The organism is Pedobacter sp. CFBP9032 (assembly GCF_034045265.1).
Taxonomy (GTDB): Bacteria; Bacteroidota; Bacteroidia; order Sphingobacteriales; family Sphingobacteriaceae; genus Pedobacter.
Genome location: NZ_JAXCWE010000017.1, coordinates 1 through 57,671 on the forward strand (window position 1 = coordinate 1; position 57,671 = coordinate 57,671).

Consider the following 57,671-nt stretch of genomic DNA (forward strand, 5'->3'; position numbering starts at 1 on the left):
CGGTGAGCACAAACACAACAGTCGCCTATTGTTGTTTGCTCTTCTTTTTTAACTTCTTCCAATATGTCAAAGAACTTTACTGAGGCTGAAGGTCGAAGGTATAAAGGTCTAGGGTTTCATGTGCCCCAACCTAAGCTCCGTTTCAGCTTCGTTAGTCAAAAACTCCGGTCTCGAACCGTTTAATACTTTTTATCGTATCTGCCCCATGGCGTTTCTTCTTATCTTAATCTTTATGTCAATGTAGATCATCGATCCCGATGATATCTTTTCTTTTTATTTTCTGTTGTCGTTTAGTTTCAGCTACAGGCGTTAACCTTATACCCTATACCTTTCAACCCTCAACCTTTAATGGTGGAGAATAACGGAGTCGAACCGTTGACCTCCTGCGTGCAAGGCAGGCGCTCTAGCCAGCTGAGCTAATCCCCCAGAGTGTAGTTATCAGTTTTCAGTTATTAGTTTCCAGTTATATCAACTGTTAACTGCTAACCGCAAATTGTAAACTTTAATGGTAGTCCCGTCCAGATTTGAACTGGAGACCCCTACATTATCAGTGTAGTGCTCTAACCAGGCTGAGCTACGGGACTGTTTGAGTTAAGGTGAGCTTGTTAAGTAGTCAGTATATAGTATCTTACCGCTACTGCTTTCCCTTGGGCTTACCCTTATCTAATGCCGTTATGCTTGCCTTATTAGCAGGCCCACCGTTTATTCTGGGTGTTTCTCTTTTAATTTTTTGGTTTGTTAGTTGTTGGTTTGTTAGGCAATTAGTCTTTCAACCTTAAGCCTTTTACCTTTAACCTTCTACCTTATTCGAAATATCATGTTGCGAAAGCTGAGTAGGTGATGCTACTCCAGAAAGGAGGTATTCCAGCCGCACCTTCCGGTACGGCTACCTTGTTACGACTTAGCCCCAGTTATCGGTTTTACCCTAGGACGCTCCTTGCGGTTACATACTTTAGGTACCCCCAACTTCCATGGCTTGACGGGCGGTGTGTACAAGGCCCGGGAACGTATTCACCGCGTCATTGCTGATACGCGATTACTAGCGAATCCAACTTCATGGGGTCGAGTTGCAGACCCCAATCCGAACTGTGAATGGCTTTGTGAGATTCGCATCATATTGCTATGTAGCTGCCCGCTGTACCATCCATTGTAGCACGTGTGTAGCCCCGGACGTAAGGGCCATGATGACTTGACGTCGTCCCCTCCTTCCTCTCTGTTTGCACAGGCAGTCTGTTTAGAGTCCCCACCTTAACGTGCTGGCAACTAAACATAGGGGTTGCGCTCGTTGCGGGACTTAACCCAACACCTCACGGCACGAGCTGACGACAGCCATGCAGCACCTAGTTTCGTGTGATTGCTCACTCATTTATCTCTAAATGATTCACTAACTTTCAAGCCCGGGTAAGGTTCCTCGCGTATCATCGAATTAAACCACATGCTCCTCCGCTTGTGCGGGCCCCCGTCAATTCCTTTGAGTTTCAATCTTGCGACCGTACTCCCCAGGTGGAACACTTAACGCTTTCGCTTAGCCGCTGACTGTGTATCGCCAACAGCGAGTGTTCATCGTTTAGGGCGTGGACTACCAGGGTATCTAATCCTGTTTGATCCCCACGCTTTCGTGCCTCAGCGTCAATTAAACCATAGTAAGCTGCCTTCGCAATCGGTGTTCTGAGACATATCTATGCATTTCACCGCTACTTGTCTCATTCCGCCTACCTCTAGTTCATTCAAGCCCGTCAGTATCAAAGGCACTGCGATAGTTGAGCTACCGTCTTTCACCCCTGACTTAACGGGCCGCCTACGCACCCTTTAAACCCAATAAATCCGGATAACGCTTGGATCCTCCGTATTACCGCGGCTGCTGGCACGGAGTTAGCCGATCCTTATTCTTCCGGTACATTCAGCACAATACACGTATCGTGGTTTATTCCCGGATAAAAGCAGTTTACAACCCATAGGGCAGTCTTCCTGCACGCGGCATGGCTGGTTCAGAGTTGCCTCCATTGACCAATATTCCTTACTGCTGCCTCCCGTAGGAGTCTGGTCCGTGTCTCAGTACCAGTGTGGGGGGTCATCCTCTCAGATCCCCTAGTCATCGTCGCCTTGGTGGGCCGTTACCCCGCCAACTAGCTAATGACACGCATGCCCATCTCTATCCCATTAATGTTTGATCATTGAATAATGCCATTCTGTGATTTTATGCGGTATTAATCCGGATTTCTCCGGGCTATCCCCCAGATAAAGGTAGGTTGCATACGCGTTACGCACCCGTGCGCCGGTCTCAATCTAGCAAGCTAAATCTACCCCTCGACTTGCATGTATTAGGCCTGCCGCTAGCGTTCATCCTGAGCCAGGATCAAACTCTCCATTGTAAAATGTTGTTGATTCTGACCAGTTTTAACTATTGTTAAAAATAGTCTTCTTTTGTTTTGTCTGTTAGACATCACCTTTAAAATAAAGCTACTTAATCATGTACTTCAATCAGTACTTCATTAAACCCGCTTTCGCTACATTGACATCTCTTTTAAGAACTTATCAGGCAAGACCTCACGGCCGCCTTTTCTATATATATCTTCAAACTTCAGTTCGCTTAAGTCGTATTCGTCTTAGCTTGTTTTTCGTCTGTTTCAATCTTGTTTTTATAATCGTAATGACATCCGCCACCTGATCTTTTTTCCCTTCCCTTTCGGTTGGGAGTGCAAAGGTAGAAATCTTTTCCCAACTTCCAAATAAAATAAATTTTATTTTTTTATTGTTCTTTTCTCTCTTTTGCTTTTCAATTTGCTGGTCTCTCAACCAGCGCCCCATTCCTTCCGAAGCGGGATGCAAAGGTAACAAAACAATAGCAATCTGCAAATCGCTTTGAAGAAAAAGTGAGGCGTTAGTTGTAAAAGACTGTAAATCATCACCAAAAAAAACAGCCCGCTTAAAACTTTTTCAAAAGATGCGTGTTTAATTAGGTTATTTTGATTAGAAAGTTAGTGGGTTAGTAGTTTAGCAGAGGGGTTAGTAGCGAACTAGACAAAGAAAAAAATAACTAAAATTAACTTAATAAGCAATGTGTAAATATGTACGATAACTGCCTACAAGACTTTTCCGGCAGATTAAAAAAGATTTACTTAATGAAGTTCAATTTGCAACCTGCCATTTGTTCTTAGTACCGTCTATTCCACCTAAACCCGACCGCAGTGGAAAACCCGCAGCGAGGCACGAGGGAGGATTTGGAACAAAGGGCGGGGCTGAACCTTAGATATGCAGCAATGGCATTGCTTTCCAAATCATTTAATACTGACCTGTACTTAACAGTACTAAAGTACAAGCTTCCATTGGTTCGATACCATGTTGATCAAGCAGCTTCTCTAACTCGTAATTCTCTGTACCCGGATTAAAAATAACTCTCTTGGGTTTTGTCTCTAATATATAATCATGATACTGGGGTTGCAACGCCGGACCTATATATAATGTTATGGTATCTATATCCTGATGAATTTCAACGGGTTTCTCAATTTCTACCCCTGCCACTTCTCCTTTTTTAATTCCGACGTTAACGATGTCATGATTAAAACGCGTTAACATGTGGGCCGCTTTATAAGAATATCTGGATGGATCTGGAGATGCACCAATTATTAATGTTTTTTTCATGTTCTTAATTTTATTTAAAACTTAGCTAATAATGCAATCTGACCTGCATGGTAGGCGTGATGTTGCGTCAATCCACTTACTAATTCTCTTTTAGTGATCAGCTTTCCTGAAATTACATTCGATGCTTCATTAATTTCATCATCCCATTGGTTAGCACTGATAGATTCACAATATCTGATTAACTCTTCATTGGCTACTTTAAAATTGAAAATTATCTTCTCCCAATATTGAGGTGTCTGTTTATCGGGAACTGGCCAATCGCCCATTATGGGTTCATCTGCTAAATTACCCATTAAACGAGAGGTTACTTCTTCTGTCCAGGCGGTTAAATGAAGCGCAATTTCTGCTATGGAATGAGAATTGGGTATAAAAAAATTAAATGCGTTTTCTGGCTTAACATTATTTAATATCTGCATAACATGATTGCCATGCCAGGCATCTCCATTAAAGGCTTTCTTAATTTCATTAGTCATATCAAACATAACAAAATAACAATGCGGATAGTAGAAAGTTTTAAGCTGTGGTTCGGATAGCATTTACACAGTTGATACCATCTATGGCTGCTGAAATGATTCCGCCAGCATAACCAGCACCTTCAGCACAAGGATATAATCCTTTTATTTGAGGATGCTGATAGCTTTCTTTATCTCTTGGAATGCGAACTGGTGATGATGTTCTGCTCTCCACTCCTACCAAAATGGCTTCATTTGTATAATAGCCTTTTATCTTTTTTCCGAATACGGGTAACGCTGCCCTCAAACTTTCGGAAACAAAACCCGGAAGAATGTTATCCAGCATTACACTTTTTGTACCTGGCAAATAAGAGTTTTTTGGAAGATCTATCGACAGTTTGTTATGCACGAAATCCATCATCCGCTGTGCGGGAGCAACTAAATTGCCTCCTCCAGCTTCAAAAGCAAGCTTTTCTATTTGAGACTGAAAATTCAACATCCTTAGTGGATCGTAACCCTGAACATCATTTAAAGTAACTTGTACAACTGTGCCTGAATTGGCAAATGGATTATTCCGTTTTGACGGAGACCAGCCGTTCACCACAATTTCATTATCGCCTGTGGCACAAGGTGCGATAATTCCACCCGGACACATGCAAAATGAGAACACACCACGTGACCCAACCTGCTCTACCAAACTATAATAGGCTGGCGGGAGAAACTCAGATCGTGTATCGCAATGGTATTGAGCGGAATCGATAATCTCTTGCGGATGCTCGATTCTGACGCCTAAAGCAAATGGCTTTGCTTCGATTAATATATTCTTGCTATTCAACAACTCGTATACATCTCTGGCAGAATGACCTGTGGCCAGGATAATATGATCTGCAAATAATTTATCTTCGAAATTAATTTCAATACCTTTTACTTTTCCGAATTCGATCAGAATATCTGTCATCTGGCTATCGAACATTACCTCCCCGCCTGCATTCAGAATTGTTTCTTTAATGGCAGTAATAATGTGAGGTAACTTATTAGTCCCAATATGTGGACGGGCATCAATCAAAATATCTTTATCAGCTCCATGATCTACAAATGCCTGAAGCACTTTATTAATATCGCCTCTTTTATTAGATCGTGTATATAATTTACCATCAGAATAGGTTCCTGCCCCCCCCTCTCCATAGCAGTAATTAGATTCTGTATTGACAATTCCCTGCTTATTAATGGCAGCTAAATCTCTCCGGCGCTGCTTCACATCTTTTCCTCGTTCGATAATAATTGGCTTTAAACCATTTTCAATGCATTGTAGTGCTGCAAATAATCCTGCCGGACCAGCACCAACAATAATTACATGCCTGGCATCACTCACGTTTGGATAATTGATGGTATTGATTTCCAGAACCGGAACTTCATCTACAAATACGCTGACCTGCAAACGAAAAATGACCGTGCGGGATCTTGCATCGATAGAGCGTTTCAAAATATCGAAAGCTTTTATACGGCTTTCATCTAATTTTAAAGCTTGAGCTAGTTTGGTTTTAATTACATCAAACTGCTCTACCTGATGTGGGAGCAACGTAATTTCGATATCTTTTTGCATAAAATAAGTCAGGTTTTTATCCTGAATGGATACAAAGATAATCAGAAAATCCAGTATCCGAATAACCGGTTTTGTTTGGTATTGATAGTTTCGTTAACAGGAATGGCTCGAGACCTATTTTGATTAAGAAAGTGATAGCAGGATTACTGAAGAAAAATGCACTCAATTTTAATTACATTTATAATAATTAGGCCACTCTAACCCTGATCTGAATTTTATTTTAGCATTATGAACACCTTCTTAAACTGCCGAAACATAACAAAGCATAGCGAAACAAGTCAAATGCGACATAATTAGCATGCAAGTTGTCAGTTTTTAGCCTAAATTGTAACAAAGGAACAGATTTTGTGATCTGATTATAAATTGAAAATTATCAGTTTGACAACATAAGACAAAAACCATAAAAATGAAAAGATTAGTAATCGGAATTTTAGCTGCTGTTATTGCAGTTACCTCTCTAAGCTCATGCGGATATAATAGCATGGTTAAACTTGATGAGAACGTAAAATCAAAATGGGGAACAGTACAAACCCAATATCAAAGAAGGGCAGATTTGATTCCAAACCTGGTAAGCACCGTTAAAGGTGCTGCTAAATTTGAGCAGGGAACTTTAACCGCTGTAGTTGAAGCTCGTGCAAAAGCTACTCAAATGACGGTTAATGCGGATGATTTAACACCAGAGAATATCCAGAAATATCAGGCCGCACAAGGGCAGTTAAGCCAGGCATTAGGTAAATTATTATCGATTACCGAAGCTTACCCTGAGTTAAGAGCCACGCAGCAGTTTAGTGATCTATCTGCTCAATTGGAAAGCACTGAAAATAGAATTACCGTTGCCCGTAAAGATTTTAATGATGCTGTTCAGGCTTATAACGGAAAAATCAGATCGTTTCCTACAAATTTAACCTCTGGCATGTTTGGTTTTAAACCAAAAGGATACTTTGAGGCTGATGCCACTGCGAAAGATGCTCCAAAAGTAGAATTCTAATTCTTCAACGATAACATTTAAGGGTAGTGAGTGTTTAATCTAATGATAAACACTCACTACCCTTTTTACTTCAATTAAAACAAAATCATGTCGTTATTTTCAGATATTGAACAAGATAAAATCGCTCAGGCAATTTCGGATGCAGAAAAAGCAACCTCTGGAGAAATCAGAATTGCCATTGATAAGCATTGTGAAGGCGATCCTTACGAAAAGGCAACGGGATATTTTTCCAAACTAAACATGGATAAAACATCCTTAAGAAATGGTGTATTAATTTATCTTGCTCATGCAGATCATAAATTTGCCATCATTGGGGATTCGGGAATAAACAAAGTTGTACCAGCTGATTTTTGGGAAACAACCAAAATTGCCATGACGGCCCATTTTGCTAAAGGTAATTTAGCCGCAGGAATTATTGCAGGTGTTGCCCTGGCTGGCGAAAAGTTAGCCTTATTCTTTCCTCCACAAAAAGGCGATATTAATGAATTGCCGAATGATATCGTTTTTATGGATAAACCCGAAAATAAATAAACAATGAAAAAATTATTCCTTTTTTCGCTTCTCAGTTGCTTGTTTACTTTTGGCTTTGCACAAGATTTTCCAGCTAAACCAAATACACTTGTAAGCGATTATGCTAATGTTCTGTCGGCTGATCAAAAACAAGCTTTAGAAACAAAGCTGGTCACATTCAATGATTCATCGTCAACACAAATTGCAATTGCTATTTTAAAATCTGTTGGCGATTATGATATTAACGAATATGCGGTAGAATTAGGCCGGAAATGGGGCGTTGGTCAGCAAGGTAAAAACAACGGGATTATGATCGTTGTAGCGGTTGGTGATAGAAAGATTTCTATCCAAACCGGTTATGGCCTTGAGGGCGCGCTACCTGATATTTATGCCAAACGAATTATAGATAATGATATCAAGCCAAATTTTAAAGCTGGAAATTATTATGCCGGTTTAGATGCCGGTACCACATCAATTATTAAATATACCAAAGGCGAATACAAAAGTGACGGGCCAAAGGCATCTTCTTCTAAAAAAGGAGGATTTGGCAGTATTTTCATCGTGATCCTAATCGTTGTGGTCATCATTATCGTGATGCGCAAAGGCGGTGGTGGTGGCGGCAATAGTGTAATTGGCGGTCGTGGTGCATCGAATGCATTATTCTGGGGCATGCTTTTCGGAAGCGGCGGTGGCCGTGGAGGAAATAGTGGCTGGGGCGGCGGTGGTTCTTCCGGCGGTGGTGGATTTGGAGGATTTGGTGGCGGAAGTTTCGGCGGTGGCGGATCTAGCGGAAGCTGGTAGCTGAAATCGTTTTTCGTTTGATCGTTTATCCTTAGTGGCTGATAATTTTCAACTTTACTGAATAATACAGATCAACATTGTTTAAATAATAAACTGATAAAGCATGTACAGAAAAGATTTAATTACCGCTGAGATCCAGAAACTAGCAGAAGTTTTAGCTCGTATTATGGGACTAAAACTCGAAGGAAAATTGGAAGATGCGTTAATTGTTTTTAATGAAGCCATGGAAAATAGTTTCTTGCTTCCGATTGATATTTTGGAAAGCAATGACCTCTCCGTTTTTAAAAGCTGGCTGGAAACAGGTAACCTTACTCCCGAAAAGCTCGATTCATTAAGTGAGTTCCTTTATTATGAGCTAGGCACCAGCGCCGAAAGAAATCAAGCTATTGCACCAAAGCTCAATTTAGTTTATCAGTTTTTAGCGGATAAACACAAAATTGTACATTTGGTAAATTTACATCGCCAAAAAACCATACAGCAATATATCTATTGGTAAGGCGATCATTATCATTCAATATTAAAAACACATGATGATAGAAAAGTGGCAAAAACTTGCCTCTAAATATTTGGTAAAAGAGAAATGGGCTACCTTAAGAGTAGATGAGGTAGAACTTCCAGGCGGAATTATTAAAGATGATTATTTTGTTTTAGAATATCCTGACTGGGCTACGGCAGTTGCTTTAACCGAGGAAGGGAAAATTATTATGGTTCGCCAATACCGCCATGCGGCAGATATTATATCATTGGAAGTTCCGGGTGGTGTAATTGATGGAGATGAAGGCCCTGAGGCCGGTGTGAAACGAGAATTGCTGGAAGAAACAGGATATACCTTCAAAACCTGTAAACTGGTTGCCGAACTTTATCCAAACCCTGCTACCTCCAATAATAAAACCTTTACTTATGTGCTAACAGGTGGTGTTAAAACGCATGAACAGCATTTAGATGAACATGAGATCTTAAATGTGGAAGAATATTCGATTGACGAGGTTAAACAATTATTAAAGGATAATAAAATTGCGCAATGTATTCATGTTGCTGCATTACATTATGGTTTAGCTGAAATTGAAAGCATGCGTCATATTTAGTCTTTCTTCCCCGGATAACAGTGCGTTTAAGGGAAATGACTAAATTTTAAATAAAAAGTCCTGATTTGAACGTTCAAATCAGGACTTTTTATTTTTCAGAAATCGGTATAGAAAACTATTTTTTGACCTTAACCCCCTATACCTTTTGCCTTAAACCTTTATTAACTCATTTTTAATTTCTTCTGAATATCGTGTACGTAAGCTTTAAACTTCTTATCTGTATCAATTAGATCTTCTACCGTTTGGCAAGCGTAAATAACCGTACTATGGTCGCGGCCGCCAAAGAACGCACCAATTGTCTTTAACGATGATTTAGTATGGCTTTTAGATAGATACATTGAAATTTGACGGGCTTGTACAATTTCGCGTTTCCGGGTTTGAGATTTAACCATATCTACCGGTACTTCGAAGTATTCACAAACCAATTTCTGAATGTACTCCATCGAAATTTCTTTGGTTGTATTTTTGATAAAGTTCTTCAACATCTGCTTAGCTAACGCTAAATCGATCTCTTTCTTATTCAAGGTAGCTTGTGCCAGTAAGGAAACCATAGCGCCTTCCAACTCACGCACATTGTTATCAATGTTATGTGCTACGTATTCTACTACTTCACCCGGCAACTCAATACCATCTGCGTACATTTTCTTTCTAAGGATTGCTATACGCGTTTCTAAATCCGGAATTTGTAAATCTGCAGATAGACCCCATTTAAAACGACTTAGCAAACGTTCTTCTAAACCGGCTAAATCTTTAGGTGCTTTATCAGATGTTAAAATAACCTGTTTACCTGATTGATGTAAATGGTTAAAAATATGGAAGAAAATATCCTGCGTTTTCTCTTTACCTGCGAAATTATGCACATCATCCATGATGATCACATCCATTGCCTGATAAAAATTAACGAAATCATTAATGGTGTTATTTTTTAATGAGTCTACAAATTGCTGACAAAATTTCTCGCAACTTACATAGATAACCAGCTTATCTGGCATACTACGTTTAATCTCATTACCAATCGCCTGTGCAAGGTGAGTTTTACCTAAACCTACACCACCATAAATCATTAATGGGTTAAATGAGGTACCACCTGGTTTAGCGGCTACGGCATAACCTGCAGAGCGGGCTAAACGGTTGCAATCTCCCTCTATGTAGTTTTCAAAAGTGTAGTTAGCATTTAATTGCGGATCAACATTTAATTTTTTTAATCCAGGGATGATGAAAGGATTTTTAATGTCTTTATTGATTGAAACGGGAATCGGCATTGACTGTACTTTAGCCTCTGCTCCATTTCCATTCGAAGGCATGTTTGTGGTATACGGGCTACCGCTGTTTGAAGATTTATCTACAACGATATTATATTCTAACCTGCCGTCTTCTCCAAGCTGTTTTTTTACTGTCTTCCGTAGCAAGCCTACGTAGTGTTCTTCAAGCCATTCGTAAAAGAACAAACTTGGCACTTGTATGGTTAAAACCTTACCTTCTAACTTAAGGGCTGTGATAGGCTCGAACCAAGTTTTGAAACTTTGGGTCGGGATGTTATCCTTAATAATTTGAAGACAGTTCTTCCACACTTCTGTACAAGTTTTTTCCATTGCGATTTCTATAATTTATTGATTTCCAGAGCCATTGGGACAATACTGGATGGTCCGTTTAGGGATTACGAATATTGACAAAATTATCAACATTTTAAACAAAAATTTCAAATAATTCGTAACCTACTGACAGGTAATACCGTAGCACAGTTAACCTCAATTTTTTATGTTGATAACTATTTACCAACATCGTTTATCCACATTTTAATCTCAAACAACTTAATAATCCATTCCAGATTAAATCAATTTCATTGCGCAAATGCCAGGCCATTTTTCTTTCAGTTTTAGAACCATTTGTAGTTTTATTCTTTCGAATAACCCAATCAACTGATTATCAAAGCACTCAAAATATTAATATTTTCTGTTCATTTTCGAGCCCAAAAATTTCATCCAAATTACCTCTCACAATACTACTTCTCAGTTAGTGAATAGAACAATTTTTCTATCGGTATTCACCAAATATGCTACGCATCACATCAGAAATTTCACCCAATGTTGCATATTTTTCTACTGCATCTATAATAAGCGGCATTAAATTTCCAGTTCCTTTTGCGGCATCTTCCAATGAATTTAACGCATTTTGAACAGCGATGTTATCTCTGATACTTTTTAGATGTAGTAACTTATCAGTCTGAAGTTTTCGGATGGAATCATCAATATTGAAGACTTCCGTTATCCCTTCTTCCAATTGCGTAAACTTATTTACCCCTACTGAAACCCGTTCCCCGGTTTCTATTTCTTTCTGATACTGATAAGCGGAGTTTGCAATCTCATTTTGCATATAATCACTTTCGATGGCATTAACCGATCCACCCATCGCATCTATCTTGTCAATATATAGCCATGCTGCAGCCTCTACCTCATCGGTTAAATTTTCGACAAAAAAAGAACCTGCTAAGGGATCTACTGTATCGGTTACACCACTTTCAAACCCTATAATCTGCTGGGTACGTAATGCTATTTTTGCCGCAGCTTCCGTTGGTAAAGAAAGTGCCTCGTCATAACCATTGGTATGCAGCGACTGAGTGCCGCCCAGAACAGCTGCCATTGCCTGGTTTGTTACCCTGATTACGTTATTAAGCGGTTGTTGGGCCGTTAGGGTTGAACCACCTGTTTGTGTATGAAAGCGAAGCATCTGCGCCTTCTCCTCCGAAGCACCGAGTTCTTTCGTGATTTTTGCCCACATTCTTCTGGCTGCCCTGAATTTGGCAATCTCTTCAAAAAAGTTGTTATGGCAATTAAAGAAAAAGGATAGTCGTTTGGCAAAGACATTAATCTCCAACCCTTTATCTATTGCTGCTTTAAGGTATGTTTTTCCATTGGCTAGCGTAAAGGCAAGCTCCTGTACTGCACTTGATCCGGCTTCGCGAATGTGATAACCAGAAATGGATATTGTATTCCATTTTGGAACTTCCTGACTGCAAAATTCAAAAATATCGGTAATTAACCGCATTGATGGCTTGGGCGGATAAATATAAGTTCCTCTCGCCGCGTATTCCTTCAAAATATCATTTTGAATAGTTCCTGAAATCTGCTTTAAGTCTGCCCCCTGTTTTTTAGCCAGCGCGATATACATCGCCAGTAAAATAGAGGCAGTGGCATTTATAGTCATTGAAGTGGTGATATCTTTCAGCTGGATTCCATCAAAAAGTATTTCCATATCTTTTAATGAATCGATGGCAACCCCAACTTTACCCACTTCTCCATCGGCCATTTCGTGGTCAGAATCGTAACCAATCTGCGTAGGTAAATCAAAGGCTACCGATAAACCGGTAGTTCCCTGAGCTAATAAGTAATGGTAACGTTTATTCGATTCTTCAGCCGTCGAAAAGCCTGCATATTGTCGCATGGTCCATAAACGTCCACGATACATATCCTTCTGAATACCTCTGGTAAACGGAAATTCGCCAGGCTTTTCTTCAATTGGCTTGGCGGAAGTATAAAGTTCCTTGATTTCAATCCCGGAGGTGGTAGTATGTTTCATAGGAAGAGTTGATTAGAGGGTTACATGATAAGCAGGTTAGTTGATATTTGGTAAGTTGTTTTAGGAATCCTGATACAACCGCCTAATCACTACTGATATAAAAGATTAAAAAATTAAGATAAAACTATAGAAAAGGCATCAATATCCTTCCTTCAGCACCAAAATGGCAACAAGTTGTCCATCTGATCAAACTAGTGAAAGATATCTTTTAACTTCCCAACTAACCATCTCCACAACTTCTTCGTTAAAACAATCGCTGAATGTCCTTTTTTATTAATTCAATGGTTAAATCATAAGGATTTTCATCAATGCTGGCCATGTGGGTTAGAATTGCTTTGCTTAATTCTATGCCATTAGCATCTGCCGGCAAACCATCAACAGCATTATTTATCATTGCAATGGTATCATCCTTTAACTTGCGAACAACATTCCAGGTCACACTATCAACATACAATTGTTGTGTAATATTGTGTTGATATTCTGATTTCACTTCATTTAAGATCCCTGCCTGAAGCGTTGAAATCCCGATTCCTTGCTGATGTAAGCGCACCAGGAGATTTGCAGGATTAATCCGATCTGTAAAAATGATTAGTCGTTCGTGCGCCTGTAAACGCAATGGCAAAAGGTGCGCCCTGCTTTCTTTATTTAATTCAGCTTCTTTCAAATTAAAAAAGCTTTGTATATCACTTCTCAAAATATAATATACGCCCATTAAAGCGCCAAAAACGCCTGCAAATAGTATAACGACATCAGTTAAAATCTGTTGGATATTCATAGGTATTGTTTAAATACGGTAATTTCTCGAACCGCTGAAAGCAAAAATGTGCATTATTATTTATATTTGTAACAGATAAAATTTAAATAGATATGAGCACAACAGTTGATACAACATTTGCACCGGTTACTTTCTCTGAGGGAGCGTCTAAAGAACTATATAAATTAAAAGATCAGCAGGAGATTGGTGAAGATTATGGCTTACGCGTTGGCGTTGAAGGCGGTGGTTGCGCAGGCATGAATTATATTTTAGGTTTCGATCAAAAGAAAGAGGGCGACCAGGAATTTTTTATCGATGGCATTAAAGTTTTCATGAACAAAGCTCATCAAATGTACTTAATGGGCATGATGATCGATTGGCAAGATGGACTAAATTCACGTGGTTTTACCTTCGTAAATCCTAATGCAACGAGTACCTGCGGTTGCGGAACGAGCTTCTCTGCATAAAAAAAATATTATTGTAACATAAAGTATAGTCCCCTTGTCTAAACATCGGGACTTTTTTTATTTTTACAAATAGAGGTTAAAGGCAAAAGGTATAGGGCTTAAGGCTTTAGTGCCAACTTTGATACGCTATATTTAATACCCTATACTACAATAATGAATTACAGAGAAAACATCAGACTGGCATTAGAATCGATCAAGGGTAATCGTTTGCGAACTATGCTTACGGCCTTAATTATCGCGATCGGACTAATGGCACTGGTTGGAATTCTGACTACGCTAGATGCGGTAAAGAAAAGCATGACTGATGCTTTTAGCAGCATGGGTGCTAATTCATTTACGATCAGAAACCGTGGTACGGGCATTAGGATAGGAAATGGAAAGCGGCCAAAGCCTTTTAAATCCATACGTTACGAAGATGCCATAAAATTCAAAGACAGTTTAAATGCACCCGCAACTGTTGCCGTGAGTGTGACGGCAAGTGGCGGTTCTACGGTTAAATATGGTAATCTCAAAACCAATCCAAATATTAATGTACAAGGTATTGATGAAAATGGCCTTGCCTCTCAAGGTTTAAATCTTTCTGAAGGTAGAAACTTTGGTACTTCTGAAGTAAAGCTGGGAAGCAATGTCTGCATTGTGGGTGGTGAAGTGGTAACCAGGCTTTTCAAAGATACCGACCCTATGGATAAACTGATTAACGTAGGAAATAATCGTTTCAAAATTGTTGGTATTTTAGAGAAAAAGGGTTCAAGTATGGGCTTTAGCGGAGACAGAGCCGTTTATGTTCCTCTATTGAAAGCGAAGCAAATTAACGCAAATGCAAACCCATCTTATACCATTACCGTTATGGTATCTGATAATAATGATCAGGAAAATGTAATTGGTGAATCTACAGCTTTATTTAGAAACATCCGGAAGGTTAAAATTAAGGAATCTAATAATTTTGAAATTACTAAAAGTGATGCCATTGCACAGACGTTATTTGAGAACCTTGCTTTCGTAGCTGTAGGTGGAATAGCCATTGGAATCATTACCTTAATTGGTGCATCAATTGGCTTAATGAATATCATGTTGGTTTCCGTAACCGAGCGAACAAGAGAAATCGGAATCAGAAAGGCCATTGGTGCTAACCCTAAAGTAATTCGCAGACAGTTTCTTATAGAAGCTGTTGTGATCTGTTTAATGGGTGGTGCATTGGGGATATTTCTGGGAATTGTTTTAGGAAACATTATATCCCTTGCTATGGGTGGAGCATTCCTTATTCCCTGGACTTTTATTATTGGCGGCTTTGTGCTTTGTGTTGGCGTTGGAATTTTATCAGGTTATTACCCTGCTAAAAAAGCATCAAGATTAGATCCTGTAGAGGCTTTAAGGTATGAGTAAGCTTCCAGAAATCTATTTATAACCAAACGCTAAGCAGAAATATCTCTTTAAATTAAAACATTATTTAATTGATGCTGACTCAGCAATTGCTGCATTAGTGGCGTATACAAGCTTTCTTCCAATGCAGCAGCATGTTTTAGATGATGCATATCGCTCCCAATAAAATCTACAAGATGATATTCTACCATTTCTTCTGCAGCTTTTTTAGCACCAAATCCATAATAGCCTGTTAAGGCGATAGAATTCATCTGAAGCAAACAGCCTGTTTCTCTAATTTGATGTAAGCTTTCGATTGAATTATAAAAATATGGATAGCGCTCCGGGTGTGCCAATACAGGCTGATACCCGGCATCCTGAATAATTTTAATAAAATTTAAAAGATTTGGTGGTGCATTGATATAGGAAAGTTCGAAAAGCAGGTATTCTTTTCCAAATGTTAATACTTCTTTCTGTCTAACTTTCTTTTCCAGTGTCTCATCCAGGTAGTATTCTGCCGCTGCATCTACTTCCAGATTGAGCTGAATATCGCTGAGTCCCTTTCTTAGAATATCAAGTCCACGGTTAATGGTGTCAGGCGTATTCCTAAAATAATCCGCCATAATATGAGGCGTTGCAATCAGTTTGTTAAACCCGAGCGCTTTAAAACGTTTAGCCAACTGAATAGAATCGTTCAACGTTTGTGCACCATCATCTATCCCCGGAATAATATGCGAGTGCATATCTATTCCAATATTGGAGAAATTAAATTCGGGTACTATTCTCTTTTTCTTAAATAATCCGAACATCACAATAGTTCTTAATTTATTTCTTTTGGAAGATTTGATGCTTCAGCAGAAGAAGCGAGTTTTGAGGAATAAATTTTACTGAGTAAATGATTTAAATCTTCGCTCAGGTCAAATTGCAGATCCTCATGCAGTTTTTTGTATTTATTTAGGGTTACAGCAACTGTTTTTAAGAAGAATGTAGCAAATAAAATCATATAATCCCGATAACCAAGCGTAGATTTTCTATAATCGAACGGAACCATATTTAAGATGAAGATTTTTAATTCAACTTCGCCGATTGGGTCTTTAGTTACCTTGTAAAAATGGTTTACCGCGGTAATCATCTTTCTAACTTTAACCAATGCTTCTTTTGCATTCAGCTTTTTTAAATCGACTACCTGCTCTTCTACATCGGCTTTAATCTGCTCTTTTCGATGTTCCAGATCAGATTCATCTTCCAACAATTTATAATGAAGATGTTCGGTAAGCACTTTGTCTTTGGCAATCAAACGCAATAACAACCTGTCTTTTTCCTTCACAGGCAAGTCTGTTATTGCATTTTTTAAATCTTTGTGCTCCGATAGTTTCATTTAAAAAGGGTTAGCCTTAATATATTTTTCCCATTCCCAGGCAGATCGCATCATCTCATTAACATCTAAGGAAGCTTTCCAACCTAATTCTTCATTAGACTTGGTTACATCGCCATAAATTTGAACAATATCGCCAGCTCTTCTCGGTCCGAGATTATAATTAAGTTTCTCTCCATTAACATTTTCAAAGGCCGAAATGATTTCCAAAACTGAAGATCCTTTTCCGGTGCCGATATTAAAAACATCAAAGTTTGATGATGTATCTTTCTTTTCCATTTTTTTTATGGCAGCAACGTGCGCCTTCGCTAAATCTACAACGTGGATATAATCGCGAATAGCAGAACCATCCGGAGTGTCATAATCGTTACCATAAACAGTAATCGGACCACGTTTACCGACGGCAGACTGTGTAATAAAAGGAACCAGATTTGCCGGAACACCATTTGGCAATTCGCCTATTAAAGCGGTTTCATGTGCACCTACCGGATTAAAATAACGCAATGCAATTACGTTTAGGTCTGGTGTTACTGCAGCAGTTTCAGCCAAAATTTCTTCTGCAACCTGCTTAGTGTTTCCGTATGGAGATTCTGCTTTCTTTACAGGCGCAGCTTCTGTAACTGGCAAGCTATCTGGTTGCCCGTAAACAGTACATGATGATGAAAATACAAAGTCAATTTTCCTGTTAAAGGCAGTCAATAGATTGATTAAACCGAAAAAATTATTTTTATAATATTTTAAAGGTTTTTCAACTGACTCGCCAACAGCTTTTGAAGCTGCAAAGTGGATAATCCCTGTAACATCTGTTTGGGCTGCAGCAAATTCTTTTACTGCACTTTCATCCTGCAAATCAATCTCATTAAAATCAAACCACTTACCTGTTATGGCATGTAACTGGGTTAAAATTTTGATGTTTGAATTGGATAAGTTATCTACAATGACAACCTCATATCCTGCATTATGTAACTCTACAACGGTGTGCGATCCTATATATCCTGTTCCACCAGTAACTAATATTTTTGACATCTTAACGGTTAAATGTGGTAAAATCTTTATGATCAATTTTTTCTAAAGCTTCTGCTGGTAGAGATTTGAAATACTCATAAGTAATTCTTAAACCTTCGGCACGCCCCACCTTTGGCTCCCATTTCAAAATTTCACGTGCCTTGGTGATATCCGGACGTCTTTGTTTTGGGTCATCCTGCGGAAGTTCTTTATATACTATTTTTTGTGTGGTACCTGTAAGCTTGATAATTTCTTCACAAAATTGCTTGATGGTGATTTCATCTGGATTACCGATGTTAACGGGCTGCGCATAATCACTCTTCAATAAACGAAAAATTCCTTCAATTAAATCATCAACATAACAGAAAGACCTGGTTTGGCTGCCATCTCCAAATACAGTTAAATCTTCTCCTCTCAAAGCCTGTCCAATAAAAGCTGGTAAAACACGCCCATCATTAAGCCGCATTCTCGGTCCGTAGGTATTAAAAATTCTAACTATTCTGGTTTCTACACCATGGAAGGTATGATATGCCATGGTAATTGCTTCTTGGAAACGTTTAGCCTCATCATAAACGCCACGAGGCCCCACAGGGTTTACATTGCCCCAGTATTCTTCTGGTTGTGGGTTTACATTTGGATCTCCATAAACTTCTGATGTGGATGCAATTAACATTCGCGCACCTTTATGCCTGGCCAAACCCAAAAGATTGTGCGTGCCTAAAGATCCTACTTTTAACGTTTGAATTGGAATTTTCAGGTAATCTATCGGGCTAGCCGGGGAAGCAAAATGGAGAATATAATCCAACTTACCAGGGATGTGCACAAACTTGGAAACATCATGATTGTAAAACTCGAAGTTCTCTAATTTAAAAAGATGTTCAATGTTGGCCAAATCGCCGGTGATCAGGTTATCCATTCCGATCACATGATAACCTTCTTTTACAAAACGATCACATAGGTGAGAGCCCAAAAAGCCGGCTGCACCAGTAATCAAAATTCTTTTCTGACTCATCTTAATCTATCAATTTTCTGCCTATACTGTTATAATAGTAACCAAGATCGATCATTTTTTGCAGATCATACAAATTCCGACCGTCGAAGATTACTTTATTTTTTAAGACCTTGTCTATTTTTTCAAAATCTGGATTGCGGAATACAGACCATTCTGTAGCAATTAGCAACGCATCTGCATTTTCTAAAGCCTCATATTGGTTGTTGGCATATTTCACCTGATCGCCAATAATGCCCTTTACATTTTCCATGGCTTCAGGATCAAATACAGTAACGGTTGCCCCATTTTCAATTAAAGCATTAATGATATATAAAGCAGGAGCCTCGCGAATATCATCTGTTTCTGGCTTGAAAGCTAATCCCCAAAGGGCAAAATGTTTTCCGTTAATATCGTTTTTATAATATTTTAAAACTTTATCTACCAAAATAGTTTTTTGTCGTTCGTTAACTTCCATAACCGATTTCAAAATCTGAAAATCATACTGATAATCATCTGATGATTTAGCTAAAGCCTGAACATCCTTCGGAAAACATGAGCCTCCGTATCCGATACCAGGAAAAAGAAAGCGTTTGCCAATCCGGTCATCCGATCCAATTCCTTTTCTTACAGCATCTACATCAGCACCTACCAATTCACAAAGGTTTGCCACCTCATTCATAAAGGTAATCTTAGTTGCTAAAAAAGAGTTTGCAGCATATTTTGTTAATTCAGAAGAACGCTCATCCATAAATAAAATCGGATTTCCCTGGCGAACATATGGCCCGTACAGTTCTGACATCAGCTTTTTAGCCTTTTCACTTTTTGTACCCAATACTACCCGGTCTGGCTTCATAAAGTCATCAACTGCCACACCTTCCCGCAAAAATTCAGGATTAGAAACTACATCTACTTCTATAGATGTATTTTCTTGAAAAACAGCTTTAACCTTATCTGCAGTACCAACCGGCACGGTAGATTTGTTTACGATCACTTTATATTCTGTAATCAGCTTAGAAATATCTTTTGCCGCACCAAGAATGTAAGACAAATCTGCAGCACCATCTCCGCCTGGAGGCGTTGGTAAGGCCATAAAAATGATTTGCGCATCTTTCACTGCGTCAGCAAGGTTGGTGGTAAATGTTAACCTTCCTTGTGCGATATTCCGGTGAAAAAGCAAATCCAGTCCTGGCTCATATATCGGCACCTCCCCATCCTGCATTTTCTTTACTTTACTTTCATTTATATCGACACAGATGACGTCGTTTCCAGTTTCTGCTAAACATGTTCCGGTAACCAAACCCACGTATCCGGTACCTATAACGGCTATTTTCATATATTCTTAAGCTTTTTAAATATATTCGTTTTATCTTGGCACGAAGATATGAAATTACACTTATGCTTTTGCTTTACACAGTCGGAATTCAGGTTTACGCGTTAATAATTAAAATATTTTCACTCTTTAATCCAAAGGCCAGGCATTTCATCAATGGCCGTAAAGCTATTTTTGAGCAAATCGCAGCGCGGATAGATGTTACGCAAAAACACATCTGGTTTCATTTCGCCTCTTTGGGAGAGTTTGAACAAGGCAGACCAGTATTGGAAAAATTGAAAGATAAATATCCGCAGAAGAAAATTGTTGTCACTTTTTTTTCACCATCAGGATATGAAATCAGGAAGAATTATGCCCTGGCGGATGTATTTTATCTTCCATTAGATTCTAAAAGTAATGCTAAACGTTTTATTGAAGCCATAAATCCTGAGTTAGCTATATTTACTAAATATGAATTTTGGCATTATTACTTTAAGGAACTTCATGATCGAGCGATTCCTTTATATTTAATTTCTGGTATTTTCAGGCCTGATCAGGCTTTCTTTAAGTGGTACGGAGGCTTTTATCGCAATATTTTATCTTTTGTTACCTATTTCTTTGTTCAGAATGAGGAAAGTGAAACTTTATTAAAATCCATCGGAATAAACAAGGTGACCATCAATGGTGATACACGCTTCGATCGGGTTTTTGAAAATGCCCAAACGCCTAAAAAGTTAGCATTAATTGAACAGTTTATAGGAAACTCACCTACACTGATTTGTGGCAGTACCTGGCCTGAAGATGAAAATTTGATCTCGGCTTTACCAGGAAAATATCCAGATTGGAAATTTATTATCGCACCACATGAAATTCATGATAATCACATCGAAAGTATAGAGAAGCAGTTCCCTGCTGGCAGTTTACGGTTTTCGGTTTTTAGCTCGCAATTGAATGCGGATGATTCTGAAATCCCAGCCCGCACAGCTCAGGTTTTAATTATCGATAATATTGGTATGCTTTCGTCTCTGTATCAGTATGGAAAAATGGCCCATATTGGCGGTGGCTTTGGTGCCGGAATTCACAATACACTAGAGGCCGCAGCTTTTGGTTTACCGGTAATTTTTGGCCCTAAGTACGATAAATTTCAGGAAGCAAAAGATTTAATTGCTCTTGGCGCAGCAAAGACTATTGTTACAGAAATTGAGCTTATTAAAGCTTTTGAAGAATTAATGAATAATGAAAAAGCTGCGAACGATGCAAAGAAATATGTGGAAGATAAAAAGGGGGCTACTGATCAGATCATTTCAATGATTACGAAAGCAAATTAGCCTTCGCAATTTCATCAACAATTTCAGGAATCTCCTGATCGATAGAAACTACTAAAACATCTGGTTCATCACTTTGTGGCTCTTCCAATGTTTCAAATTGACTTTCCAACAAACTAGATGGCATGTATTGATGAGATCTTTTAGAGATTCGTCCGTAAATCAGCTCGAAACTTCCTTTCAGGTATACAAAACGAATGGAGCTATTTTCTTTCCTTAGTAAATCTCTATAGGCCTTTTTTAGTGCAGAACAAGCAATAATGCAGCTTGTTCCTTCTTCTACATGGTTGTGCCCAACCTTTGCAATCAGCGCTAACCAATCTTGCCGATCTGCATCAGTAAGGGGAATACCCGCAGCCATTTTATCTACATTTCTTTGTGAATGCAGATTATCACCGTCAATAAATTCAGCATGGATAGCTGGAGCAAGTGCTCTACCGATAACGGTTTTGCCACTTCCAGAAACACCCATTAAAATTATAAAACTTGCCATTTAAATTACTTTATCATACCAGCCAGGGCTTCAATAAATACCGGACTATCATTTAAACTTTCTACCAATTGTACATGTTCGCCACCAAGCTCCCTGAATTCTTCATGATATTCTACGGTAATTTCATAAAGGGTTTCCAGGCAATCGGCTACAAAAGCAGGACTAAAAACCAACAATCGTTTTTTACCTTCAGCAGCTAACTTTTTCAATACATCAGTGGTGTAAGGTTGCACCCATGGTTCTTTTCCTAGCCGCGATTGAAAGCAGACGGTATATTGATCTCTTGTTAAGTTTAATTCTTTCGCAATTAATCGGGCCGTATCATGTCCTTGTGCAGAGTAACAAAATTTATTGGTATCATTTAAAGTCTGGCAACAATCTGCTGTTTTTAAACAATAGCTTCCAGTGTGATCACATTTCAAAAGCTGGCGTTCCGGTAATCCGTGGAAACTAAAAAGCACGTGATCATAATTTTCAACATGATGTTTTTTTGCATTTTCTGCAAAAACCTTAATCATTAGTTCGTTATCATGAAAGGAATTGACAAAGGAGATGGGTGGCACTGTTTGCCATTTACTCACCAATTCCATTACCAGCTGCATTACTGAACCAGAACTTGCAGAAGCATATTGCGGAAACATTGGAATTACCTGAATACTTTCTACTAAACCTGCTTTTAGATTTGATAATGCAGTTGCAATAGACGGAGTTTGGTAGCGCATTGCCAGTTCTACATGGTATTCATCGCCCAATCGCTCTTGCAACATTTTAGCTTGCAAGCGGCTATAATAAAGTAGCGGAGAACCATTTTCATTCCAGATTTCTTTATACAATTTTGCCGTTTTAGGACTCCGGAAAGGAACGATAATTCCTTTAACCAATAGTGTTCTGTTGAATTTAGGAATATCAATCACCCGCTCATCCATCAAAAACTGATCAAGATATTTTCTAACGTCAGGTGTTTCCGGACTATCAGGTGTTCCTAAATTTACAAGTAAAATTCCCTTTTTGCTCATTGATAAAAATATGTTTCGTCGCGCAAATATCGCGTTTTTAGTTCCAAGTAGTGACTACCAAGTATCAAGATTTGGTAAAAAGCTAAGCTTTTGTTTTGTACAATTGCCACCATGGTGTACCGGGTTTCTGATGGTGTTCTAAATGATACCCAAAAAAATAGCAGGTAAAGAATGCCAATAAATGATTCTTCTGAAGTGTTGACGAATGATATTCATTTTCATGCTCACCTTTATGTGGCAGGTAGGTGCCAAAGTAAAATAGTTGGAAAGTGCTCATGAGCGACGGCAAAACCCAAAAAAGCAACAGGTTTCTTTGATCAATCCAGATTTGCAAAACGTTAAAAGCAACAGCCATGATTACCAGCTGGATGATGGTTACATAGTTAAGCATGAAGCTTAAATACCATCTCCAAAAACCATGGGGAGCAAAATCCGGATCTTCCTCAGTGTGCACATGGCTATGGTGTTTATGGTGTTTCGCGTATAGTTTATTATAGAAAAAGCCTGCGTACAGAAATACGGAAAGGTAGCCAATAAAGTTATTGATCGTTTTATTGAGAGAGATTGTGCCATGCATGGAATCATGAGCAGTAATAAATAGGCCTGTATATAAGTGCATTTGAACAAAAATCATCAGGTAAACCACTGGATTACTCCATTGGAAATTCCAACTCAAGAGAAAAATGAGCGAAGTGAGCCATAATGCAATTACAGCTAACGCGACTAGAATTCCTAAATATGCGTGATTTGTTTTCAAATGAACAATATTGAACGTTTACAATACAGATAACAACTAACGCTAAAGAAAGTTAGAAAAGATGACGGGATTAAAACCCTTCTAAAGCAACTTTCACTTTTTCCATTAGCCACATCGGAGTTGATGTAGCACCGCAAATTCCAACACTATCGTTTTCGGCGAACCAATTTAAATCCAATTCCTCTATGTTTGAAATGAAGTAGGACTGATCGTTAAATTTCTTACATACATCGTAAAGCACTTTTCCATTAGATGATTTCTTGCCGGAAACAAAAATGATCTTGTCGTAATTACCCACAAAATTTTCTAACTCCTGGTATCGGTTAGATACTTGTCTGCAAATGGTATCATTTGCTTTCACCTCATAACCGCGACTCAACAGCTCATCTTTGATATGATAAAATTTATCGGTGCTTTTTGTAGTCTGACTATAAAGGGTAAATTTCGAAGGCAATTCTACGTGATCCAACTCTGCTAAATCCTGAAAAACAATTGCTTTGCCATCTGTTTGACCTTGCAAGCCGATTACCTCCGCATGACCATGTTTTCCAAAGATCAAAATCTGCTCATCATCATCGTGAGAATTTTTGATTCTGTTTTGCAATTTCAACACCACAGGACAAGAAGCATCTATTAGCGTGAGATTATTTTCCAAAGCCAATTGATAGGTTGATGGTGCCTCGCCATGCGCCCTGATTAAAACTTTTTCGTTTCTTAAGTCTTGTAAAACCTCATGATCGATAATTTTTAATCCGCGTTTTGTTAAGCGTTCCACTTCTTCATCATTGTGAACAATATCCCCCAGACAGTATAAATAACCTTCATTATCTAAAATATCTTCGGCCATTTCGATAGCATAAACCACACCAAAGCAAAACCCGGATGATTTATCAATATTGACTTGTAAGTTTAAATTGCTCATTATTCTTTAGGGTTAGTTATTTATCGTCATAATGTCCCTTTGCAGAAATTATAAATACTGTTATAATTTCTTCATTGATTCTATAGACTAACCTATCTTTTTTATTTATTTGTCTTGACCAGTATCCAGAAAATTCGAATTTTAATTTTTCAGGTTTACCAATCCCTAATTCAGGATGAATACTTAATTCAACAAAAATTTTCTGAAGTTTTTTTGTTGAGGCTTTATCTCCGGATTTTTGAATGAAAGCCAACTGTTTTTTGGCTTGGTCAGTAATTTCTATAAAATACTTTCCCATATATTTTGAACGTCCTTAATTCTAGTAACACGTCCATTCTTAACATCCTCTTCACCTTTTTTTATTTCATCCGCAAATTCGGCATTATAATTACTTTCTTTTCTGAAAGTTACGTTTAAAACATTTAGTACAGCCTCTATTGCAACAAGCTGTTTTTTGTTTTTGGGCTGTACAATCAGTGTTTCCATAATTTAAACTTTAAAATTACCGCACAAAATTACGCAAAAATATTTGTTCCGGTTGTCATGTACAAGACAACAAAAAATACCAATTGAGCAGTAAACATGGCTGCACCAATATATTTTTGTTGTTTAAGACCCAGCGCATAATAAAACTTTAATAAAATAATAGATACGATAAACCATGCAATATAGTTTTGAAGTGGGATTTGATGCCAATCCCATTGCCAGTAATCGAATTTCATGGCAACTGGCTCCATAAAAAAATCAAAAGTAATCAGCATTAATGCTCCGATTAAGGAAGCTAAAATGCTATTTCGAATTTTGAAACTTTTTACCATCTGGCCAATGCTAAAAATTAAGATTACCCAGTTTACGCCCATCAATAGCGGTACTGCAGCAATTTTGTAACCTAAAGTATTACCATAATAATAGCTGCCAAAAATTTTCCCGGTGTGTACCCCGAGAACTTCTACCAGCCAGCCGCATAGAAACACCCCGGAAACAAATAAAAGCAGTCGCTTAACATCACCAACATAGGTATAAATGATGATCGCAAACATTAAAAGCAGGTGAAACGGCACCATCTTCATAAAGTAAGGCTGTAATGCCGGGATTAAAAACCCAATTAAGCCAACCACGTGAAAAATGACAATTACCGCAACTGCAATCTTTTTTATCTTTAAATCGCTTTGATCGATCTGCCCTTCCATGTGCCTGTTTTAAATATGTGTTGTATAATGGATAAAAATGAGATGATTAAGAAGAATAACATCTGGAACGGATGAAGTATCAAATTGATTAAAACATGCTGACCAGATAAATAGGAAATCATTATTCTGCTTAAAAAAATTAATGTTAATGGTAATACAAGCAAAGAGATGTTAAAGTTTAACAATAAAATTAACGGCCCTATGGTAACCAAAAGCTGGTAAAATAGTAAGATAATTACGTTATTGCCAAAACCTGCAAGTAAATTTTTACTAAAGCCATTTAAACTTTCATTTAGGTTTTTATACATCCGGCAGTAAATCAATCCATTGCCTAATAAAGCTTCACCATTATATTTTTGAAGTTTTACGGCTTTCATAATCTCCACATCTTCTACTACCTTATTCCTTACCCTTTCGTGCCATTGATTTTCCTTGTAATTCCTGGCGTTGAAAAACATGCATTGCCCACTTGCCGCAGAAAAAGCCGAATTAGCAGAAAACTTTACCAACCGTAAGGGCAACAGATTTAACAAGATAAAATGCATTAATGGAATGGTAAGCCACTCCCCAGCCGACTTCATTACCTGATTGGTAAAAATACTAATCAACGCCAGATGACCAACTTCCATCCTACTAATCAGGCTATTGATAAAACCCCTTTTTATGGTTTCATCGGCATCTACAAAAAGTAGATATTTCCCTTTTGCCAGCGCCGCCAATTGATAACAAGCGTAATTTTTGCCCAGCCAGCCTTTCGGAAGTTCATTTCCACGCTCTACCCTAAATTGCGGATTTTGAGTAGCAAAAGTCGCTACTCTTGCATAAGTTTGGTCGCTGCTGTTATCATCTAATACAATCACTTCAAAATTTTTATAATCCTGAGTCTTTATAGAATCGAGTAATTGCAGGATATCGTCTTCCTCATTACGAGCAGGAATTAAAATGGAAACAAAATCTTCATAATTTTTGATTACCCTTGGCAACTTCGGATTGGAAAGAAAGTTGAACACCGTGACCGAAAAACGGATCACCAGAAAAATTAAAACGGCATAAATAAAAATGGTCATTCAGTAATTTGTGTTTGTTTAACAACCGACTGATCGTAATGTTTATTATAGGCGCTTTTTAATAGCTGCAAACTCATGTATTCTTCGCTATCCCAATTTTGAAGATAGGTTTGTATTGTTGGTTTCCGCTTGGAGAAATAATCTACAAATGTAGCTGAAAATACAATATTTAATCTTTTCTGACTTGATTTAATGATTTGCATTACCCCTTTTTCAAAGGTGATATTTTTTACATGATTGGAATGTAATTTACCTTGGGGGAAAATAAGTACCAGGTTATTTTTATCGTCTAATAATTTACTGGCATAGCTTAACATCCCTATGATGTCTTTCCCACCACCTTCTGCAGCGAATGCACCTAAGTACTTTAAAAAACCAACCTTATTATAATTTTCAGCATTGATCAAAACATGAAACTGCTTTTTAAATAGTTTCTTATTGATATAAAAAATAAAAAAACCATCCCACCAGCTAAAATGATTAGCAAGGATTAAAATTGATGTATCTTCTTTGGTTTCAATGGCATTGTAATGGAAACTTGTGAAATCTTTCTTAATAATGAATTCAATATACCAGGAAAAAAAGCGATAAATAAAGTTATTTTTTCGAGGATGGTACATGTTGGGAAATTGCAAAAAAAAGCGCTTAATTGCAAATATAACCGCCTATATCGGCAAAATTTACAGAATCTAATCCTTTAAAAAATAATGATTGATAGTTAACTTAGATAAACCCGATCTTCCTCACCCTCAACATCCATAATCACATCAACGTGTTCTTTTAACACCGTGGCCAGTTCGAGGCCAACAAAATCTGTAGCAATTGGAAAAATCTTGTGGCTTCTATCTACCAGTACTACGGTTCTAATCTTTTTATGGGGTGTGTTTAGGAAAACGCCGAGACCGTAGGCCAACGTTTTGCCACTATTTAGCACATCGTCAATAATGATAATAACTTTGTTCTTCCAATAGCTTTCATCTAAATCTGTAGTTGCAATAAGTTTGCTGCTTTCCTTCTGAAGATCAATGCGTAAAAGTGTAAGCTTAAAACCAGATATTTTTTTCAAAACCTTCTCTAAGCGAACAGCCAACTTATATCCACGGTCCCAAATGCCCGCTAGCACTACCTCTTTCTCATTCAGGTTATCTTCCAGGATTTGATACGCGATTCGATCGATCTTCTGTTGAATTTGTTTTTTATTAAGTATGAGGATTTGTGATGTCATTATGTTAAAAGGATTGAATACAAAAAGAACGATTTTAAGGCTGAAATTCAAACTATTTGAAAAATAATTTCGATTGTTTGCAACGTTTACGATCTACCTGCGTCTAATCAATAACCAAAAACAAAATTATGAAAAACCTGATCAGAATATCTGCTTTATTATTTATTGCCTTTTCGGCCTATGTAGCAAAGGCCCAGGATAGCAAAAGCTTCCCGGTAAAAAACTTTACTAGTATTGGCATTAGCAGTGGAATTGATCTGTACCTCACACAAGGCAATAGCGAAGGCGTGATGGTAAAAGCTGATAGTGAGACGCTGAAGGATGTAGTGGTGGAGCAAAATGGAAATGATATCAGAATTAAGTTTAAAGATGGCATTAAATGGGGCGGCATGTTTAAAAACCGTGTAATCAAAGCCTATGTAAATTATAAAACACTGAATGAAATTGCAGCATCGGGCGGATCAGATGTATTTACCCAAAATCAAATAAAAACTGATAAGCTTGCAATCCGGGCTTCTGGAGGATCAGATGTAAAATTGACTTTAGTAAGCAATGACTTAACTGTACAATCCAGCGGTGGCAGCGATATAAGCCTTAAAGGTAAAGCAACAAATATGACGATCCAATCTAGCGGCGGAAGTGATGTGAATGCGTTTGAATTGGTTACCGATTATGCAAAAGTACAGGCATCAGGAGGTTCTGATGTTAATATCTATGTGAATAAAGGATTGGAGGCTTCGGCAAGTGGCGGTGGTGATGTAAGCTACAAAGGAGATGCGTCATTGCATAAAACATCCAGCTCAAAAAGTGGCGATGTTCATCACGTGAATTAAGAACTTTAGTTTAGTTAATGATAAATTCGCCGCTTTGTGGATGCAAAGCGGCTTATTTTTTTTTAACGGACATTGAACAAACTATTCCTTTATGAATATATTTGGCAGACTCGTTTTATAATCTACCGCTTAGATTTATTGTAGGGGTAATAAACGAAATTTGCGCCTTCCGGTACAATTACGAAAACACACATATAATCTTCAGGTCTTTTATATACCTTTAAAAAAGGCTCTTTTTTCTCTTTAGTGATGATTCCTTTTTCAACGAACTCTTCCAAAGTTGATGCCTGAATAGACCAATCTGTATTTAATTCTTCTTTATTTAAAATCATCTCACCAATACTAACCTGGTGTTGGTGGGCAATAAAAATTGGATGAGCAGAAATACCTTCTACCATAATTTCAATCCCAACCTCTTTAATCGCGTCAGCATAAAACGCTAAATCTTTTTCCAGGCTTACCAGCGGACTTTCCTGTTTTTTCTGCGGCTCTCCACTATCTTCTGGTGTGGCATTTAATAACTCTTCTCTATCCATTACTAATTAAATTTTGAATGCGTAATTGAATGAAGGTCGATCACTATATACATTCAATTATTCTCAAATTCTATCCTTTTAATTTTAACAAAACCACATTTTCCACATGCTGTGTATGTGGGAACATATCAACTGGTTTAATTCTAGCAACCTCATATTTTTCGCTCAATAGCTCCAAATCTCTGGCTTGCGTTGCGGCGTTGCAGCTCACATACACAATTTTTTCAGATTCCATTTCCAGTAAACGTTGTACCACATCAGTATGCATACCAGCTCTCGGTGGATCAGTAATGACTACATCAGGTTTACCGTGTTCATTGATGAAATCAGCAGTAAGAATATCTTTCATATCGCCAGCATAAAAAAGCGTATTGTCAATCCCGTTCAACGCAGAGTTGAATTTTGCATCTTCGATAGCCGTTGGGACATACTCTACTCCTACCACTTGCCTTACATTTTTTGCAACAAAATTAGCAATGGTACCTGCACCGGTATATAAATCGTAAACCAATTCGTCGCCTTTAAATTCTGCAAAATCTCTGGTAATTTTATACAATTCAAAAGCTTGTTCAGAATTGGTTTGGTAAAAAGATTTCACACCAATCTTGAAACGGATCCCGTCCATTTCTTCAAAAATATGATCGCGACCAGCAAATAAATGAACGTCCTGATCAAAGATCGTATCATTTTTCTTTTGATTAACAATATATAATAAAGAAGTAATCTGAGAAAATTCTGTTTTCAGGAAATTCATCAAACCACTTATCTGATCTTCATCCGGGTAGGCAAAAACAACTGCAATCATAACCTCGCCTGTAGAAGAGGTACGAATAATCAGGTTGCGCAATACACCTTCGTGGTTTCGTAAATCATAGAATGATAACTGATGATCAAGGGCGTATTTTCTAACGGCGTTTCTAATTGAATTAGAAGGTTCATCTTGCAGATAACAATGCTCAATATCCAGAATTTTATCAAACCGCAAGGGAACGTGAAAGCCTAAGGCATTCATATCAAAGTCTTCATCACGATCTATATCCGTTCTATCCAACCAACGTTTATTGGAGAAAGTAAACTCTAATTTATTACGATAATACCTGTTTTTAACCGACCCTAAAATAGGCTCTGTGTTTGAAGTATCTATTTTACCAAGACGCTGTAATGCAGCTTCTACATTTTTTTGCTTAAATTTTAGTTGAGAATCGTAGCCCATGTGTTGCCATTTGCAGCCGCCACAAGTTCCAAAATGAGGGCAAAAAGGATCTGTGCGTAATTCAGATTTCTCATGCAATTGCTCAATAATTGCTTCCGCGAAATTCTTTTTCTTTTTTGTTAACCGTACATCAACAACATCGCCAGGAACAGCTTTGTCGACAAAAATCACTAACTCATCGGCCTTGCCAACGCCTTTTCCTTCTTCAGCAATATCAATTATATGTACGTTTGGAATTATAGTTACCGTACCTGGTTTTCTTCTACTCATTATCCTGCAAATATAGGGCTAAAAGCTGAAAGACTAAAGTGGAAAGGCTAATGCAAAAAGTGAACGCAAAATGCGGGGCTACTGAAATAAAAAAGGCAATTAAGAGAATAAAATTCGAAAATTAAGGCACTAATATTCTCATCAGGTGCAGAACACCTTCAAACAAAAAATAAGCTATAAAAAATTATTTTCCAAAAAATTTAAGTGCAACGCCCCAAAAGCCATCCAACCAATTAAATTTAAGGTCAAATTTCTCATCTACTAGTACAGAAAATTCTAAAATTTCTTTGCTCATGATAAAAAACCTCTCTATTATCACAATAATACAAATTTTATACCGAAAACCAAAATGGTATAAATTAATGTTTTGTTAAAATTACGTTAGAAAATTTATGTTTTAGGAAGCACCTTTACTAAATTAGTTCTTGAAGTTAATCAGGTTAATGATTACTTTAATCATCATATCTTTTTCTTCCGGATTGCTTTGTGCAATAAGCAAGGTTAAAGCAACCAAGGCATTGTCTGCTATTCGCTTTGTACCATCTTGATGATAAAGCATTTTATTTTTATCAAGAAACCAAACCAATAAAAACGCAGCGATGCGCTTATTGCCATCAGAAAAAGAATGATTCTTTACCACAAAATACAATAGATTTGCAGCTTTTTCTTAGAGACTTGGGTACAATTCAGCACCTTCGAAAGTCTGATAAATGGTTGACAAGGAGCTATTGAAAGATTGATCTTTTTCATTACCAAATAATTTACTCCAACCAAATTTTACACGTAAATCTTTAATGGCCGCAATAGCTGAATCATAGTCAATACGGAATAAAGATTTTAAATCTGACGTTTTATGTTCGAGCTGCTGGTGATCGTACTGACCTAAAATATCTAATGCATAAACATAATCTAACAGGATTTATAGGTATCCTTCATTTCTGCTTGATCAAGTGCATAATTATGCTGAACCTGATCAATTAATTTTATCACATCCTTTAACTCTTTAAGTTGCAGCTCCTGTGCCTTAAGTTTTTTATCGTTTAAAGCATAGCCTTTTACAAGGTAATCTTTCAGAATTTGATTCGCCCAAATACGGAATTTTGTTCCTTCTTTTGATTTTACACGGTAACCAACAGAGATGATAAGGTCTAAGTTATAATGTTCAACCTGATAGGTTTTTCCATCGCTGGCAGTTGTCGCGTATTTTACGACAACTGCTTCCTTTGATAATTCACCTTCTTTGAAAATATTACCAATATGCCTGGAGATTGTTTTATAATCTCTATCAAACAACAGAGATATCTGCTGTTGCGAAAACCAAACCGTATCATTCTGCATGGGAACATTAATGGCAGGCAAGCCATCTTCATTTTTATAAATAATAATTTCGCCGTTGTTCATCTGCTATAAATTGGTAAAATATTTTATCCTATTTTAGTGCCATGCCAAAAGCAATAGTTATAGGGGCTGGGATCGCGGGAATTGCCTCCGCGATTCGACTAGCTGTAAAAGGTTATCAGGTGGATGTTTTTGAAGCCAGCTCCAAACCGGGTGGCAAATTAGGTGAAATCAAAATGAATGGTTTCAGGTTTGATACCGGGCCCAGCCTATTTACCATGCCTCAATATGTTGATGAACTTTTTACAATCGCAGGTAAAAATCCGAAAGATTATTTTGAATATATCAAACTGAAAGAAGTTTGTCGCTATTTCTATGAGGATGGGTTAAAGTTAACCGCAAAGTCTAATATTGATCTTTTTGCGCAAGAAATTGAAGAAAAAACGAGTTCTACCGCTAAAGAGGTTTACTATTTTTTAGGAAAAAGTGCTACGATTTACGAGATTACGCATCGGGTGTTTCTAGAACGCACCTTACATAAATGGAAGAGTTATTTACATTGGGATACACTTAAATCCGTTTTTAAATTTTTGCAAATTGATCCATTTCGATCGCAAAGCAAAGCTAATCACCAATATTTTAAGGATGAAAGAATAGCTCAATTGTTTAACCGCTATGCTACCTATAATGGCTCCGATCCTTACCAGGCGCCAGCAACCTTGAACGTCATCCCTCATTTTGAATACCATTTTGGTGCTTTTCTACCTAAAAATGGCATGTACGGCATTGTTACTGCTTTGGTAAAATTAGCTGAAGAATTGAATGTTAAATTTCACTACAACCAGAAAGTAGAAGAAATTCTTTTTACTGATGCTTCGAAATCTAAAATTCAAGGGGTAAAGGTTTCCGACAAAATTTATAAAGCAGACGTTGTGGTTTCCAACCTCGACATTTGGTTTACCTATAAAAATCTACTTACAGGTATTGATGCGCCAAAAAAGTTATTAAATCAGGAACGCAGCAGTTCGGCCTTAATTTTTTACTGGGCTATGGATGGAAATTACAGTGACCTGGGATTACACAACATTCTTTTCGCCAAAGACTATAAAAGTGAATTTAATGCAATCTGGAAGGAAAAAACCATTTGCGAAGACCCTACCGTTTACATCAATATTACGGCGAAACACCTCCGAGGCGAAGCACCGAACGACAGTGAAAATTGGTTTGTGATGATTAATGTTCCTGCGAATACTGGACAAAACTGGGACTTGTTAATTAAAGAAGCGAGAGCAAACATTATCAAGAAAGTTAGCCGCATTTTGAACAGAAATATAGAGCGGGAAATTATCAGCGAACAAATTCTCGATCCGAGGAGCATTGAAAGTAAAACCGGATCGTATCAAGGCTCCCTTTATGGAAACAGCTCTAATAACCAGTTTGCTGCTTTTTTAAGGCATCCAAATTTTAGTTCAAAAATCGGCGGGCTATATTTTTGTGGAGGCAGCGTACATCCTGGAGGTGGAATTCCATTGGCACTTCTTTCGGCTAAAATTATTGAAGATAACCTGCCTGCTTAGCGTACATTGGCTATCGCTTTTTCAAGGGTTTCTGCATCCAGATCAAAAGCATTTACAATCACTTTGGCTTGTGTGTAAAAAGGATTTCGCTCTGCGAGCTTTTCGGTAATAAAATTTAATAACTGCTCGTCATCCAGGTCCTTGATTAACGGTCGCTTTTGCCTCTTTTGTAATCTTGATACCAGTTGAGCAGGTTCCATTTGAAGGTAAACAGTTGTTCCATTAGCATTCATCCACTCCATATTATCGAAAAAACAAGGTAATCCACCGCCTGTGGCCACGATGCATTTTTCAGGATAATGGAACGTTTTAAGCATATCGCTTTCATAATCACGAAAGCCGCCTTCACCAAAAGCACTAAAAAACTCGGCTATTGTTTTACCGGATTTGTTCACTATTTCGGTATCCAGATCAATAACCGGACAATCTAACCGGTGAGCCAGTTGCTTTGCTTTGGTACTTTTCCCACAACCCATGTAACCAACCAGGAAGATAACTCCAACTTTTGAATCTGCTAATGTGGAATGCGAAACTTCAGTATTCATGTTAATAGTGTTAATGATTTATTTGATGATGATGATTGGTTTTAAGCCAATTTTACACGCGGGTCTACATAGGCATAAAGGATGTCTACCAGTATATTAATCACCACAAAAATAAAGGCAATAAACAATATAGACCCCATAACTACCGGAAAATCAGACATTTCTAGCGCCGTAACCGTTGTTCTGCCCAGGCCGTTATAACCGAAAATATATTCCACAAAAAATGAACCTGCAAGTAATGAGGCAAACCAACCAGAGATTGCGGTAATTACCGGGTTCATGGCATTCTTTAACGCATGTTTGTAAATGATGGCATTTCTGCTCAAGCCCTTTGCCTTTGCGGTACGAATATAATCTTGCGCCAAAACATCGAGCATGGCACTTCTTGTTAATTGGACGATAATCGCCAGTGGCCTTAAACCCAAAGTAATCATGGGTAACCACAAATTTCGTAAAGTTAAAATTTCACCGTTAAACGGATCATATGAATATAAACTTCCACTCATTTTTAAGCCCGTATAATCACTAAGTACAAAGCCGAAGATCCAGGCGATAATGATTCCAGCAAAAAAAGATGGTGCAGAAATGCCAAGTATAGCAAAAGCATTTGCAGATTTATCTATCCAGGTATCTTTGTAAACCGCAGAAAGTACACCAAGAAATACACCAATTACAGTTGCAAAAATCATTGCGGTGAGCGCTAAAACGAAGGTATTCGGAACTGTTTCTGATAAAATGGCAGTAACATCTCTTTTAGTTTGATAAGAACTACGCAGGTATGGCCATTTCAACGCCAATACCTTTGTATCAAAACTAAGGAGTTTAACAAAGTTATATTTTGCCTTAGTGTTACTATCATTATCAAGCACACTGATCGGTGAAAGATCATTAATATATAACAGAAATTGAACAGGCTTCGATTTATCCAATCCAAATTCTTTTCTAACGGCTTCTAATGATTGTACATCAGCCCGTTGCCCCATCGTCATCCTTGCCGGATCGCCGGGTAAAATATTGAAAAGCACAAAAACCACCAACACTACACCGCCCATTACCAGGAGACCATAAAGTAGTTTTTTCAGGATATATCCAATCATTGTACATCAAAGTATTTTCTACTCAACTGATCAAAAGTAGGTACATTATGATTATGCCATTTGTTTACAATGACCCCATTTTTCAATAATATAATTCCCGGATTAGCCCTTACCATACTTTTTAGCGGAACAGCATCAGCATAAAAAACTTCTGAAAATAAGTTATTCTTTTTCACAAAAGCTTCTGCATCTTGGGCCGCGTTCGAGGTTAACAAGACTGTGCGGATGTTGAATTGCTGTGTTGCATTGATGGCAATGGCATTCAGTTTTCCAATCGCACTTTCGTTGGTATTGTTTAAATCGTAAGCCACAAAAACAAGACTATAATAAGGATTCTCAATGATTTCCTTAGTATAGTCTGTACCTGAAGCATCACTAATCACAAGGTCTTTAATCTTTGGTTCGTAGCCTTTTTTTACTAAACGTTTGATGGGTTCGCCAATAATTTCCCAGTTATTATCTTTCCAGATTTCAGTTTTAAGGTAATCCTTATCACTCATATCCTTTTCTGCTTTCGTTTTCTTGTTCTTGAGGTGATACATGATCTCAAATTCATCAGGCTTTTCTCCCGGAGGAATTACCATTAATGATGGAATATGAGCACCGATCTTATAGGGCAGGAAATCAATTACAGGCAGAACATTATAGGTGTATAAACCGAAGCCTAGCGATAATATCGTTACCGCAACTGCAAGATTACGCTGACTGGATGCTTTCTTAACTAAAGGCTCAATTGCATTTTTATTAATGAAAATAATCAAAATCAATACCAATAAAATCAAATCTTTAGTAAAAGATTGCCATGGTGTTAGTGGAATGGCATCGCCAAAGCAACCACAGCTGGTTACTACTTTAAATGCTGCTGAAATGAAGGTTAATAACGTGAAGAATATGATTAAAAGCAATAAACCCCAAGCTACCTTTTTACTCCAAAAGCCTAAGATGAGCAGTGCACCCAATACAATTTCCAACGTACAGAGCAAAATGGCTATGCCTGTTGCCGCCGGACTTAAAAAGTTAAGGTGAAAAACCTCGAAATATTCTTGCAGTTTATACCCAAATCCTAGCGGATCGTTCGCCTTAATTAATCCTGAAAAGATAAATAATGCACCTACAAAAAATCGGGAAAAGCTTAGAAGTATATTTCTCATTAGTATTATATATTAAAATGCATTGGCTTCACGAAAGCTGGTTTTATTAAAATAACCATGAATTACTTAACACCTAACTTAATCAGTGCGAATACAGCATAGTTAAGCATGTCTTGATAGTTGGCTTTAACGCCTTCAGAAGCTAAAGTTTCTCCATCATTATCTTCAATCTGTTTCACCCGAAAAACTTTCATTAAAATCAGATCAGTTAAAGAACTGATCCGCATATCACGCCAGGCCTCGCCATAATCATGGTTTTTCGCAAACATTAATTCTTTGGTTTCTGTTATCTTTTCCTCAAATAAACTGGCAACCTGTTCAAATGGAAGTTCATATGGGTCGGCCTCACTTAACTCGAGTTGAATCATCGCAATTGCACAATAGTTAATGATACCAATATACTCTGAAACAATTCCTTCACCAACCATACTTACCTTTTTCTCTTCCAGTGTCCGAATGCGTTGTGCCTTTATAAAAATCTGATCGGTGATGGAGCGTGGCCTTAAAATACGCCAGGCTGTTCCATAATCTTTTGTTTTTTTAAGAAACAATGATCTGCAAACTGCAATCACTTCATCAAATTCTACAGCGGTATTTGTTGGTATCAAAGCCAATATAATTAAGTTTTAGTGTATTTTTGTCTTGAAAAAACAAAAGCTAAAGATACATTTTTATAGCGAAACTCAAATCCCGAAAGGGCTTACCATGGCAGAAAAAAACTTTTTTGAACCCAAACAAAGTATCAACATTAAGGGAAGATTTCTTGATTTAAGCTCACCAAAAGTGATGGCTATCCTGAACATTACGCCAGATTCTTTCTACAGTAACAGTAGAATAAAGTCTGTCGATGAAGCTTTGGTTAAAACCGAACGCTTTTTAAGCGATGGCGCCACCTTTATCGATATTGGCGGCTATTCTTCCAGGCCTGGCGCCACTGACATTTCTCAAAACGAGGAAGCTGACCGACTGATTCCCGTGATAGAAAGCATCATGGAAGAATTTCCGGAAACGATTATTTCAGTTGATACGTTCCGGGCGGGCGTTGCAAAAGATGCCATACTGGCTGGCGCCCATATCATCAACGATATTTCGGCCGGAGAGATCGACGAAGGAATGTTTGAAACCGTTGCGAACTTGCAGGTACCCTACATCATGATGCACATACAGGGCACTCCGCAAAACATGCATAAAAACCCCTCCTATGAAAATGTCACACTCGAGGTGATTGATTATCTGGCAAAAAAAGTTGCCAAATTAAAAGGACTGCATATCCACGACATCATTATTGACCCTGGTTTTGGCTTTGGGAAAACCATCGAACATAATTACGAGTTACTAAATCAACTCGATGCTTTCAAAATATTTAAGCTTCCGGTTCTGGTAGGTTTCTCCCGGAAAGGAATGATCTATAAAACACTCAACACCACCGCCAATGAAGCATTGAATGGCACGACCATTTTAAATACTGTTGCTTTGCAAAAAGGTGCCGGTATATTGCGGGTTCATGATGTTAAAGAAGCTATTGAATGTATCGAATTGTTAAAAAGGCTAAAGGGCTAATTGTTTTATCCGGATTATTATCAATTAAATACTTTAAACTTATTTTCATAAATTGCCCTAAATGAAAGGTTTTGATTTCGATTTTCTTAAAATATCTGTAACAGATGTAGTAGACATTGTGCTGGTTGCCCTATTAATCTATTATGTTTATACCCTTATCCGCAATACGCTTGCTGTAAACCTGCTGGTAGGCATGTTCATTATTACGATATTTTATTGGGTTGTAAAAGGCCTGCACATGGAATTGCTTACGACCATCATAGAGAAATTTATGAGTGTAGGAATCATTGCCCTGATCGTAATCTTCCATCCCGAAATCAGAAGGTTTTTGTTAATGATTGGAAAAAATGCGTTTTTACAAAAAAACAAGGCTTGGTGGGGTTATCTGTTCGGAAGAAAGGAGATTGAAAGAAACAACCTTACCCGTATTAAGCCAATTATAGATGCTTGTAAAACGATGAAGAAGACCAGAACCGGTGCACTTATTGTTTTTGTTAAGTTTTATGATGAACAATTTTTTGCGAACAGCTGTGAAGTAGTGGATGCCAAAATCTCGAAACGTCTATTAGAAAGTATCTTTCAAAAAAATAGTCCGTTGCACGATGGTGCAGTAGTGATATCAGAAAATAAGATTAAAAGTGCCAGTTGTATTCTACCCTTAACAGATAATGATCAGCTGCCTTCGCAGTTTGGATTAAGACACCGTGCTGGTATTGGTGTTTCTGAAACTACAGATGCTGTTGCAGTGATTATTTCAGAAGAAACAGGTGAAATATCTTATGCTAAACAAGGTCGGGTAAGAATGAATGTATCGTTCGGCGAGCTAGAGAAATTGCTTAATAAAGACTTTTAGAAGCGTTTAAGAGCAAGGATGAAAGATTAAGGAACAAAGAGCAAGGATTAAGGAGCAAGGAACAAGGAACAAAGAGCAAGGATTAAGGAGCAAAGATTAAAGAACAAGGGTTGTAGACATCATATCTTTAATCCTTGCTCTTTGTTCTTTTACCGTTCTCCCAAACTAGCAGTATTGCTCGAAAGCACCAATCAGGTTATCAGCTATCATTTGTGCTGGCCTGCCTTCAATTTGATGACGTTCGATCATATGAACCAATTTACCATCTTTAAAAAGCGCCATTGCTGGTGATGATGGAGGAAAAGGCATCATATAGCTTCTTGCTTTATCTACAGCTTCTTTTTCCATACCTGCGAAAACAGTTACCAATTTATTAGGGTGTTTTTCATGTGCTGCTGCAGCTCTGGCTGCCGGACGAGCGTTTGCTGCCGCGCAACCACATACCGAATTTACAACAACCAATACAGTTCCTTCGCCTTTAATAGCCTGGTCTACCTCTTCTGCATTTTTTAATTCTTCAAAACCTACGTTAGTTAATTCCTTACGCATTGGTTCTACTAAATATTCTGGATACATTATTGTTAATTTTTATTTACAATTTGAATAATACAAAAATAAGAAAATCGGATGGCATGCGTCATCCGATTTATATTTTTTAGGTAAAATTAGCAAGCTGTTTATTGAATTCCTTTAAAGAATTGATCGTAAGCTGCCGGGTGTGTAATTGCACCTACCACAACTAAGATTACGAGAATAATAAATACAACGCTTAATATAGTTGCGATCATTCCGCAAATCTTCCCTGCTTTAGCATTTTTATAGGATGATTCTGTGTAAAGAGTTGGATTTAGCTCATATTTTTTAATATCCCCTGCACCTAATATCCAGGCAATAATTCCGAAAATCAAACCGAATATTCCGTAAAAACAGCAGGCAGGAATGGCTATAATGCCGAGAACCAATGCCGCTGTAGCATTCGGTAAATTCTGGTGCCCCATGCCACCACCAAATTGGCCAAATGGTGGGTTTTGTTGAAATGGTGGAGGTGTTGTAAAACCCGTATTCCCGGCATTTGCTTCAGGTATTTCTGGTTTATTTAAATTGATGGGTTGGTTTTCCTGAGGTCTTTCTTGTTCTTCTGACATAATTTAGATGATAAGTTGGTAAGTGTATATTTTATAAATATAATTGATTAAGATAATTACTGCAATAGCAGCAACAGTGATTTTAATAATCTGTGCCCCAAATTTGAAGTCATATTTGATATGCACGAGCATAAAAATCAAAACAAATAAAAATGGAATTGTTGCTGGATATAATTTCAAAGATTCTAAAAAGTTTCCCTTAAGTAAAGCGATTACAGACCTTTGAAATCCACAACCTGGGCAATCTATCCCAAAATGCGACTTAAAAGGGCAGGTAAACAGGTGATGGTTCAGCCAATCAAGAAAACTAGATGGTGCTGCCATCAATATCAATAATTTGTATCTGACTATCTTTCCATTCTTTATATTTATCAAGATCTTTAATCACCTGTTTATAAACCAGATTAAGAATAAAAATATCATCTATAAATCCCAGAAATGGGACAAAATCGGGAATGACATCTATCGGCGACAAAAAATAAATTAGTCCACCTAAAATAGCTACAATAGACCTTTTAGGGATTTCGGTATAATCACCATTTACATAATCTTTTGCTACGCCAAACAACAGAACCATCTTAGCCCAAACACCATCCAAGGCGCCTTTGTTGGTAATAGCCTTGCCTAAAGCATCTTTAATGGTTTTATTAGCTTTCGATTTATCGTTCAATATTTCGGTTGCCCTATTCTCAGATTTCCGGAAGAAATCCAATATTTTTCGTCTATTCAACTTCATGCTAAATGCCTTACAAATTAACGGCCAAAAGTGTCATAATTATCTTCCGCATGCTTGGTAACGTGATCCAGTCACTTAAGGTTTTTATTTTCGATGGTAGTTAAATAGAAATTTTGATCATTTCCAAAATATCATCTACATATTTTCGCTCGTTTGCTAAACGAGGAACCTTGTGCTGACCACCCAACTTATCTTTCGCTTTTAGCCAATTGTAAAAGGTATTTGCTGGTGCATTATGTACGATCGGTCTGCACAGCGCCATGTCTTTAAAACGCTTGGCATCGTAATCTGAGTTAATCTCCCGTAAGGTGTTGTCCATTACATCGATAAATTTTTCAAAATCCTCAGGTTGTTTATCAAACTCGATGATCCATTCATGCCCACCCGCTTTTTCGCCGGCAAAATAAATGGGCCCAGCAGTATAATCTTTAATTTCTGCGCCAGTTTCCTGACAAGCTTTTTTCAATGCCTGCTCTGCATTATCAATAATCACTTCTTCTCCAAAGGCATTGATGAAGTGTTTGGTACGGCCGGTAATTTTTATGCGATACGGTGAGAGCGATGTAAACTGAATGGTATCGCCGATCATGTAGCGCCATAAACCGCCGTTTGTAGAAATCACGATGGCGTAGTTTTTATGAAGTTCTACCTCTCCTAATAATAAGGCTTTCGGATTTTCTTCCCCAATATTTTCCATTGGGATAAATTCGTAGAAGATTCCATAATCTAACATCAACAGCATTTCTTCAGAATTATCCTGATCTTGAATCCCGAAAAAGCCTTCAGAAGCATTATAAGTTTCCAGATAATACATATCTGATGAAGGGATAAGCTGCTTAAATTGTTCGCGGTATGGTGCAAAATTCACCGCCCCGTGAATGTAAACTTCCAGGTTTGGCCAAACCTCTAATAAATTATTTTTGCCCGTAAGTTCCAGAACTTTTTTAGCCAAAACGATTGTCCAAGTTGGCACTCCAGAAATGCTGGTCACGTTTTCCTGAATAGTGGCTTCTGCCATCCTATCCATTTTAATTTCGTAATTATCCATCAAAGCGATAGACATATCAGGCGTGCGGTAAAACTCTGCCCAGATGGGTAAATTTTTGATCAGCACCGCTGATAAATCGCCATAAAAGCAATCTTCATTGAGTTGATTTACCTGGTGGCTTCCACCTAACACCAAACCTTTTCCGGTAAACATCTGGTTATCCGGTCGGTTATTACAATAAATGGAAAGCATATCTTTGCCCCCCTTGAAATGACATTCTTCTAAAGATTCTTTGGAAACGGGTATAAATTTACTTCTGTCACTCGTGGTCCCCGATGATTTTGCAAACCATTTAATGTCTGATGGCCACAAAATATTCTGTTCGCCAGCCAGCATCCTTTCTATATACGGCTTAAGGGTATCGTAATTTTGGATAGGAACACGTTCCTGATATTGTTGAGGCGTGAGGATAGATTTATAATCATACATTTTACCCCACTCCGTATTCTCTGCACTATCAATTAAATTATGAAACCATTCCTGCTGCACATCATGGGGATATTTCATAAAAAGCTCGATCTGATGGATCCGCTTCTTCATCAGCCAGGTAAAAATCGAATTTACAATCGCCATGCTCTGTAATTAAATATCAAATTTTTTGCGTTTCAATACAAAGTTTGATCCCAGATAAACTTTCCGAACCATTTCATTCTCTGCTAGAACCTCCGGCACACCTTGTTCAAGAATTTTCCCTTCGAAAAGCAGATAGGCTCTATCGGTAATGGAAAGCGTTTCCTGCACATTGTGATCGGTAATTAGAATACCAATGTTTTTATGTTTTAGTTTTGCTACGATGCTTTGAATTTCTTCCACTGCAATCGGATCTACTCCCGCAAATGGTTCATCTAACAAGATAAAACTAGGGTTTGCAGCCAGCGCACGGGCAATCTCAGTTCTCCTACGTTCCCCTCCTGACAACAGGTCACCACGGTTTTTACGAACTTTATGCAAACTAAACTCATTAATAAGCTCTTCTAGTTTATCCTTTTGCTCTTCTTTACTGAGATTGCTCATTTCCAGAATGGCCAGAATATTATCTTCAACGGTAAGCTTTCTAAATACAGATGCTTCCTGAGCCAGATAGCCGATGCCTTTTTGCGCCCTGCGGTACATAGCATCTTGCGTGATATCTTCATCTTCCAGAAAAATCCGTCCTTCATTTGGCTTAATCAAACCCACAATCATGTAAAATGAAGTCGTCTTACCAGCACCATTCGGACCTAACAAACCCACAATTTCACCCTGGCTTACGCTGAAGGATACATCATTAACAACGGTTCGCTGTTTATATTTTTTAACCAGATTTTCGGCTCGTAATATCATTCATATTTATTTATGGAGAAAAGAACAAAGATCATGGATTAAAGACTGAGCAGTTAAGCTTTTATATTTGCTCTTTATTCTTTGCTCTTTACTCTTTGTTCCTTACTCTTTGCTCCTTATTCCTTTATCCTTACTCTTTTATCTTAATTCCTTTTATATTTAACTGTAGTCGGCGTTTTTCCCGCCAAACATTTTCTTCAATTGTATAACAAACAGAAAATGGCACCTTTGGTTGTAAAAGATTCTGAAATTCTCCCAAGCCAAATGCAATACATTCAAAAGTAGGCGAATTTTGTTGTTTTATATTAATTTTTAAATGATTTGCACCCACAGCCATTGGCAAACGATCTAAATACACCTGGCTTGATACAAATACAGGAGATAAATTTTCTGGTCCGAAAGGGCCCATTTGCGATAAAACCCTAAAGAATTTACCATCAATTTGTGCCAATTCAATTTCAGCATCTATTTTAATCATCGGTGTTAGCAATTCTTCAGTAATGGAGGCCGAAACAATTTCTTCAAACTTATTCGCCAAAGCTTCAACATTATGTTCCTGCATGGTTAAACCAGCTGCAAATTTATGTCCTCCAAATTGATCAAGAAGATCTGCACATCCGCTTAAAGCCTCGTACAAATCGAAACCAACCACAGAACGGCAAGACCCTGCTACATGGCCGTTAGACTTGGTAAGCACAATTGTTGGTCGGTAATATTTTTCAGTTAACCGTGACGCTACAATCCCGATAACGCCTTTATGCCAGTTTTCGTTAAAGACTACTGTCGTTTTGCGATTAATTAATATGTCGCTATCAGCAATTAAAGCCAAAGCTTCACGGGTAATATCCTGATCGTATGTTTTTCGTTCTGTATTTTTGAGATTGATAGATTCACTTTGCTCTAAAGAATTACTGTCTACCTGGCAAAGCAACATCGCCACGGCATGTTTTGCATGGTCTATTCTGCCCGCAGCATTGATTCTTGGTCCTAATGTGAATACCACATCTGTAATGGTATAATGCTCTGTTTTCCCGGAAACTTCCATCAATGCCCGCAAACCTTCACAAGGATTGGTATTCAGTTTTTTTAAGCCGTAATAAGCTAAAATTCTGTTTTCTCCCACTACCGGAACAATATCTGCCGCAATACTGACCATTACTAAATCCAGGTATTGAAGATAAGATTCGCTCGGAAGATCGTGTTTTTGCGCATAAGCCTGTGCCAGCTTAAAACCAATGCCGCAACCTGCCAATTCTTTAAATGGGTATTCGCAATCTGCTCGTTTAGGATCTAAAACTGCAACTGCTTTAGGAATTTCATCCCCTGGTAAATGGTGATCGCAAATAATGAAATCAATGCCAAAACTGTTCGCATAATCAACTTTATCTAAAGATTTTATGCCACAATCTAATGCAATAATCAGTGAAAAACCGTTTTCGTTGGCATAATCAATTCCGGCAGTAGAAATCCCATAACCTTCCAGGTAACGATCCGGGATATAATATTCTATATTTTCAGTAAGCTGCGAGAAAAAACTATAGGCAAGGGCTACAGATGTGGTTCCATCCACATCATAGTCGCCATAAATCAGAATTTTTTCGTGAGAGGATAAGGCCGTTTCTATTCTTTGAATGGCTTTATCCATATCTTTCATTAGAAAAGGATCATGTAAATGAGCCAGTTCTGGTCTGAAAAAGTATTTGGCCTGATCAAAGTCGCAAATGTTTCTTTGTACTAAAATTTGAGCTAATGATCTGTCTATATTAAGTTGTTCCGCTATGTTCTTTACCGTGTCATCATTACAAATTGATGTCGGCACCCATCTTTTTTCCATTATATTTGTTTCCGAACAGTAAATATACTTTTTTAATTTAAATCTCCATTACCTTGCAACAGGTGATGAATGCCTATAACTTTTATATTGTTAAGTATAAGATTGATTACAAATGCTTTCTAAAAATCTTTTAACCGAAATTAAAAGGAGATCAGAATTGTTAAATTCTTTGAAGCCTTTAAGTATAGAAAATCAGGCAAAGCTTGATAAGAAATTTCGTCTGGAATTTAATTTCAATTCCAATCATTTAGAAGGCAATACGCTTACTTATGGAGAGACTGAACTTTTATTAATTTTTGATCAGACTGAAGGCACACATGATTTTCGTGAATACCAGGAAATGCAGGCACATGATGTTGCTTTAAAAATGGTTCAGGAAGAAGCATCAGATCAGGAACGACCTTTAACTGAACAATTTATTCGAGGTTTAAATGCGAAGCTGTTGGTTAAACCCTTTTGGAAGGATGCCATTACAGCTGACGGACAACCAACCCGTAAACAGATCATTCCTGGAGAATATAAAAAGACACCAAATTCTGTAAGGCTGGCTAATGGAGAAATTTTTGCTTACTCTGCTCCTGAAGATGTTCAAAATGAGATCGCAGAATTAGTTACCTGGTTTAATGAAAAAAGCGGAACAGAAGATCCGGTTCTTTTGGCAGCCCTGCTTCATTATCGTTTTGTTCGCATTCATCCTTTTGATGATGGCAACGGCAGAACGGCGAGATTATTAATGAATTATGTTTTTGCTAAAAATAATCTGCCATTAGTGATTATTAAAAGTGCAGAAAAGAAAGATTACTTGGCGGCATTAAACAGAGCGGATACCGGAAATACAAATGCTTTTGTAGAATATATTGGTAACCAACTTTTGTGGAGTTTGGATTTGGGTATAAAAGCGGCAAAAGGAGAAAATATTGATGAGGATGATGATTTGGATAAAGAACTGGAGTTATTGAAACAAGAGTTAAGACAGATTCCTGATGAATTTGATAAAATAAAATCTTATCCAGAGATTATTAATATTTTAAATAAAAGTATTATCCCTTTGTACTTAAAGCTGAATTACGCTTATGATAAGCTAGCGAATTTATTTGTAAGTGCTGACTATTCCCTAGTTATTAATAGCAAAAATAAGGACGGTAATACAAAAGAAAGTGTCTATCGCAAAGACGAATTGTTATGGATGCTTTTCGAAGACGATAAAATCGATACAATTTCATTAAGATTTAGTTTCGTAGCGTTGAAAAAATCAAAAAAGCAAAAGGATATCTATCACAAGTTTGATATTGTTCTAGATAAATATCATTATAGCTTGATTGGAAATACCTTTCAGACACGCTTATTAACACTACCATATGGAAGATTTATCTCGTCGGCAGAGATGGACTTTATAATCAAATCTGTTATGAATAACATGATAGAAGAAATAAAACAGGCTACAAACCTTAAAAACTAATATACCTTGCAAGTTCACACCCTATTCGAAGGAACCTATTCGGTTGATGCAACGAAAAAATTTATTCCTTTCGATTCTGCGATTCACAGTTTCAAAGATAGACCGGCATCACTTTTCATAAATGTTCAGCCTTTTTTAGTGGAGTTGAAAAACGACCTAATCCTTTTTGATACTGGCCTGGGTTTCAGCGATGACCAGGGAGAGTTGATTTTACATAAAAATATCCGCAATGCAGGCTTTGACCCAACGGATGTAACAAAGGTTTTGATGTCGCATTTGCATTATGATCACTCTGGTGGAATGGTTCATAAACATGCAGATGGAAAAATGGAACTTAGCTTCCCCGATGCAGAATATGTAATTAACCGCGGTGAGTGGGAAACTGCGTTTAGCAGCACTTCTGATTCTTACCACACTGATATTTTTGACATTGTACAGCGCAATGCACAGTTGAAATTTGTGGAAGGCAATGGCAATTTAGACGAAAGCATTGCCTATGAATTAACAGGCGCACATTGTCCGTACCATCAGGTTTTCCTATTGACTGAAGGCAACGCTAAAGTTTTTTTTGGAGGTGATGTTTTACCCGAACCTGGTGAACTGGTTAAGAATTTTATTGCAAAGTATGATTTTGATGGCCGCAAGGCGATGGAACTCAGAAAGGAATTTGGAAAAAGAGCCGCCACAGAAAACTGGGAATGTTTATTTTACCACAGTAAAGAGCAGGCTACCGGATTTGTGGATGAAATGGAGGGAAGCTTCAAAATTAGATAGAGATAAAGCAGAAAGCCAAAAGCTTAAAGCGAAAAGCCACCAACGATCAACGAAAAATGACTTGAAAGCGGAAAGACTAAAGCTTAAAGCGAAAAGCCATAAAGGAAGACGATCAACGAAAAACGATTTACATAGAAAAGGTCTCGACAAATGTTGAGACCTTTTCTATGTGCGTAAAGTTATTCTTTCTAGAAAAACTTCAATGCTTATTTCTTAGCTACTAATTTTACAGCGATTTCGAAGTTATCATCAATTGCTTTGTCGCCAATGCTATCAAAGAATGATTTTGAACCGTAACGGATATCATATTTAGTTCTATCTACAGTGATTTTTCCTGCTAAAGCAGAAACAGTACCATCAGTATTTACAGAAATAGTTGCAGGAAAAGTTACTGGTTTGGTAATACCTTTAATTGTCAAATTACCTGTTACATTGTTACCAGCAACCTTAGTAATTACGAAAGTTGAAGTTGGGAATTTAGCTGTTCCGAAAAAGTCATCTGCTTTTAAGTGACCTTCTAATTTCGCACTACCATCTGCATCTTTGATAGAATTCATATCAATAGTGAAAGTTCCACCAGTTACTTTTTTACCATCAACATTTAATGTTCCTGATTGTAAAGCAATTGTTCCGTTGTGGGAACCTGTAACTTTTTTACCAATCCAGGTGATGGTAGATTTTGCCGGATCAACAGTATAGGCTACTGGTTTAACCGGGTTTTTAAAAGCTGACAATGATACCACTGCTACTAATAAAAAAATTGAAGCGATTTTTAATTTCATGTTTGGTTTTTTTTAATTGTGATACAAAGATATAACTCAGGCACATCCTTTATTATTGATCTATGTTAACTTTTTCAAAAGTAATAGATTTATTTAAAATCATTCTATGGACAGCATAATATTGTGTTGGTTTAATTTCGCTTCAAGTTATTTTTTTTCAAATGCTTTCAAAGCCAGTCCTGCAATATCTTTAACCACTTGCGTAGGCGAATTACAATCGCAATTACTTAGTCCAAGAACATAAATATCCAGATCAGGGATGTATACACCCATCGTTTTAAATCCAAAAATACTCCCACCATGTTCTCTTGTTGCAACCCCGTCTATATCTTTTAAGTGCCAGCCATAGCCATAAGTAAATTTTTCGCCACTATTCAATTTATAGCTGGCAAATGCCTTTTTAATAGTTGCTGATTTAAGGAGTAGTTGATTGTTCAAGGCATTTTGCCAGATAAGCATATCATCAACTGTAGACATTAAAGCACCAGAAGAAAATGGAATACTAAAATCGTTTTTGTTGTGCAATCTGATTCAGCGATTTCATTTTAGTAAAATCTTTTATGCCTGAAGTATGCGTGAGTAGCTGATGAATAGTAATCTAATTTCCCATAGGATAATCCGGAATGTAGGTTGAAATAGGCGCCTGTAAATTTATTTTTCCTTGTTCAGTCAGCATTAAGATGGCAACCGCTGTAAATTGTTTGGTCATCGATCCTAAAAGATTCTTTTCATTTAATTTTATTTGTGGTATCAGACAACATTTCTTAATCTTGGGTTACAATAAATACTAATGTAGTTGATATTGCATTGCATGAAGCGTCGTCATCTGATAAATATATACTTCATGCCAATATTATCCGTGACTGAATAGATAATCTTTTAAATTGAACAGATGAATAAACAGGTAAAATCTATCCGCCCCTTTATTGGAGCTAAAGACTTCGAAATAGCAAGAAGCTTCTATAGGGATTTAGGCTTTGAGGAAATGACCTTAGGCGATCAGATGTCGGTTTTTACAATGGGCAATCTGTCTTTTTATTTACAAAATGCTTATGTAAAAGATTGGGTGGATAACACCATGATTTTTATGGAAGTACAGGATGTAAACCAATTCTATAAGGACTTGCAGGCTTTAGATTTGCAGAATAAATATGAAAATGTGAGATTAAGTCCTGTTCGGAAAGAAGACTGGGGAAGCGAATGTTTTCTTCATGATCCCTCAGGGATTTTATGGCATTTTGGGGAGTTTAAATAATTAACTGCGGGGAATAAGATCGTGCACACTGCGCATATTCGTCTGATGGTTATCGCGTAAGCAAAAAAAAATCTGCAAGTTTTATGAAAATGAATTCACAAAACTTGCAGATGATTTTTTAAAAAGAGATTGCTCCGTGCGGCAGCAACAACGCAGTTGGTTTTGGCTTTGAAAAACTAAACCTTTAACGACTCTGCCCTTCTACCATTGGCCTTGCTTAAGGAACAATTTCTTCCAAATAACTCTCTACTGGCGGACAAGCACAAATTAATGAGCGATCGCCATGGCTATCATTCACACGACCAACTGATGGCCAGAACTTGCGCTCTAGCACGTACGGAAGTGGGAATGCAGCTGTTTGACGGCTGTAAGCATGCTCCCAATTATCAGTCGTAATTACAGCAACCGTATGAGGTGCATTTTTAAGCGGGTTATCTATCTTATCGAAAGTTAAATTCTCTACCTGAGAAATTTCTGTTTTAATCGCAATTAAAGCATCACAGAAACGATCCAATTCGTGTTTCGGCTCAGACTCTGTAGGCTCTACCATTAACGTTCCAGCAACCGGGAATGAAACTGTTGGCGCGTGGAAACCATAATCCATTAAACGTTTTGCAATATCCACTACTTCGATTCCGAAAGCTTTGAATGAGCGGCAATCTAAAATCATTTCGTGTGCGCAACGACCTTGAGCACCTGAATAAAGCACCGGATAATGCTGTTCTAAACGGGCTTTCATGTAATTCGCGTTCAAGATGGCATATTTAGTAGCGTTGGTTAAGCCTTCCGCACCCATCATGGCAATATAAGCATGAGAAATAATTAAAATCGAAGCCGAACCCCAAGGCGCAGATGATACTGCAGAGATTGATTTTCCTTTATCAATGTCAACCACAGCATGACCTGGAAGATAAGGAACCAAATGTTTCGCCACACCAATTGGGCCCATACCAGGACCACCACCACCATGAGGAATACAGAAGGTTTTGTGTAAGTTTAAGTGACACACATCAGCACCAATGTTTGCAGGACTTGTTAAACCAACCTGCGCATTCATATTCGCTCCATCCATGTAAACCTGTCCGCCGTTAGCGTGGATAGTTTCACAAATTTCGATAATGCTTTCTTCGAATACACCATGGGTTGATGGATAAGTAACCATCAAACATGATAGATTGTCTTTATGTAATTCTGCTTTTGCTTTTAAATCTTCTACGTCAATGTTTCCATTTTCCAACGATTTAACCACAACAATTTTCATATCGGCCATTGCCGCAGAAGCAGGATTTGTACCGTGAGCAGATGCAGGAATCAAGGCCACATTACGGTGGAAATCTCCTCTATCCTGATGATAAGCACGAATAACCATTAAACCAGCGTACTCGCCTTGCGCTCCAGCATTTGGCTGTAAACTCATGGCAGCAAAACCGGTAATTTCGCTTAACCACTTATCCAGCTCATTGAAAACGGAATAGTAACCCAATACCTGATCGGCTGGTGCAAATGGGTGAACGCGACCGAAGTGAGACCAGGTAACCGGAATCATTTCTGCAGTTGCATTTAATTTCATGGTACAACTACCCAAAGCAATCATCGAGTGGCAAAGCGATAAATCTTTTGCTTCTAATGATTTGATATAACGCAACATTTCGTGTTCTGAATGATGCGAATTAAAAATTGGGTGCGTTAAATAAGCTGAAGTACGTTGTAAAGCATCCGGAATAACGGTTTCAACATTTTCAATTACTTCAACCTGATCAGCCGCTATTGCTTTTACTTTAGCGAAGATTTTAGCAATTAAGGCTACATCTGCAAAAGTGGTGGTTTCATCAATAGAAATGGTGGCTACATTACCAACATAATTTAAATTAATTTCGTTATCAATACAACCCGACTGGATGCCACCTTTTAAATCGCCCAAATCGAAACGAATGGTATCAAAATAAGCAGAATTTAATTGCTCAAAGCCTAGGCTTTTTAAAGTTGAGGCTAAGCTGATCGCCAAACCATGTGTACGTTCAGCTATCGCTTTTAATCCTTTCGGGCCATGATAAGCAGCATAAAAACCAGCCATAATAGCCAACAAAGCCTGAGCTGTACAAATATTTGAAGTTGCTTTATCTCTGCGGATGTGTTGCTCGCGGGTTTGCAAAGCCATACGCAGGGCATAATCGCCATGACTATCGATAGTTACGCCAATAATCCGACCTGGGATTGAACGCTTGTATTCTTCTTTAGTTGCGAAAAATGCAGCATGCGGGCCACCGAAACCCATCGGAATACCGAAACGTTGAGTAGTTCCCACTACTATATCTGCACCCCATTCGCCCGGAGGTGTTAATAAGGTTAAGCTTAAAATATCTGCAGCAACTGTTAATTTAATATTCTGATTGTGCAATTCTGAAGCAAAGTTCTTATAATCAAAAACCTCTCCATTACTTGCCGGATACTGAACGATTGCACCGAAGAAATCTTCTTTGGCAACAAAATCCAAGTGACTTCCAATCACTAATTCGATACCGTAAGGATTAGCACGGGTTTTTAAAATATCAATGGTTTGTGCAAAAAGTAATTCAGAAACAAAGAATTTTTTAGCTGCCTGATTTTTCCGCGTACTGTATTGCATAAACATGGCTTCAGCCGCAGCAGTACCTTCATCTAAGAGAGATGCGTTGGCTATTTCCATTCCAGTTAAATCAATCACCATGGTTTGGAAATTTAACAAAGCCTGTAAACGGCCTTGCGCAATCTCTGCCTGATAAGGCGTGTATTGCGTATACCATCCCGGATTTTCAAATACATTACGCAAAATTACACCTGGCGTAATGGTGTCGTAGTAACCTTGACCGATAAAGCTTTTGAAGACTTTATTTAACAATGAAGTTTGTTTTAAAGCACCAAGATATTCAGTTTCTGACTTCGCTGCAGGCAAATTTAACGGTTGTTTTAACCTGATGGTTGCCGGAACTGTTTGTTCAATCAGCTCGTCAATCGAGTTTACGCCAACAACTTCCAACATTTCAGCTGTATCTGCCTCATTTGGTGCAATATGACGATTTTGAAAATCTTCCTTGTAATGGATATTTAAGCTCATGCGGTATGAATAATAAATTTCCCGCAAAGGTAACAAAAAGGCAAGCATCTTTAAGCATGAAAAGCACTTCCAATCGTCATATTTTCGTAGCTAAAAAACAGATAAAATCTACGTTTTTAGTAGGATAAGCTAATTTTTTAAGGTTTTATAAGTCATCGGATGAATATTGGCAACATGTTTTTATTAATCCAACGAGTATAAGTTGAGTTTTCACAATTAGTATGTTACAAAGCGGATAAATTGCAATTCGAAAACATAGTCAATTTTAGTAGCTTTGAACACCATTTCAATTAGTCGTTTAATGCCAAAAAATCAAAATAAGGTTGCTTTATTAGTTCATGCCTGCGATCGATATGAATTTCTTTATAAAGGCTTTGATATCTTCTTTTCTAAAAACTGGGATTTTAAAATTCCATGCACCTATTATTTTGCAACAGAGGTTAAAGATGCAACGGTAAATGGCTTTCAGAATATCAAATCTGGCAAAGGGGAATGGGCAGACCGATTGGCTGCCTTGCTAAATGGCATAGAAGAAGAATATGTGCTCTATTTTCAGGAAGATATGTGGTTAAGCAAACCGGTAAATCCTGATTTTTTTAAGCAATTATTCAATTTTGCAAAACAGCACGACTGTAAGCAAATCAAACTTCATAGCTCCGGTGTATATAAAACATTAGCAACTGATGAATTTATTGAAGGTTTCAACATCGCCTCAATAGATAATAATACTTCAGATTTTTTGATGTCGCACCAGGTCACCCTCTGGAAAAAGGATTTTCTCCGGGCGCAGCTTTACAAGAAAGAACACCCATGGCGAAATGAGCGGAAAGGTACAAAGCGCTTAAAGAAACTCAATCCTTTGATTCATCATGTAGACTACTTTGCGGAAAATGGTTCGCAGGAAATTAATCAGAATAATAAAACTATTAAACGAAGCGAATACTTTGCGGTTTCATTTAACAGTACATTGAACAATAATGTTCCGCAATTTATTAAGGAGTTAAATTCTGGAAAAAAGGAGGATAAAAATTATGCAGCCGAACTGCAAAATCATTACGACAATTCGTTGACTCACGATGGTAAAGCCAGACCTAAAAAAACTGACTTATTTAAAAGAATAAAAACCTGGTTTCTGAAAAAGAAAGATTAGCAGTATTCAGCCCATCTTTCTTTAATCAATATTACTTTTGTACTCTCCAACCTTCTGCTTTATCTAACTTCAACTTATAGGTTTTGGTAATGAAATTGCTGTTTTTACTGGCTTCTTTATCGAAAGGTTCAAAATCAGTTGTTACCATCTTTAAAGAAACGGTCACCTTAGCCGTGCTGGAGTTTACCTGTTCAAAATTGACTGGTTTTTCGTCGGCTAAAACGTAAGTTACGGCTTTAACTGTTGCCCGGTCTGCATCTTGTTTTAATACCAGCGGACTTGCTTTATCTGTTAAATTAATCTGATAAACAAAACTGCTGTCTTTAGAAAGAAATTTCTTTTTTGCTTCTTTTAAATTTAGGGTAACGAGCCCTTTGCTAGCTAATGATTTATATTTTCCGAGCTCAAACATTTCGCTTGTGCTGTTAAATTTTATTTCACCAAATTTGAACCGGATGGTTTTATATTCAGGATTTGCGTTTAAATAATCCGTAATTACTTCACCCGCTTCATCTTGATTGATCGTAACTTTCGTTTTACATCCGGCAAAGCCGATTATAAGAAAAGACAAAATATAAATAGTAAGTTTTTTCATGTTGATTGCATTATGCTTTTTTAAAGGTATTTAATTTTAGTTTAACCGCAAAGAAAGCAAAGTGTTTCGAAGAGGGGGAAAAGATTAAGGGGTTTAACCGCAAAGATGCAAAGTGTTTCGCAAAGGAAGAAATTGAAGAAGGTCGACTGAAAAGGATGCAAGATATATCACAAAGAAGAAGAGAAAAGTGGCTTTAACAATATTTTTTTCTTAGTGGCTTCTGTGCGTTTCTTCTCTATATACTCCGTGGTTACTTTTCTTATCTTTTTAACCCCTGTCTTAGCGATCTTTGCGGTAAACTTCAATTGCGGTTAAGCCCTTCCCCTATCTCCTTTTCAAATACTTCAAATTTGGAAGTACCATCGCTGATAAGATAACGGCCACACCCACCCACCGTAAAAAAGAAACCTGCTCCTGCAATACAAAGCCAGCCATCATTACGGCAACAGGCAGTTCTGCAGCACTCAAGATAGAGCTCACGGCCGTTCCAATTCTCGGCACACCTTCTGCATAAAAGAGCGGCGGAATTACCGTTCCAAAAACGGCGATGATCAAACCCCATTTTAACAAACTACCTTCTAAGGCACCGTTAATTAAAAATGCAGGCGGGAAAATTATAAAAATCAAAATACAAGCGCCAGTAATCATCAATGCACTTTTCTTCAACGGCGGATATTCATTACCAATTCGGCCACTAAGCATTAAAAAGCCGGCATAACATAATGCCGCCAGTAAGCCGAAACCTATTCCTGTAAGGTTGATTTCTGAAATATTGGTTTCAACCATTCCACTAGCCAAAACTGTTCCACCTAGAACCAATAAAATTGCCGCCAACTGTATCCCTGAAGGTTTTTTCTTGAAAATCAAAAACTCAAGTAAAATACTTATCCAGATAAACTGCATCAGCAAAATAATGGCAACAGAATTAGGCACCAGTTTAACACACTGATAGTAAAAAATGCTAACAAAACCTGTACACGTTCCAGCAAGCACCATTTTCCACCAGGGTGTAACAATTTTAATCTCTTTAGCTTTGTAAGCTGCAGTTCTACTTTGAAAGAAAAATAAAACCCATAAAATAACCGCACCAAAAAAAGCCTGTGCACCAGTTACATCACCTAAAGTATAACCTTCATGATAAGCTAGTTTTACAAAAGTAGAGAGAATGCCAAAACTGCAGGCACCAAAAAAAACAAGGAGAATTCCTTTTAACATTGAAGTAGTATCAAGTATTTAGTAGCGAGTAAATAATAAGTATTAAGTATATAGTATCAGGTAGCAAGATTAGATAGCAGGATCATGTAGCAGAATCAGGTAGCAAGATTTATTGCCTTAACATTGCGAAATGAAAAGTTAGTTCGGTATAATTAATACAAAGGGAACTTTGGTCTTTCGGCTTTAATCTTTCAGCTCACCTAAGAAAGCTGTTGTAAATATTTCTGAATCGTAGTTTCCAATCCCTGGTAAAGCGCATCACTTATTAAAGCATGACCAATAGAAACCTCCAACAAACCTGGAATACTTTGAGCAAAATAATGAAGGTTATGCAAATCCAAGTCATGCCCTGCGTTAATCCCCAAGCCTAACTTATTGGCATGATGTGCTGCTGCAACATAATTTACAATTGCTTTTTCACGATCTGCATCATAATTATGGGCATAAGCTTCAGTGTATAACTCAATTCTATCTGTTCCGGTTTCTACAGCACCTTCTACCATTTCAACTACAGGGTCTACGAAGATCGAAACCCTAATGCCTTCCTTTTGGAAAACGCCAACCATTTCTTTTAGATAGTCTTTATGTTTAAGGGTATCCCAACCATGATTGGAGGTGATCTGACCTTCGGCATCTGGCACTAAAGTAACCTGAGCAGGTTTATTTGCCAGCACCAGGTCAACAAATTTATCTTCGCGGCAATTGCCTTCAATGTTAAATTCTGTTGCAATTACAGCTTTCAGATCGTACACATCCTGATACCTGATGTGACGCTCATCCGGGCGTGGATGCACCGTAATTCCTTGTGCACCGAAACGTTCGCAATCTAACGCAACTTTAACTAAATCAGGATTATTACCTCCACGACTGTTGCGAAGCGTAGCAATTTTATTGATGTTAACCGATAACTTTGTCATGCCTCAAAGATAAGGCTTTGCCTTTGTTAATCGGAAACGTTGAGGAAATTTGACTTTTTTTTGCTCATATTTGTTCGAATTAAAATGAATTTAAAGGACACAACACTATATAAACTCCTGATCGTTTTACTTGCGTTGGCAAGTATCCCTGCGTTATTTGGAAGCGTAATGGAACCTGATGGCGCATTGTATGCATCGATGTCGAAGAACATTATCATTTTCCAGGATTGGTTTAACCTTTACGGCCGCGGTGCAGACTGGTTAGACAAACCCCATTTAACTTTCTGGATTACGGCGGCATCGTTTAAAATATTTGGGATCACAGCATTTGCCTATAAATTACCTTCTTTTCTGTTTGGATTACTAGGCGCCTGGTATCTCTATAAATTAGCCAAAGATATTTACGATGAAAAAACCGGATTAATCTCTTCGGTGATCTTTTTAAGTGCGCTTCACATCATCACTTCAACCTTCGATGTTCGGGCAGAAATTTACATTACCACCTTCACCCTTGCCTCCATCTATCATTATTATAAGGCACACCAAGGCTCATTTTGGCACATTGTTGCAGGATCATTTTTTGCCGCCTGCGCTATCTTAATCAAAGGTATTTTTGTGTTAATTCCGGTATTTGCTGGTTTTATCATCTACTGGTTATTCACCAAACAATATAAACAGTTGTGGCAACCTAAATGGTGGATTGCAATCGTATTGATTTTCGTTTTTATCACTCCTGAACTTTATTCGCTTTACACGCAGTTTGACCTCCATCCGGAGAAAATTGTTTTTAACAGAACAGGGGTTTCGGGTTTGAAATTTTTCTTTTGGGACAGCCAGTTTGGTCGTTTTTTTAATAACGGACCCATAAAAGGTAAAGGTGATATTTCCTTTTTTCTTCATACCACACTATGGGCTTTTTTGCCTTGGTCAATTTTATTTTACACCGCAGCCGTTAATCTTTTTAAGAAAAAAAACAGGATAGGTTTAGCGCCAGAAAGTATTATGATCTGGGCCAGTGCTGCCGTCACCTTTTTAATATTTTCGCTTTCTAAATTTCAGTTACCACATTATATTCTGATTATCTTTCCTCAGTTTTCGATCATTACCGCGCTCTATTTGAGAAAACTGGAAGGGAAAAGCCTGAAGGTTTTCTTTAATGTACAAAATGCTTTGGCCATTTTGGTTTTTGTATTACTTTCTGCTCTGAGCATAGTTTATGGCTTCGATTATCCTTATTTAATGATTGGAATGCTATTGGTAGTTTTAGCGGGCTCTTTTCTTTTATTCAAAGGAATTAAACTAGAAACCATTATTGCAAGAAATGCATTTGTTTCAGTAGGACTGATGCTCTTCCTTTTTATCTTCTTCTACCCTGCAATTTTGAAATACCAGTCTGGAAGCATTGCCGGAACGTGGTTAAAGACTAATCATCCTGCAGCGAAACCTGCTGTTTTGAATT

The 57,671-nt window shown here is 37.7% G+C and carries 61 protein-coding genes, 2 tRNA genes, 1 rRNA gene and 1 pseudogene (1 of these 65 running past the window's edge); 17 read left to right on the forward strand and 48 right to left on the reverse strand.

Annotated elements, in window-relative coordinates; translation table 11 throughout:
- Positions 1–349: 349 nt before the first annotated feature.
- From SOM16_RS21490 to SOM16_RS21520, 7 genes are all read right to left on the reverse strand, one after another.
- A tRNA-Ala gene (locus SOM16_RS21490) sits at positions 350–426 on the reverse strand.
- A gap of 80 nt (positions 427–506) precedes the next feature.
- Positions 507–584: transfer RNA gene (locus SOM16_RS21495), tRNA-Ile, on the reverse strand.
- A gap of 268 nt (positions 585–852) precedes the next feature.
- Positions 853–2,372: ribosomal RNA gene (locus SOM16_RS21500) — 16S ribosomal RNA — on the reverse strand.
- A gap of 202 nt (positions 2,373–2,574) precedes the next feature.
- The gene (locus SOM16_RS21505) at positions 2,575–2,856 is read right to left on the reverse strand and encodes a hypothetical protein (RefSeq protein ID WP_320466055.1); all 282 of its coding nucleotides are present in this window, start codon (positions 2,854–2,856) and stop codon (positions 2,575–2,577) included.
- A 426-nt stretch (positions 2,857–3,282) separates the two neighbouring features.
- Positions 3,283–3,642: a CoA-binding protein gene (locus SOM16_RS21510; protein ID WP_320466056.1), complete on the reverse strand. Its 360-nt coding sequence runs from the start codon at positions 3,640–3,642 to the stop codon at positions 3,283–3,285.
- Positions 3,643–3,656: 14 nt separating this feature from the next.
- Positions 3,657–4,115, reverse strand: coding sequence for a DinB family protein (locus SOM16_RS21515; RefSeq protein WP_320466057.1), 459 nt, complete (start codon positions 4,113–4,115; stop codon positions 3,657–3,659).
- A gap of 40 nt (positions 4,116–4,155) precedes the next feature.
- Positions 4,156–5,697 (reverse strand): NAD(P)/FAD-dependent oxidoreductase, encoded by a 1,542-nt coding sequence (locus tag SOM16_RS21520; protein ID WP_320466058.1) that lies wholly within the window; start codon positions 5,695–5,697, stop codon positions 4,156–4,158.
- 406 nt (positions 5,698–6,103) lie between these two features.
- On the opposite strand from SOM16_RS21520, the gene SOM16_RS21525 reads away from it, so the two are divergent.
- The 5 genes from SOM16_RS21525 (at position 6,104) to SOM16_RS21545 (ending at position 9,081) form a co-directional block, all read left to right on the forward strand.
- Positions 6,104–6,685, forward strand: coding sequence for a LemA family protein (locus SOM16_RS21525; protein WP_320466059.1), 582 nt, complete (start codon positions 6,104–6,106; stop codon positions 6,683–6,685).
- Positions 6,686–6,772: 87 nt separating this feature from the next.
- Positions 6,773–7,216: a TPM domain-containing protein gene (locus tag SOM16_RS21530; RefSeq protein ID WP_320466060.1), complete on the forward strand. Its 444-nt coding sequence runs from the start codon at positions 6,773–6,775 to the stop codon at positions 7,214–7,216.
- 3 nt (positions 7,217–7,219) lie between these two features.
- On the forward strand, positions 7,220–7,996 hold the full coding sequence (locus tag SOM16_RS21535) for a TPM domain-containing protein (RefSeq protein WP_320466061.1): 777 nt from the start codon (positions 7,220–7,222) through the stop codon (positions 7,994–7,996).
- Between the two features lie 103 nt (positions 7,997–8,099).
- Complete coding sequence (locus SOM16_RS21540; RefSeq protein ID WP_320466062.1) at positions 8,100–8,492, forward strand: hypothetical protein; 393 nt, start codon at positions 8,100–8,102, stop codon at positions 8,490–8,492.
- Positions 8,493–8,523: 31 nt separating this feature from the next.
- Positions 8,524–9,081 carry an NUDIX hydrolase gene (locus tag SOM16_RS21545; RefSeq protein WP_320466063.1) on the forward strand — a complete coding sequence of 186 codons (558 nt, stop codon included), beginning with the start codon at positions 8,524–8,526 and terminating at the stop codon, positions 9,079–9,081.
- Positions 9,082–9,242: 161 nt separating this feature from the next.
- Here SOM16_RS21545 and dnaA read toward each other — a convergent pair whose 3' ends face one another.
- From dnaA to SOM16_RS21560, 3 genes are all read right to left on the reverse strand, one after another.
- Positions 9,243–10,673 carry a chromosomal replication initiator protein DnaA gene (dnaA, locus tag SOM16_RS21550; RefSeq protein ID WP_320466064.1) on the reverse strand — a complete coding sequence of 477 codons (1,431 nt, stop codon included), beginning with the start codon at positions 10,671–10,673 and terminating at the stop codon, positions 9,243–9,245.
- A gap of 442 nt (positions 10,674–11,115) precedes the next feature.
- Positions 11,116–12,657, reverse strand: a complete 1,542-nt coding sequence (locus SOM16_RS21555) for an acyl-CoA mutase large subunit family protein (RefSeq protein ID WP_320466065.1) — start codon at positions 12,655–12,657, stop codon at positions 11,116–11,118.
- A gap of 244 nt (positions 12,658–12,901) precedes the next feature.
- Positions 12,902–13,432: a hypothetical protein gene (locus SOM16_RS21560; protein ID WP_320466066.1), complete on the reverse strand. Its 531-nt coding sequence runs from the start codon at positions 13,430–13,432 to the stop codon at positions 12,902–12,904.
- Positions 13,433–13,524: 92 nt separating this feature from the next.
- On the opposite strand from SOM16_RS21560, the gene SOM16_RS21565 reads away from it, so the two are divergent.
- A complete protein-coding gene (locus SOM16_RS21565) occupies positions 13,525–13,878 on the forward strand; it encodes a HesB/IscA family protein (protein WP_029286505.1) in 354 nt (117 codons plus the stop codon).
- Between the two features lie 153 nt (positions 13,879–14,031).
- Complete coding sequence (locus SOM16_RS21570) at positions 14,032–15,261, forward strand: ABC transporter permease (RefSeq protein ID WP_320466067.1); 1,230 nt, start codon at positions 14,032–14,034, stop codon at positions 15,259–15,261.
- A gap of 47 nt (positions 15,262–15,308) precedes the next feature.
- Here SOM16_RS21570 and SOM16_RS21575 read toward each other — a convergent pair whose 3' ends face one another.
- The 5 genes from SOM16_RS21575 to SOM16_RS21595 are packed head-to-tail and all read right to left on the reverse strand — an operon-like array spanning position 15,309 to position 19,941.
- Positions 15,309–16,046 carry a tyrosine-protein phosphatase gene (locus SOM16_RS21575; RefSeq protein ID WP_320466068.1) on the reverse strand — a complete coding sequence of 246 codons (738 nt, stop codon included), beginning with the start codon at positions 16,044–16,046 and terminating at the stop codon, positions 15,309–15,311.
- Positions 16,047–16,057: 11 nt separating this feature from the next.
- On the reverse strand, positions 16,058–16,615 hold the full coding sequence (locus SOM16_RS21580) for a hypothetical protein (RefSeq protein ID WP_320466069.1): 558 nt from the start codon (positions 16,613–16,615) through the stop codon (positions 16,058–16,060).
- Complete coding sequence (gene galE, locus SOM16_RS21585; protein ID WP_320466070.1) at positions 16,616–17,638, reverse strand: UDP-glucose 4-epimerase GalE; 1,023 nt, start codon at positions 17,636–17,638, stop codon at positions 16,616–16,618.
- A 1-nt stretch (position 17,639) separates the two neighbouring features.
- Positions 17,640–18,629 carry a UDP-glucuronic acid decarboxylase family protein gene (locus SOM16_RS21590; RefSeq protein ID WP_320466071.1) on the reverse strand — a complete coding sequence of 330 codons (990 nt, stop codon included), beginning with the start codon at positions 18,627–18,629 and terminating at the stop codon, positions 17,640–17,642.
- Between the two features lies 1 nt (position 18,630).
- On the reverse strand, positions 18,631–19,941 hold the full coding sequence (locus SOM16_RS21595; RefSeq protein ID WP_320466072.1) for a UDP-glucose dehydrogenase family protein: 1,311 nt from the start codon (positions 19,939–19,941) through the stop codon (positions 18,631–18,633).
- A 35-nt stretch (positions 19,942–19,976) separates the two neighbouring features.
- Between SOM16_RS21595 and SOM16_RS21600 the strand changes: the two genes are divergently transcribed.
- Complete coding sequence (locus SOM16_RS21600) at positions 19,977–21,245, forward strand: 3-deoxy-D-manno-octulosonic acid transferase (protein ID WP_320466073.1); 1,269 nt, start codon at positions 19,977–19,979, stop codon at positions 21,243–21,245.
- Here SOM16_RS21600 and SOM16_RS21605 read toward each other — a convergent pair.
- From SOM16_RS21605 to SOM16_RS21650, 10 genes are all read right to left on the reverse strand, one after another.
- Complete coding sequence (locus tag SOM16_RS21605; RefSeq protein WP_320466074.1) at positions 21,229–21,735, reverse strand: gluconokinase; 507 nt, start codon at positions 21,733–21,735, stop codon at positions 21,229–21,231. The genes SOM16_RS21600 and SOM16_RS21605 overlap by 17 nt on opposite strands.
- Positions 21,736–21,740: 5 nt before the next feature.
- A complete protein-coding gene (gene hemH / locus SOM16_RS21610) occupies positions 21,741–22,751 on the reverse strand; it encodes a ferrochelatase (protein ID WP_320466075.1) in 1,011 nt (336 codons plus the stop codon).
- 82 nt (positions 22,752–22,833) lie between these two features.
- Entirely contained in the window at positions 22,834–23,508 is a 675-nt protein-coding gene (locus SOM16_RS21615) for a fatty acid desaturase (RefSeq protein WP_320466076.1), read from the reverse strand.
- A gap of 70 nt (positions 23,509–23,578) precedes the next feature.
- Complete coding sequence (locus SOM16_RS21620) at positions 23,579–24,430, reverse strand: 4-hydroxy-3-methylbut-2-enyl diphosphate reductase (protein WP_320466077.1); 852 nt, start codon at positions 24,428–24,430, stop codon at positions 23,579–23,581.
- Positions 24,431–24,446: 16 nt separating this feature from the next.
- Positions 24,447–24,728 (reverse strand): Txe/YoeB family addiction module toxin, encoded by a 282-nt coding sequence (locus SOM16_RS21625; RefSeq protein ID WP_320466078.1) that lies wholly within the window; start codon positions 24,726–24,728, stop codon positions 24,447–24,449.
- Positions 24,710–24,916, reverse strand: coding sequence for a DUF2683 family protein (locus SOM16_RS21630; protein ID WP_320466079.1), 207 nt, complete (start codon positions 24,914–24,916; stop codon positions 24,710–24,712). The genes SOM16_RS21625 and SOM16_RS21630 overlap by 19 nt, the downstream gene beginning before the upstream one ends.
- A gap of 29 nt (positions 24,917–24,945) precedes the next feature.
- Entirely contained in the window at positions 24,946–25,620 is a 675-nt protein-coding gene (locus SOM16_RS21635; RefSeq protein ID WP_320466080.1) for a carotenoid biosynthesis protein, read from the reverse strand.
- A complete protein-coding gene (locus SOM16_RS21640; protein ID WP_320466081.1) occupies positions 25,590–26,687 on the reverse strand; it encodes a glycosyltransferase in 1,098 nt (365 codons plus the stop codon). The genes SOM16_RS21635 and SOM16_RS21640 overlap by 31 nt, the downstream gene beginning before the upstream one ends.
- Positions 26,684–27,307: a 1-acyl-sn-glycerol-3-phosphate acyltransferase gene (locus tag SOM16_RS21645; protein ID WP_320466082.1), complete on the reverse strand. Its 624-nt coding sequence runs from the start codon at positions 27,305–27,307 to the stop codon at positions 26,684–26,686. Before SOM16_RS21645 ends, SOM16_RS21640 begins: the two co-directional genes overlap by 4 nt.
- Positions 27,308–27,405: 98 nt before the next feature.
- Positions 27,406–27,915, reverse strand: a complete 510-nt coding sequence (locus SOM16_RS21650) for a phosphoribosyltransferase family protein (RefSeq protein ID WP_320466123.1) — start codon at positions 27,913–27,915, stop codon at positions 27,406–27,408.
- A gap of 125 nt (positions 27,916–28,040) precedes the next feature.
- On the opposite strand from SOM16_RS21650, the gene SOM16_RS21655 reads away from it, so the two are divergent.
- On the forward strand, positions 28,041–28,745 hold the full coding sequence (locus tag SOM16_RS21655) for a head GIN domain-containing protein (RefSeq protein WP_320466083.1): 705 nt from the start codon (positions 28,041–28,043) through the stop codon (positions 28,743–28,745).
- 122 nt (positions 28,746–28,867) lie between these two features.
- On the opposite strand, the gene SOM16_RS21660 is transcribed toward SOM16_RS21655, so the two are convergent.
- The 5 genes and pseudogenes from SOM16_RS21660 to SOM16_RS21680 form a co-directional block, all read right to left on the reverse strand.
- A complete protein-coding gene (locus tag SOM16_RS21660; RefSeq protein WP_320466084.1) occupies positions 28,868–29,281 on the reverse strand; it encodes a hypothetical protein in 414 nt (137 codons plus the stop codon).
- Between the two features lie 70 nt (positions 29,282–29,351).
- On the reverse strand, positions 29,352–30,764 hold the full coding sequence (gene rlmD / locus SOM16_RS21665; RefSeq protein WP_320466085.1) for a 23S rRNA (uracil(1939)-C(5))-methyltransferase RlmD: 1,413 nt from the start codon (positions 30,762–30,764) through the stop codon (positions 29,352–29,354).
- Between the two features lie 184 nt (positions 30,765–30,948).
- Complete coding sequence (locus SOM16_RS21670) at positions 30,949–31,059, reverse strand: phenylalanyl-tRNA synthetase subunit alpha (RefSeq protein ID WP_320466086.1); 111 nt, start codon at positions 31,057–31,059, stop codon at positions 30,949–30,951.
- 123 nt (positions 31,060–31,182) lie between these two features.
- Positions 31,183–31,419 (reverse strand): annotated as a pseudogene (locus SOM16_RS21675) (Fic family protein); the annotation flags it as partial.
- A gap of 254 nt (positions 31,420–31,673) precedes the next feature.
- Positions 31,674–32,165 (reverse strand): virulence RhuM family protein, encoded by a 492-nt coding sequence (locus SOM16_RS21680; RefSeq protein WP_320466087.1) that lies wholly within the window; start codon positions 32,163–32,165, stop codon positions 31,674–31,676.
- A gap of 41 nt (positions 32,166–32,206) precedes the next feature.
- Between SOM16_RS21680 and crtD the strand changes: the two genes are divergently transcribed.
- Complete coding sequence (crtD, locus tag SOM16_RS21685) at positions 32,207–33,679, forward strand: 1-hydroxycarotenoid 3,4-desaturase CrtD (protein WP_320466088.1); 1,473 nt, start codon at positions 32,207–32,209, stop codon at positions 33,677–33,679.
- Here crtD and SOM16_RS21690 read toward each other — a convergent pair.
- From SOM16_RS21690 to SOM16_RS21705, 4 genes are all read right to left on the reverse strand, one after another.
- Positions 33,676–34,224 (reverse strand): shikimate kinase, encoded by a 549-nt coding sequence (locus SOM16_RS21690; protein ID WP_320466089.1) that lies wholly within the window; start codon positions 34,222–34,224, stop codon positions 33,676–33,678. The two genes, crtD and SOM16_RS21690, sit on opposite strands and share 4 nt — an antisense overlap.
- Before the next feature lie 41 nt (positions 34,225–34,265).
- Positions 34,266–35,321, reverse strand: coding sequence for an ABC transporter permease (locus tag SOM16_RS21695; protein WP_320466090.1), 1,056 nt, complete (start codon positions 35,319–35,321; stop codon positions 34,266–34,268).
- Positions 35,318–36,472: a BT_3928 family protein gene (locus SOM16_RS21700; RefSeq protein WP_320466091.1), complete on the reverse strand. Its 1,155-nt coding sequence runs from the start codon at positions 36,470–36,472 to the stop codon at positions 35,318–35,320. Before SOM16_RS21700 ends, SOM16_RS21695 begins: the two co-directional genes overlap by 4 nt.
- A 62-nt stretch (positions 36,473–36,534) precedes the next feature.
- Complete coding sequence (locus SOM16_RS21705; protein WP_320466124.1) at positions 36,535–37,077, reverse strand: DUF1599 domain-containing protein; 543 nt, start codon at positions 37,075–37,077, stop codon at positions 36,535–36,537.
- A gap of 100 nt (positions 37,078–37,177) precedes the next feature.
- Between SOM16_RS21705 and folP the strand changes: the two genes are divergently transcribed.
- Together folP and cdaA are read left to right on the forward strand one after the other, a co-directional pair.
- On the forward strand, positions 37,178–38,032 hold the full coding sequence (gene folP, locus SOM16_RS21710) for a dihydropteroate synthase (RefSeq protein ID WP_320466092.1): 855 nt from the start codon (positions 37,178–37,180) through the stop codon (positions 38,030–38,032).
- Positions 38,033–38,093: 61 nt separating this feature from the next.
- A complete protein-coding gene (gene cdaA, locus SOM16_RS21715; protein ID WP_320466093.1) occupies positions 38,094–38,885 on the forward strand; it encodes a diadenylate cyclase CdaA in 792 nt (263 codons plus the stop codon).
- A 165-nt stretch (positions 38,886–39,050) separates the two neighbouring features.
- Here the strand turns inward: cdaA and SOM16_RS21720 are convergent, their stop codons facing one another.
- From SOM16_RS21720 to recJ, 7 genes are all read right to left on the reverse strand, one after another.
- Positions 39,051–39,461 (reverse strand): BrxA/BrxB family bacilliredoxin, encoded by a 411-nt coding sequence (locus SOM16_RS21720; protein WP_320466094.1) that lies wholly within the window; start codon positions 39,459–39,461, stop codon positions 39,051–39,053.
- Between the two features lie 101 nt (positions 39,462–39,562).
- On the reverse strand, positions 39,563–40,030 hold the full coding sequence (locus tag SOM16_RS21725) for a CCC motif membrane protein (protein ID WP_320466095.1): 468 nt from the start codon (positions 40,028–40,030) through the stop codon (positions 39,563–39,565).
- A gap of 3 nt (positions 40,031–40,033) precedes the next feature.
- The gene (locus SOM16_RS21730) at positions 40,034–40,354 is read right to left on the reverse strand and encodes a DUF2752 domain-containing protein (RefSeq protein WP_320466096.1); all 321 of its coding nucleotides are present in this window, start codon (positions 40,352–40,354) and stop codon (positions 40,034–40,036) included.
- Complete coding sequence (locus SOM16_RS21735; protein ID WP_320466097.1) at positions 40,338–40,766, reverse strand: YkvA family protein; 429 nt, start codon at positions 40,764–40,766, stop codon at positions 40,338–40,340. The genes SOM16_RS21730 and SOM16_RS21735 overlap by 17 nt, the downstream gene beginning before the upstream one ends.
- A gap of 100 nt (positions 40,767–40,866) precedes the next feature.
- On the reverse strand, positions 40,867–42,387 hold the full coding sequence (locus SOM16_RS21740) for a GH3 auxin-responsive promoter family protein (protein WP_320466098.1): 1,521 nt from the start codon (positions 42,385–42,387) through the stop codon (positions 40,867–40,869).
- A 9-nt stretch (positions 42,388–42,396) separates the two neighbouring features.
- Positions 42,397–43,137, reverse strand: coding sequence for an LPS export ABC transporter ATP-binding protein (gene lptB / locus SOM16_RS21745; RefSeq protein WP_320466099.1), 741 nt, complete (start codon positions 43,135–43,137; stop codon positions 42,397–42,399).
- Positions 43,138–43,267: 130 nt separating this feature from the next.
- Complete coding sequence (recJ, locus tag SOM16_RS21750; protein WP_320466100.1) at positions 43,268–44,971, reverse strand: single-stranded-DNA-specific exonuclease RecJ; 1,704 nt, start codon at positions 44,969–44,971, stop codon at positions 43,268–43,270.
- Positions 44,972–45,083: 112 nt separating this feature from the next.
- Here recJ and SOM16_RS21755 point away from each other — a divergent pair, with 112 nt between their 5' ends.
- A complete protein-coding gene (locus SOM16_RS21755; protein WP_320466101.1) occupies positions 45,084–46,430 on the forward strand; it encodes a Fic family protein in 1,347 nt (448 codons plus the stop codon).
- 6 nt (positions 46,431–46,436) lie between these two features.
- Positions 46,437–47,204: an MBL fold metallo-hydrolase gene (locus SOM16_RS21760; RefSeq protein WP_320466102.1), complete on the forward strand. Its 768-nt coding sequence runs from the start codon at positions 46,437–46,439 to the stop codon at positions 47,202–47,204.
- A 206-nt stretch (positions 47,205–47,410) separates the two neighbouring features.
- Here the strand turns inward: SOM16_RS21760 and SOM16_RS21765 are convergent, their stop codons facing one another.
- The 3 genes from SOM16_RS21765 to SOM16_RS23290 form a co-directional block, all read right to left on the reverse strand.
- The gene (locus tag SOM16_RS21765) at positions 47,411–47,986 is read right to left on the reverse strand and encodes a YceI family protein (RefSeq protein ID WP_320466103.1); all 576 of its coding nucleotides are present in this window, start codon (positions 47,984–47,986) and stop codon (positions 47,411–47,413) included.
- Between the two features lie 147 nt (positions 47,987–48,133).
- Positions 48,134–48,511: a serine hydrolase domain-containing protein gene (locus SOM16_RS21770; RefSeq protein ID WP_320466104.1), complete on the reverse strand. Its 378-nt coding sequence runs from the start codon at positions 48,509–48,511 to the stop codon at positions 48,134–48,136.
- Between the two features lie 73 nt (positions 48,512–48,584).
- Positions 48,585–48,695: a serine hydrolase gene (locus tag SOM16_RS23290; RefSeq protein WP_414692286.1), complete on the reverse strand. Its 111-nt coding sequence runs from the start codon at positions 48,693–48,695 to the stop codon at positions 48,585–48,587.
- A 183-nt stretch (positions 48,696–48,878) separates the two neighbouring features.
- Here SOM16_RS23290 and SOM16_RS21775 point away from each other — a divergent pair, with 183 nt between their 5' ends.
- Positions 48,879–49,241 carry a glyoxalase gene (locus tag SOM16_RS21775; RefSeq protein ID WP_320466105.1) on the forward strand — a complete coding sequence of 121 codons (363 nt, stop codon included), beginning with the start codon at positions 48,879–48,881 and terminating at the stop codon, positions 49,239–49,241.
- 217 nt (positions 49,242–49,458) lie between these two features.
- Here SOM16_RS21775 and gcvP read toward each other — a convergent pair whose 3' ends face one another.
- A complete protein-coding gene (gcvP, locus tag SOM16_RS21780) occupies positions 49,459–52,335 on the reverse strand; it encodes an aminomethyl-transferring glycine dehydrogenase (RefSeq protein WP_320466106.1) in 2,877 nt (958 codons plus the stop codon).
- Positions 52,336–52,636: 301 nt separating this feature from the next.
- On the opposite strand from gcvP, the gene SOM16_RS21785 reads away from it, so the two are divergent.
- On the forward strand, positions 52,637–53,485 hold the full coding sequence (locus SOM16_RS21785; protein WP_320466107.1) for a hypothetical protein: 849 nt from the start codon (positions 52,637–52,639) through the stop codon (positions 53,483–53,485).
- A gap of 31 nt (positions 53,486–53,516) precedes the next feature.
- On the opposite strand, the gene SOM16_RS21790 is transcribed toward SOM16_RS21785, so the two are convergent.
- From SOM16_RS21790 to SOM16_RS21800, 3 genes are all read right to left on the reverse strand, one after another.
- Positions 53,517–54,080, reverse strand: coding sequence for a hypothetical protein (locus tag SOM16_RS21790; protein WP_320466108.1), 564 nt, complete (start codon positions 54,078–54,080; stop codon positions 53,517–53,519).
- A gap of 324 nt (positions 54,081–54,404) precedes the next feature.
- The gene (locus tag SOM16_RS21795; RefSeq protein ID WP_320466109.1) at positions 54,405–55,295 is read right to left on the reverse strand and encodes an EamA family transporter; all 891 of its coding nucleotides are present in this window, start codon (positions 55,293–55,295) and stop codon (positions 54,405–54,407) included.
- A gap of 200 nt (positions 55,296–55,495) precedes the next feature.
- Positions 55,496–56,212, reverse strand: coding sequence for a pyridoxine 5'-phosphate synthase (locus SOM16_RS21800; protein WP_320466110.1), 717 nt, complete (start codon positions 56,210–56,212; stop codon positions 55,496–55,498).
- 84 nt (positions 56,213–56,296) lie between these two features.
- Here SOM16_RS21800 and SOM16_RS21805 point away from each other — a divergent pair, with 84 nt between their 5' ends.
- Positions 56,297–57,671, forward strand: the 5' portion of a protein-coding gene (locus tag SOM16_RS21805) for an ArnT family glycosyltransferase (RefSeq protein ID WP_320466111.1). It continues 266 nt past the right edge of the window; 1,375 of the gene's 1,641 nt are visible here — the first part of the coding sequence; its start codon is at positions 56,297–56,299; its stop codon lies beyond the right edge, outside the window.

Bases quoted from the DNA above. Each gene is read 5' to 3' on its own strand.
- SOM16_RS21510 (WP_320466056.1), bottom strand. From the start codon at position 3,642: ATGAAAAAAACATTAATAATTGGTGCATCTCCAGATCCATCCAGATAT.
- SOM16_RS21515 (WP_320466057.1), bottom strand. From the start codon at position 4,115: ATGACTAATGAAATTAAGAAAGCCTTTAATGGAGATGCCTGGCATGGC.
- SOM16_RS21520 (WP_320466058.1), bottom strand. From the start codon at position 5,697: ATGCAAAAAGATATCGAAATTACGTTGCTCCCACATCAGGTAGAGCAG.
- SOM16_RS21525 (WP_320466059.1), top strand. From the start codon at position 6,104: ATGAAAAGATTAGTAATCGGAATTTTAGCTGCTGTTATTGCAGTTACC.
- SOM16_RS21530 (WP_320466060.1), top strand. From the start codon at position 6,773: ATGTCGTTATTTTCAGATATTGAACAAGATAAAATCGCTCAGGCAATT.
- SOM16_RS21535 (WP_320466061.1), top strand. From the start codon at position 7,220: ATGAAAAAATTATTCCTTTTTTCGCTTCTCAGTTGCTTGTTTACTTTT.
- SOM16_RS21540 (WP_320466062.1), top strand. From the start codon at position 8,100: ATGTACAGAAAAGATTTAATTACCGCTGAGATCCAGAAACTAGCAGAA.
- SOM16_RS21545 (WP_320466063.1), top strand. From the start codon at position 8,524: ATGATGATAGAAAAGTGGCAAAAACTTGCCTCTAAATATTTGGTAAAA.
- dnaA (WP_320466064.1), bottom strand. From the start codon at position 10,673: ATGGAAAAAACTTGTACAGAAGTGTGGAAGAACTGTCTTCAAATTATT.
- SOM16_RS21555 (WP_320466065.1), bottom strand. From the start codon at position 12,657: ATGAAACATACTACCACCTCCGGGATTGAAATCAAGGAACTTTATACT.
- SOM16_RS21560 (WP_320466066.1), bottom strand. From the start codon at position 13,432: ATGAATATCCAACAGATTTTAACTGATGTCGTTATACTATTTGCAGGC.
- SOM16_RS21565 (WP_029286505.1), top strand. From the start codon at position 13,525: ATGAGCACAACAGTTGATACAACATTTGCACCGGTTACTTTCTCTGAG.
- SOM16_RS21570 (WP_320466067.1), top strand. From the start codon at position 14,032: ATGAATTACAGAGAAAACATCAGACTGGCATTAGAATCGATCAAGGGT.
- SOM16_RS21575 (WP_320466068.1), bottom strand. From the start codon at position 16,046: ATGTTCGGATTATTTAAGAAAAAGAGAATAGTACCCGAATTTAATTTC.
- SOM16_RS21580 (WP_320466069.1), bottom strand. From the start codon at position 16,615: ATGAAACTATCGGAGCACAAAGATTTAAAAAATGCAATAACAGACTTG.
- galE (WP_320466070.1), bottom strand. From the start codon at position 17,638: ATGTCAAAAATATTAGTTACTGGTGGAACAGGATATATAGGATCGCAC.
- SOM16_RS21590 (WP_320466071.1), bottom strand. From the start codon at position 18,629: ATGAGTCAGAAAAGAATTTTGATTACTGGTGCAGCCGGCTTTTTGGGC.
- SOM16_RS21595 (WP_320466072.1), bottom strand. From the start codon at position 19,941: ATGAAAATAGCCGTTATAGGTACCGGATACGTGGGTTTGGTTACCGGA.
- SOM16_RS21605 (WP_320466074.1), bottom strand. From the start codon at position 21,735: ATGGCAAGTTTTATAATTTTAATGGGTGTTTCTGGAAGTGGCAAAACC.
- hemH (WP_320466075.1), bottom strand. From the start codon at position 22,751: ATGAGCAAAAAGGGAATTTTACTTGTAAATTTAGGAACACCTGATAGT.
- SOM16_RS21620 (WP_320466077.1), bottom strand. From the start codon at position 24,430: ATGAGCAATTTAAACTTACAAGTCAATATTGATAAATCATCCGGGTTT.
- SOM16_RS21625 (WP_320466078.1), bottom strand. From the start codon at position 24,728: ATGGGAAAGTATTTTATAGAAATTACTGACCAAGCCAAAAAACAGTTG.
- SOM16_RS21630 (WP_320466079.1), bottom strand. From the start codon at position 24,916: ATGGAAACACTGATTGTACAGCCCAAAAACAAAAAACAGCTTGTTGCA.
- SOM16_RS21635 (WP_320466080.1), bottom strand. From the start codon at position 25,620: ATGGAAGGGCAGATCGATCAAAGCGATTTAAAGATAAAAAAGATTGCA.
- SOM16_RS21640 (WP_320466081.1), bottom strand. From the start codon at position 26,687: ATGACCATTTTTATTTATGCCGTTTTAATTTTTCTGGTGATCCGTTTT.
- SOM16_RS21645 (WP_320466082.1), bottom strand. From the start codon at position 27,307: ATGTACCATCCTCGAAAAAATAACTTTATTTATCGCTTTTTTTCCTGG.
- SOM16_RS21655 (WP_320466083.1), top strand. From the start codon at position 28,041: ATGAAAAACCTGATCAGAATATCTGCTTTATTATTTATTGCCTTTTCG.
- SOM16_RS21660 (WP_320466084.1), bottom strand. From the start codon at position 29,281: ATGGATAGAGAAGAGTTATTAAATGCCACACCAGAAGATAGTGGAGAG.
- rlmD (WP_320466085.1), bottom strand. From the start codon at position 30,764: ATGAGTAGAAGAAAACCAGGTACGGTAACTATAATTCCAAACGTACAT.
- SOM16_RS21670 (WP_320466086.1), bottom strand. From the start codon at position 31,059: ATGAGCAAAGAAATTTTAGAATTTTCTGTACTAGTAGATGAGAAATTT.
- SOM16_RS21680 (WP_320466087.1), bottom strand. From the start codon at position 32,165: ATGAACAACGGCGAAATTATTATTTATAAAAATGAAGATGGCTTGCCT.
- crtD (WP_320466088.1), top strand. From the start codon at position 32,207: ATGCCAAAAGCAATAGTTATAGGGGCTGGGATCGCGGGAATTGCCTCC.
- SOM16_RS21690 (WP_320466089.1), bottom strand. From the start codon at position 34,224: ATGAATACTGAAGTTTCGCATTCCACATTAGCAGATTCAAAAGTTGGA.
- SOM16_RS21695 (WP_320466090.1), bottom strand. From the start codon at position 35,321: ATGATTGGATATATCCTGAAAAAACTACTTTATGGTCTCCTGGTAATG.
- SOM16_RS21700 (WP_320466091.1), bottom strand. From the start codon at position 36,472: ATGAGAAATATACTTCTAAGCTTTTCCCGATTTTTTGTAGGTGCATTA.
- folP (WP_320466092.1), top strand. From the start codon at position 37,178: ATGGCAGAAAAAAACTTTTTTGAACCCAAACAAAGTATCAACATTAAG.
- cdaA (WP_320466093.1), top strand. From the start codon at position 38,094: ATGAAAGGTTTTGATTTCGATTTTCTTAAAATATCTGTAACAGATGTA.
- SOM16_RS21720 (WP_320466094.1), bottom strand. From the start codon at position 39,461: ATGTATCCAGAATATTTAGTAGAACCAATGCGTAAGGAATTAACTAAC.
- SOM16_RS21725 (WP_320466095.1), bottom strand. From the start codon at position 40,030: ATGTCAGAAGAACAAGAAAGACCTCAGGAAAACCAACCCATCAATTTA.
- SOM16_RS21730 (WP_320466096.1), bottom strand. From the start codon at position 40,354: ATGGCAGCACCATCTAGTTTTCTTGATTGGCTGAACCATCACCTGTTT.
- SOM16_RS21735 (WP_320466097.1), bottom strand. From the start codon at position 40,766: ATGAAGTTGAATAGACGAAAAATATTGGATTTCTTCCGGAAATCTGAG.
- SOM16_RS21740 (WP_320466098.1), bottom strand. From the start codon at position 42,387: ATGGCGATTGTAAATTCGATTTTTACCTGGCTGATGAAGAAGCGGATC.
- lptB (WP_320466099.1), bottom strand. From the start codon at position 43,137: ATGATATTACGAGCCGAAAATCTGGTTAAAAAATATAAACAGCGAACC.
- recJ (WP_320466100.1), bottom strand. From the start codon at position 44,971: ATGGAAAAAAGATGGGTGCCGACATCAATTTGTAATGATGACACGGTA.
- SOM16_RS21755 (WP_320466101.1), top strand. From the start codon at position 45,084: ATGCTTTCTAAAAATCTTTTAACCGAAATTAAAAGGAGATCAGAATTG.
- SOM16_RS21765 (WP_320466103.1), bottom strand. From the start codon at position 47,986: ATGAAATTAAAAATCGCTTCAATTTTTTTATTAGTAGCAGTGGTATCA.
- SOM16_RS23290 (WP_414692286.1), bottom strand. From the start codon at position 48,695: ATGACCAAACAATTTACAGCGGTTGCCATCTTAATGCTGACTGAACAA.
- SOM16_RS21775 (WP_320466105.1), top strand. From the start codon at position 48,879: ATGAATAAACAGGTAAAATCTATCCGCCCCTTTATTGGAGCTAAAGAC.
- gcvP (WP_320466106.1), bottom strand. From the start codon at position 52,335: ATGAGCTTAAATATCCATTACAAGGAAGATTTTCAAAATCGTCATATT.
- SOM16_RS21785 (WP_320466107.1), top strand. From the start codon at position 52,637: ATGCCAAAAAATCAAAATAAGGTTGCTTTATTAGTTCATGCCTGCGAT.
- SOM16_RS21790 (WP_320466108.1), bottom strand. From the start codon at position 54,080: ATGAAAAAACTTACTATTTATATTTTGTCTTTTCTTATAATCGGCTTT.
- SOM16_RS21795 (WP_320466109.1), bottom strand. From the start codon at position 55,295: ATGTTAAAAGGAATTCTCCTTGTTTTTTTTGGTGCCTGCAGTTTTGGC.
- SOM16_RS21800 (WP_320466110.1), bottom strand. From the start codon at position 56,212: ATGACAAAGTTATCGGTTAACATCAATAAAATTGCTACGCTTCGCAAC.